Genomic DNA, 56,947 nt, shown 5'->3' with positions numbered 1-56,947 from the left:
GCCGGTGACGGCAGGAGCCCGCATCGATTATCATATCCCGGAGATTTTCGCCAATCGCAAATGGGATCATCAGATCCTTGCCTCGCTGCGCAGCGGCAGCGTAAAGTTGCAGGCCGAGGTGTTTGCCCGCTATGGAAAGCTGATGCATGGCATCGAGCAGCCGCATTTGGACCATTTCATTCATCAGGCCGTATTGTACACGCTAAAAAAATACGAGCCGGATTTCACGCTGATTCATTATGTAGATTTAGACAGCATGCGCCATCATTACGGCCACAGCAGCCCGGAAGCGCTAAAGGCACTGAAACGGCATGATCAGCGCCTCGGGGAGCTCATGCATTTGCTGGAGGGCGAGCCTGTGACATGGGTAGTGCTGGGTGATCATTCCAGCCTTGACGAAGCCAGAGCCATCCGGCTCAACCGTGTGCTGGAGCGCGCCGGGTGGCTGCAGCGTGATAAAAAAGGCAATATTCGGTCCTATCAGGCGCTCATGCAGGGAGCCGACGGGTCAGCCTATATTTACGGAGGGCCTGAGCTTGCGGCGCAGGTGCGCGCGGAGCTTGAGGGCTTCAGCGAGGAGCATGATCACTGTCTGGAGGCCATCTACAGCGCAGAGGAGGCCGGCCGGCAGGGGGCTGATGACAGGTGTCTGCTCATGCTCGAGGCCAAAAAGGGATATTATTTTCAGGATACGCTGGAGGGGCCGGATATTTATGAGATCCAGCCGCAGGAATGCACCAGCACGCCGCATATGCAGATGGCGACACATGGTTATTCGCCGAAAAAAGAGGGCTATACGACGGTATTTGCAATGCGTGGTAGCGGCGCCGCCGCAGGCGGAAAGCAAGGAGAGCTGCCTGCGCTGGCGAAGGGAGAGGTGGCCGCATATATGCATCTGGCGGATGAAGGTCCTACGATCGCCCATTTGTTTGGCGGGGAGCTGCCCGAGGCCGACGGGATGCTGCGAAAGGAGTTTTTTGTATGAATAGGCAGGCGCTGAAGATAAATTGTCTGCAAGGAAAAAATAATATTTTAAACTTGTTAAAATAGGTTGAATTTATCCTATAATCAGTACATAATATAGATGGAGGTGTTTTTTATGAATATTAACACAAATAGTCTTGTTTCGATTACGGAAGCAAATCAAAACTTTTCTAAAGTAGCCCGTTTGGTAGATGAAAACGGCTCAGCAGTAATTTTAAAAAATAATGTTCCTCGTTATCTGATTGTAGAATTCAGTCAGGCGGAAAATGAACAGATTGCATCAGATGAAGATATTATGTCGATTTCCAAACGGTTAATTGCAAAGAACAGGCAAGCCTATGAGATACTTGCAAAATGAAGAAGCTAACTTATCTTTTGATGATATGCTTCAATGGATTATTAAACATCAGGTATAAAAACAGTTGTAAAATTCTTATTACACAGCAAGGTAAAAGAAATGGAACATACGATTTACCATCGGTTTACACAGGCGGATTACGAGGCGCTGTTAGACTAAGCGTCGCGGCATATTGCTGTGAATCAGCAGAGGATTGACAAGCAGCGAGACTTCATCGCCGTCATGCAGGTCCGACCCGGTGAGATCGAGAAGCGTAAAGTCAAGACCGCAGGCAAGCACGGGCAGAGCAGAGAGATTGGAGCGCGTATAGACGCCGTCTCCGTTGCCGACGGGAAGGAGCCCTACCAGAGTCTCGCGGCGGAGCTTTTTGGCCCGGTAGCTAAAGGTGGCGCCGGCGGGGTAGAGCCTGGTCTGCAGAATATAGGTCTGAAAGGATACCGCATCCTGAAAATCCATAGAGGTTTTCAGCGGGCAGCGGCCAAGAAGAAGACTGCCGATGCGTACGGCGTCATAGCCCATATCGCCCTGCAGTAAGAAGGCAGGGGAAGCAGCCATATGCGTCATACCGGGATCAAGGCCGGCCAGCCGCAGATGCATCAGGGCATTATCAAAGCGCCGTTTTTGCAGCGTAAGCTGCCTTTTGAGATGGGCGGTGCCGCTGGCAACATGCGTGTAGCAGCCCTCTAGGCTGAATTCGTTTAAAAGGGAGAGCGGGATCTCGTTTAAATTTTGATAGGAGAAGCCGTAGCGGCCGAGGCCGGTGTCGATTTTGAGATGAATGCGTGCGGTGAGGCCGGTCATATGAGAGGCTCTTTGCAGCAGAGAGGCCTGAGCGGCGCTGCCGAGCATGAAGATGATGTCCAGCTGCAGAAGATCACAGCAATTTTCAAGTGAAAATTCGGGAGTGAGCAGCAGGATCTGTCCGGTAAAGCCAAAGGAGCGGAGCTGGCGGGCCTCCTCTGCGTTGATGACGGCAAAGAAGTCGATGCCGGCCTGACGGAGCGCAGCGTATTCGTTGTAAAGGCCGGTGCCGTAGCCGTTGTCCTTGATCACGGCGATGAGCGTGCGGTCGGTGCGGCTGCGAATCTGCGCCACATTATGCAGGACGGCGCTTTGGCGGAGCAATAAATGCCCTTGCTTTTGGTAAACATGATTGTGAGAAGTCATCAACATAAAACACCTCTTTATTTTAAAGTATCGTTTTTGAAAAAAGATGCTTTTAGTATAAAGAGGTGTTTTTTCAGATGGAGCGCTAAACTGTAAAGTCTTTGTAAAATTTCAAAAGTTAAGAAGAATCAGTTTTCTAAATTCGCCGGCCTGGCTGGTCGTGATTTCGATAAGCAGACGGAGAGAGTCCCCGGATTCATCCACATGCATATACAGGATATAGGGATCAAGTGAATCCGTATGATAGAGCAGAACGGACTGCTGCATATCCTGATTAAGCAGGTAGGCGGTGACGTCAACACCGCTGGAGGAGGTGTCTGAGCTTTGGGCTGCGATGAGCGTATCCTCGCAGATGACAAAGGCCTGAACGGGATCGTTGAAGTGATAGTGCTGCAGCACCGTGCCGGCATCCATATCGAAGGCAAAGATGCCGATGCCGGAGGCATACAGATATAAAATATCTTTATAAAATACAGGGTGCAGATCCAGTGTATTGATTTCGGCTGGCAGGTAGTCATTTAAAGAAAAGGAGTAATTGATTCCATTTTGCAGATCAATGTGATAGGCAAGAGAAGGCTCCTGCGGGGAATTGAAATAAATGAAAAAGCGGGTCCCATCTGCGTTAGACACGGCGGAGGGCTGAGCATTAAAAAGATAGAGAGGGAAATGCTCTCCTATATAATAACTGGTGAGCCCTTCGGAGGCCATCTGATAGAGATAGGCATAGGTATCATCCATTGAAAGGCCGAAATCAAAAAGGAGCTCACTGGATAAGGAGGCACCGTTAATATTGGCGGCAGAGTCTTTCGTTATTTCAACATAGCCGTCATATAGGTCATCTGTGATGGAAAAGATGGGCATAAAGAAGAAGGACGAATCATCCTCCGCCCATTGGCAGAAAATATGAACAGTAAGCCCTGCGTTTAACGTATCGGTGAGGTCAGAGGACTGCCAGATGAGTCTCGTCTCCTCAGTGGCAATATTCAGTAAATATAAAAAGAGGGTGTTGTCTTCGAGTACGTCGTATAGGACAAATTGATCGTTGTGGGAAATATAATGCTGATGGTATCCGTCAGGAGCAGGGAGTGAAAAGCCTTGGAGCGGAGTTTGTACCGAAGAGGAGAGCTGCAGTGTGGTGTACTCAAATAGGGCGTCAGAGGTGGATTCTACATCGGGTGATTTGGCTTCATCATTTTCCCCAATGAGGATTTGGCTGACGCGGAGCGCCCCCTGATCATCAAAATGCGCTATCCCTTCGCTGCTCTCATAATACACAGCGTCCGTGACAGGGAGGCTGATTTCCTCGAGATTTTGGATATCCCATACACGGCTGGAGTAGGGAACGGCTTCGTTTTCTGAGACTCCAGTGAGCTGTGTTTCGCGGTCGGGCAGTACGCAGAGCTTTTCTACGACCTGGGCGCGGCAGCCGCAGAGCAGCAGCGCCGTGCAGATACAGACTAAAAATGCGTTATAAATAGGCTTACGGTGCTGCATAGTGATCCTCCGTTTCAGCATGTTTTATAGTGCTAAACCATACCGTAAAGCGGGTAAGGCCTTCGGGTGAGCTTTCTACCTGAATTTCGGCATGGTGCTCCTCGGCAATTTTCTTGCAGATGGCCAGACCGAGGCCGGAGCTTCCATGCTCGCGCGAATAATTTTTGTCCACGCGGTAGAAGGGCTCAAAAATATGGGCCATCTGCTCCTCGGTCATCCCTTTGCCGCCGTTTTGTACGCACAGATAGGTGGTTAAGGGGGCGCCTTCGTCTTTTTTCCGCCGCCCGGCGGTAATATCTATGGGCTCGTGGGGAGCACCGTATTTGATGGCGTTGTCGATAAGGTTAATCAGGAGCTGACGCAGTCGGTCCTCCTGACCATTTATGATCAGCTGGCTGGGGCAGGTGAGGCGCAGGTGGCTCTGATAGCGGTTGGCTTTGAGCTCCATGGCTTCTACGACGCTGGTGAGCAGCGGCGTGAGGTCAAGCCGGGAGAGCTGATAGCTGAGCTTTTTATTGGACATTTCGAGGAGCTGGAGCACCATGGCGTGCAGGCGGGCGCTCTCGTTTAGAATGTGCGAAAGACCGCTTTCTAAAAGTTCTGGGTCGGAGGTGCCGTTGTCCTGGATGAGCTGGGCGAAGCCTTGGATCGTGGTCAGCGGTGTTTTGAGTTCATGGGTGACGTTATCGAAAAACAGTTGCTTGCTGTTTAAGAGCTGCAGGATGTGATTACGGTCACGGCGGATGTGATGGATCTGCTGATCGATGGTGTCGAGCATTTCGCAGTAGTTGTGAGTCAGATCGCCGATTTCATCATGGCGGTGAGAGAGGCGGCCTGACAGGGCCTCTTTTTGGGCCTTCATCTCCTGTGAGCTCACGCCGTTTTCTTTAAAGCGGCTGGTGAGATGGGTAAGCCGGCGGAGCGGCTTGGTGAAATGAGAGAGCAGCAGCGTGCAGAAAAGCAGCGTGATGGCCATGATCAGACTGGTGATATGCAGCACTGTTTGGATGGTTTGATAGTTTTCGGTCTGCAGATCGGAATAGTCGATATAATATTCAATATAACCTATGGTTAAGTCTGAAAATTGAATGGGAATGATGAAATAGGCGTGGCAATAGGTCTCGGTATCGTAGCGAAGCTGATAGGAGGAAATGCCCTCCCGAGAAGCGCGGTCAAAGGCTGCCTGCGGAAAATGCTCTGAAGTAAAAAAGCTGGGAAGCGTTGAAAGAATGAGAAGACCGTCTATGTCATAGATGGCCAGAGGATAGCCGCCGGTTGTATAGAGCTGGTCGAGCAGCTGCGGGCTGATATCCATAAAGAGCTGCGGGCTGGATTCAGATTCTGCTAAAAGCATGGTCTGGCGGACATACACCTCGGTGTTGTTACGCAACTTGGTCAGATCGGTTTGAATACGGTTTTCCATGGATTCGCTGAGCTGCTTCGTGAGGATAAAATTGAGTAGGAAAGCGCTGATAATGAATACGACTAAAAGCCCCAAAAACATTTTGGGGCGGATGCCAAAGTGAAAGCGTTTGTTGTGAGTCCTACGGCTCCAGCGGAACATATTTATATCCTACACCAAAGACGGTTTGCAGATGGCGGCTCAGGTCGAGCTTTTTGCGCAGACGCTGTACGTGGATGTCAACTGTACGGGTATCGCCGAGATAATCGTAGCCCCAGATCTGTTCGAGCAGAATCAAACGGGTAAATACCTGCCGGGGATGCTTAATAAAGAACAGATAGAGATCAAATTCTTTAGGAGTCAGGTCTACCTCCTGGCCATCCTTGATAATCATGCGCTCATTTTCGCAGATGGTGATGTTTCCGATCACCAGATGGTCTGACTCGGGGTTGGTTTCTGCTTTTTCAAAGCGGCGCAGGACGGTTTTGACGCGAGCAATGACCTCGCGCAGGTCAAAGGGCTTGGTGATATAATCGTCGGCGCCTGCCTCGAGTCCGTATAGCTTGTCGTCTACGGTGCCCTTGGCTGTGAGCATGATGATGGGGATGTTAAGTGTTTCGGTAATCATGCGGCAGATATCGACGCCGCTGATATCGGGCAGCATCCAGTCCAGCAAAACGACCTGGGGCAGAAATTCGCGCGCGATGCTGAGGGCCTCACTACCGGTGAAAGCGCAGCGGACATCGAAGCCCTCTTTGCTAAAGCCGTACTGCAGGATGCTGGAAATGGGTTTTTCATCTTCTACAATTAAAATACGTTTTTCGTCCATGGTGTTTCCTCCTGAAAGAATTATACGCTATTTTGGGGTGGCTGACAAGAATGGGACTGTTTCAAAAATGTAAAATATCACGAAAAAAAGGTGTTGACAAAGGAAAGAAAATAGAGTATACTAATTTTCGCATAAAAAACAACAAGTAGAAGGTCCGCTTCTCACCCTGTTATCGGGATTTCAGTCTCGCACATGATAGTGGTTTATAGAGAGATATCAGCTTCTTGGCGGCTGTGCCGCTCGGCAGAGTTTTGCTCAGGAAGTGTTTATATACAGCGGATCCTTCTGTGGATTCGTTTTTTTATGCAAAAAATTTTCGGAGGTGCCAAGCCATAAGCGAGTTAATGATCAACGAAGAGATTCGTGATAAAGAAGTCAGACTGATTGATGAAAATGGAGAGCAGCTGGGTGTTGTATCGGGTAAGGATGCCATGAAGCTGGCAATGGAAAAGAATCTGGATCTGGTTAAGATTGCGCCCCAGTCGAAGCCGCCGGTCTGCAAAATCATGAACTATGGGAAATACCGTTTTGATCAGGTGAAGAAAGAGAAAGAGGCTAAGAAGAAGCAAAAAACTATGGAAGTCAAAGAGGTCCGTCTTTCTCCGAATATTGATGAACACGATCTGAATACGAAGCTGAAGAATGCTGCCAAGTTTTTGGAAAAGGGCGACAAGGTGAAGGTTTCCGTGCGGTTTCGCGGGCGTGAGATGACGCATACCGAGATCGGCAAGGAAGTGCTGGACCAGTTTGCCAAGGGAATTTCAGAAGTGGGAGCGATTGACAAGGCGCCTAAGATGGAAGGCCGCAGCATGGTGATGTTTTTGATGCCGAAGCGCTGATAAATCAGTGTTAGCATAAAGCGCGGGCCGCTTTTGGAAAACGGTCAGCGTAATTTTAAGGAGGATAAAGTAATGCCTAAGGTAAAGACAAAAAAAGCAGCTGCAAAGCGTTTTAAAGTTACAGGAACTGGAAAGTTAAAAAGATTTAAGGCAAATAAAAGCCATATTTTAACAAAGAAGACCACCAAGAGAAAAAGAAACCTGAGAAAGCCCAGCATGACCGACAGAACCAATGAAAAGGTTATGAAGAAGATCCTGCCTTATAGCTAATAGGGTCTTGGCACATCAGCATATTGGAAGATAACTTAAGGAGGATTTATCATGGCAAGAGTAAAGGGTGCATTAAACGCACGCAAAAAGCATAAAAAGACATTAAAGCTGGCAAAGGGTTTCTATGGTGCTCGTTCTAAGCAGTACCGCAGCGCAAAGAGCGCGGTGATGAGATCTATGCGCAGCGCATACATTGGACGCCGTCTGAAGAAAAGAGATTTTCGTCAACTTTGGATCGCTCGTATCAATGCTGCCTGCCATATGAACGACATGTCCTACAGCCGTTTTATGAATGGTCTTAAAAAAGCAGGCATTACTTTAAATCGTAAGGTGCTGGCAGATATTGCAGTAAACGACCCTGCGGCTTTCACCAAGTTAACAGAGGCAGCAAAGGCTGCGCTGTAAGCCGATAGTTCAAATAAAAAGAAAGAAGCACATTTTCACCTATAGTAGGAGAAAATGTGCTTTTTGCATTCTACCGTTTAAAATTCGGATCTTTGGGCGCCGGATAAAATGCTGGCTGAAAGAATGGCATCCTCAACAGCCGCTTGCAGATGCTCTGGGGCCAGTGCTTCGGCCTCAAACTGACGGATAAGAGCTTCTACAAATGGACGGCTTGCTGAAATGTCATGGATCACTACAGGGCCGGCTGCGATACCGTATGAGGTATAGGCGCCGATATCACAGTGAGTTAAGTGATCTTCTACGAGGTGAAACATCTCTTTATATCCTCCTAGGATTAATGCGGACTAATCTATGATACCATATATTGGCAATTTTGAAAATAAAATGTAAACAAGTTGCAAATATCCGGCGTTTTGACAAAATAGAGCAGAAAAGGATATCAATAAAAATGGTATAAATGCTGCTTAAACGATAGTATGATTATAAAAACAGTAAAAATTAATATAATTATTTTTGTCAATTGCGGGACAGGAGGTGGACTGCTTGTTGATTTGTATAATAGCTGGATGAGAAGAATAAATAAAATATTACTTAGGAAAAAATTGAAGAAAACGAGGGAGCATTATAAATGAAGCTGATTTTTACTGAAAAGATAGGTGAACTGTATGATCTGTTGCAGGCATTGACAATTTATTTCTCACATAAAAACGATGAAGAAGGACAGGATGCAGAAGATGTCAGCAAGTATCTGGGAGCTGTGGATGAGCATATTGCTTTATTCTTTGAAATACAAAGAGAAGGAACGGTATTTGCGCTGCATGAATTGTTTCCGGCACTGCTTAGCCAAACAGGACCTTCTGCAAAAAAACAGGATTTTTACCAATTTTTAGATGCGGACCGCCTTAGACGCTGGATATTCCACTTTTATACCGGAGAACCCTTCACAGAGAGCTTGTCTGCCATTGCCAGCTGTATTACCGCGTGCGAGATGCCGGTCAGACTTAAATATCAGCTACTTTCTTTTTGTACCAATCCGCGGCCGACAATTGAGTGTTTGATCAGCGAAATGGAGCGTATCTTAAACATAACCAGCAGCTATCGATTTTATTGTCAGAACCAGCTGGAGCTGTGCCGCCAGGAAATTCTGGGGCAGAAGTCCAAAGAGTTTATTCGTATGCTGAGCAATATGGAAGGGCGCGTGATACGGTGGAACGGCAGAAAGGAACTGTATATTTCATTCTGTGTGCTAAACCGGCGGATCATTGAGAGGCAAATTGTATGTCCGCTCGTTCTTTTAGGGATAGACTATCAGGAGACTTTAAAGGAGCTGGATATCAGGAGTGATTATGATTTATGCGAGATTATGAAAGCAACGAGCACGCCGCTTAGAATGGAGCTGTTTGAGGAGGTGAAGAGGCATCCGGACGGTGTATTATTGTCGGATCTGAATCATTACGCGGGAGTGACAACAACGACTCTCAGCTATCAGCTGAGGGTTTTGGTAAGGAGCGGCCTGCTTCAAGCAACTCATATCAAAAATCAGGTCTGTTACACAGTAGATCAAGAATGCTGCGATTATGCCCAGCGCAATACGAATCGGCTTTTTAGCAGAGGCACCGCATTTCCCGTTCGGGAAAAGCGCCGCGGCGGAGGCAGACAGTGGTGGGATGAGGCCAAAAGCAATAAAGCGGGTGACTTGAATAAACCGAAAAAAAGGGTATAATACAGACATACAAAGCCTGACAGGAGGAAAGCATGAAATTTTCAGTACAGCACGATCTGCATTGTCATACATATCTGTCCAGCTGCTGCGCAGACAGCCGCATGACGCCGGAGGCGATCTATCAGCGCGCAAAGCGCCAAGGGCTGACGGCGCAGTGTATTACCGATCATCTTTGGGATGCGGCCGTACCGGGAAGCAGCGATTGGTACAAGCCTCAAAATATTGAGCATGCGGAGGTAAACAAGGCGGCGCTGGCGGCCCTGCCGCAGGATGGGCCGCGCATGTATTTTGGTTGTGAAACGGAATACTGCGGAGGAGGCCGGCTGGGGCTGGCGCCGGAGCATTTTGACCGTTTTGACTGGATCGTGATTCCGCCTAATCATTTTCATATGAAGAATTTTACCCGTATGGCGGAGGTGGACACAGAAGAAAAGGCGGCGGAGCTTTTTACACAGCGGCTGGAGGAGATCAGCTGCCTAGAGCTTCCCTGGCATAAGGTTGGAATTGCTCATTTAAACTGCCGTCATACCTTTAAAGAAGGAGATTATGCGAAGGTATTTGCGCTGATGGACGACTCGCGTCTGAAGGCGGTATTCAAGCGTTTTGCTTCCCGCGGTGCGGGTATTGAGCTTAATACAAGCGGCTTTGCAGATGGCTGGGAGGAGCGGCGCGAGGAGCATCTGCGGCTGTTTCGGATTGCGCGGGATGAGGGTTGCCGGTTTTATATCGGCTCGGATGCGCACAGCCCGGAGGCGATGGAGGTCATGCAGGCGAGAGCGGAGCGGGTAACGGCGCTTTTGGAGCTTACGGAGGAGCAGCGGTTTCGGATATAAACTTTTGGAAAGTTTTGTGCGTATGGGTCATAGAATGAGGATATAATTATAAATGCATAAGTTTGGAGGAAGTACATGAGTTATATTCGATTTTTCCATGCCTGTACAGAGTGGGAAGAGGTGGCCGTATATGTGGGCGGGATGCCGGTGACGCGCCAACTCGCATATGGAGAGAGTACACCGCATTTTTTGATGGGCAGCGGACAGACTCTGATCCGCATAGAGGAAAAGGGTCAGGTCAGAATGCAGCACCATGTGATTATTCCGCGGGATCAGGCGTTTACGATTGCTTTGGTATGCCGCGGCGGCATACCGGAGATAGTGCCGATTGCAGAGGATGGCAAGGCGGCAAGTGGCGGGATGAGCGGCGTGCGCGTTGTATGCCTGTCGGAAAATGATCAGACCCTGGAGCTGTGGCGGCGTGCAAGGCAGCAGGAAGAATTGCTGTTTTCTGAGGTGCAGCAGGGGGATGTGAGCGAATATGTGCAGCTGGAGGCAGGAGAACACCGCTGGGAGCTGAGGGAGGCGGGCGCTACGATTTCGATGCTTCCGGGACAGCAGACGGCAGATACGAAGCTGCACAGCCTGTATCTGATTGGCCGGGGAGATCCGGATGAGGAGCAGCGGCCGCTGGTGCTGCGCATGATGCAGGATGTAACAATGGCCTGATAAAAGCCGGTGTGGTAATGGGGCTAGACAATTGGAAAAAGCGAGGAAAATACAAATGAAATATATGGTGATTTCGGATATTCATGGGGATGCTGCTTGTCTAAAACAGGCACTGCAGCGGTTTGAAGAGGAAGAGGCTGAAGTGCTTCTGGTGCTGGGGGATCTGCTGTACCATGGGCCGCGCAATCCGGTTCCGCAGGGGTATGCGCCAAAGGAGTGCGCAGCACTGCTGAATGCATATAAGCGGGTGATCATTGCCGTGCGCGGAAACTGTGATGCGGATGTTGATCAGATGATGCTGGATTTTGCTATTACAGCGCCATATATGCTGCTGCCGCTGGAGGCCGGGGGCCGGCTCTGCATCACGCATGGCCATCTGGCTGCAGAAACGCTGCACTTGCAGGAGGGGGATCTGCTGCTGAGCGGGCATACGCATGTGCCGGGGATTTGGAATCACGAAGCATATACGGCGATGAACCCCGGTTCGGTATCTTTGCCTAAGGAAGGCGCACCAAGCACATATGCGATGCTGGAGGACCGTCAGATTACCATTAAAACAATGGATGGAAACACATGGAAAACAGCGAACTGGTAATTGACTTTGCTTCGGCCTTGTGGTATGATGAAGAGCATGAAAAAATGTATCGAATAAACGAGGGAGGAGAGCAATAGAAATGGCTGGCATTATTATTTCTATTATATTATTTATCGTCTGCATTATGCTCACCGGCATTGTTTTGATGCAGCAGGGGAAGAGCGCGGGGCTTTCCGGAGCCGTAAGCGGCGTGGCCGAGTCGTATTTCGGTAAAAATAAAGCGCGGACGATGGAAGGCAAGTTTGAACGGATTACAAAGATTTTAGCGGCAATTTATATCATTCTTTCTTTGGTTTTATATTTTGTGATCGCGTGATAAAATCTGTGAACGGCCTAGTCGATCTAGGCCGTTTTTTGTTATATGCAGACCCGCATATGGAAGTTTGTGGCTAACGCAGCATGCGGGCCGCGAGGCAAGTAGGGGACTACTTGATCATAGAAGAGAAGGGAGAGGAAGCGAGTGGCAAAGGATACCGTAAAGCTTGTTGCGCAAAATAAAAAGGCGCATTTTGAGTATTTTCTGGAAGAGCTGTTTGAAGCAGGGCTCAGCCTGAGTGGCACAGAGGTTAAGTCGCTGCGGCAGGGGAAATGCAGTTTGAAGGAAAGCTTTGTCAGGATCGAGCAGGGAGAGGCTTTCCTCTATAATATGCATATCAGCCCGTATGAGCAGGGCAATATCTTTAATAAGGATCCGCTCAGGACACGCAAGCTGCTGCTGCACAAAAGTGAAATCCGGCGGCTGATCGGCAAGGTAAAGACGGATGGCTATACGATCGTGCCGGTGAAGCTTTATTTTAAGGGCAATTATGCTAAGGTGCAGATTGCGCTGGCTAAAGGTAAAAAGCTGTATGACAAGCGGCAGGATATCGCCAAAAAGGATCAGCGAAGAGAAGCCGAGAAGAACTTTAAAATTCAAAAAATGTACTAAACAGAGAGTGCGGAGGAAATCGATGAAGCAGGTAACACTAGGCCGGTCGGGTATTGTGACCGGAAATCTTGGGTTTGAATGCGGGCCTCTGCTGCAAAGGAGCTTTGCAGAGTGCCGCATGCTTACAGAAAAAGCAATGGAAGCAGGGATTCGTTTTTTTGATATAGGACTTCCGATAGAAGAGCTGCAAAAGCGAGTCGGACATGCCACTGTCGGGCATCGTCAGGAGCTCATTTTAGCCGGCAGCTTTCAGCCGTGTAGGCCCGAGGAATTTAAAAACCAGCTGAAAACCGTACTCCGGGGGCTCAAAACTGATTATTTGGATCTGTGTCAGATCCATGATCCGGATTATCTGCCCAGAACGGGCGACAGTGAAGGGTTTTATGATGCGCTGACGCAGGCCAAAAAGGCAGGCTACATCCGCAGCATCGGCCTTACCACTGGCAGCACCGATATTGCGCTGCATGCTCTGGAATACGGCTGGTATGATACGCTGCAGTTTCCGTGGCAGGCGGGGAGCAGTGAAGAGGAGCTGGACTATCTTACATTTACACATGAGGCCGATATGGGCAGCATCAGCGTGCCGCCGCAGCCATATCCAAACGATATGAAAACGGAGCTGGAAGCACTGATGGCATGGGACGCACACGTCTCCTTATGGCTGCTGGAGGAAGGCGCCGGCATGGAGGCTGTGCTGGAAGCGGCAGGAAGCGGCTGCTAATACAAGGCGAAGGAGAAAGCGCATGGCAGAAAAAGGAAAGACGACAAAAACCATTCTGAACATATTGATCGTTTTAGTTGCCTGCATATTGGTTTTTTGTCTGTATAAGCTGGGCAGCATCTGGTGGGGCTACCATCAAAATGAGGTCACACAGACAAAGGTGCAGGACTTATTTTACGGCAGACAGGAAATATCCGGGAGCGATAGCGTCGGCGAGGCTCAGGAGTATATGTTTGACCTGACGCCTCTGATCCTGGAAAATCCTGATACAGTAGGCTGGATCAAGGTGCCCGATACGGTTATCGATTATGTAGTGGTACAGGCCAAGGACAACGATGAATACTTACACAAAAACTTTTACGGCGAATACAACTCAGCAGGGACGATCTTTGTGGACGCCGCCAATCAGATGGGTAGTCCGCTGCAGAATCTGATCCTCTATGGGCATCGTATGAAGGATGACTCCATGTTTGGAGAGCTGGGCAAATATCTCGATGCTGAATTTTTCGCAAAGCATCCGGCCTTTACCTTCATCACAAAGGATGGCGTATATGACTGCGAGGTCTTTTCGGTCTATCAATGCACCACGGAGGTGGAATACTGCCAGACCTCATTCAGCAATGAACAGCGGCAGGCAGACTATGTGAGCAGCTGCAAGCAGCGCTCTCTCTATGCGACGGATGTAGAGGTCACGGCGCAGGATACGCTCATCACCCTATCAACCTGTGATTACGTGCTGGATCCTCATAACGGCCGGCTAGTTGTACACGCCAAACTCAAATTAAAGGAAGAAAACAAAAATGGATAATCTTCAGCAAAAAAAGCTCTGGATCCTCGACATGGACGGCACAGTCTATCTGGGCAATCAGCTTTTTCCCGAAACGCTGCCCTTTTTGCAGCGCATACGGCAAAACGGCGCGCAGTATCTGTTTTTTACCAACAATGCTTCCAGAGCCAAGGATACATATGTACAGCGCCTGCAGGGCATGGGCATTCCGGCAGGGCCGGAAAATATCCTCACATCTGCCGAAACGACGATTGCATTCTTGAAGCGGCACAGAGCCGGTCAGAGCGTATATGTCGTCGGGACGCCGGATCTCATCCGCAGCTTTGAGCAGGCCGGTATTCGGGTAGAAGAGGAGGCTCCGATCGTAGTAGCCAGTTTCGATACCACCCTTACCTATGACAAGCTGGAAAAGGCCTGCCGCTACATCCGCGAAGGCGCAGAATTTATCTCTACCCATCCGGATTATAACTGTCCCGTGGAGGGAGGGTTCATCCCTGATTCGGGCGCTATCTGCGCGCTGATCACAGCTTCTACCGGAAAAACGCCGCGCTATTTCGGCAAGCCTTATGAGGATACGCTGGAAATCATTCAGGAATTTACCGGAGTGGCCAGAGAAGACATGGTCGTGGTAGGCGACAGACTGTATACGGATATTGCGCTGGGAGCCCGTCATGAAGTCACCTCGGTGCTGGTGCTTTCCGGGGAAACCACAGAAGAAGATCTGCACCATAGTGATGTAAAGCCAAGCTTGGTTGTGCAAAATGTGGGCAGCTTATTAGCATAAAATAAGGAGGCAGTTCAAATGGAAATCAATATGGAGTATGTGCTGCAAACCCTGAGAGAGATCATGCAGATCGACAGCCCGAGCGGGTACACGGCTGCAGTGATGGAAAAGGTGGAGCAAAAAGCAGAGGCGCTTGGATATTCCTTTGAGATGACACATAAAGGAAACGGCATCATTACCATTCCGGGAAAGGATCTGGAATATGTCGTTGGCTTTTGTGCCCATGTGGATACGCTGGGGCTGATGGTGCGCAGCATCAAAGAAAACGGAGCACTGGCCTTTACCAAGATCGGCGGGCCCAATCTGGCGACCGTGGATTCCGAGCTGTGCCGGGTCCATACGCGGGACGGCCAAGTGTATGACGGAACGGTGTACTGCACGAAGCCGGCGTCCCATGTGTATAAAGAGGCCGGCAAGGAGCGGAGCGAGGAGAATCTGGAGGTCCGTCTGGATGAGGATGTAAATAGCAAGGAAGATGTACAGAAGCTGGGCGTACAGACCGGCGATTATATCTGTATCGATCCCAAATTCACGGTTACCCCCTCCGGTTACATCAAATCTCGGTTTTTAGATGATAAGCTTTCCGTTGCCATACTGCTGGGCGTTCTGGAGCACTTTGCATCCCATCATCTGATTCCCAGCCATACAGTGAAAATTCTGATTTCTACCTATGAAGAGGTGGGGCACGGCATGGCCTGGATTCCACGGGATATCCGTGAGCTGATTGCCGTCGATATGGGCTGCATCGGAGAGGATCTTTCCTGTACGGAAAAGATGGTCTCGATCTGTGCTAAGGACTCCTCCGGCCCGTATGATTATGCCATTACCTCTCGGCTGGCCGAGCTGGCCAAAGAAAACGAGCTGGACTATGCGATTGATATTTATCCGTATTATGGATCGGATGTGAGCGCGGCGCTGTCCGGCGGACAGGATATCCAGGGAGCGCTCATCGGTCCAGGCGTTTTTGCCAGCCATGCGTATGAACGCTCGCATATAAAGGCTGTAGAAAACACAATGAAGCTGCTCATAGCCTATTGGTTAGATTAAGGAGGAAACGATATGCTGACAGAATCGAAAATCAAATTTATCGAATTTATGATGGCCGCAGACGTGCTGCGGTTTGGCGAGTTCAAAACCAAAAGCGGGCGCCTCACGCCGTATTTTGTCAATACCGGCAACTACCGCACCGGCGCGCAGATCGCAGGTCTTGGAAAATTCTATGCCGAGCTGGTTAAGGAGACGCTCGGTCAGGAATTTGACGCTATGTTTGGACCCGCGTACAAAGGCATTCCGCTGGTCACAACAACAGCAGCTGCACTGGCAAACGAATATGGAATTGACAAGCCCTATTTCTTTAACCGTAAAGAAGAAAAAGACCACGGCGAAGGCGGCAGCCTCGTGGGATACAAGCCGCAGGACGGCGATCGCCTGATTATCATTGAAGATGTGATCACAGCCGGCACAGCCGTGCGCGAGACAATGCCGATCCTCAAAGGCTGCGGCGCTGTAACAGCAGAGCATATGTTCATCTCCGTAAACCGCTGCGAGGTGGGACAGATTCCCGGAAAAACAGCCATTATGGAGGTCAAAGAAGAGTTCGGCCTCAATGTACATGCCATCGTGACAGTCAAAGATCTGCACGAATATCTGCAGGGCAGGCAGGAATATCAGGATGTGCTGCAGCGGATGGAAGCATATATGGATCAATACTGCGTGCTGGATTGAGCAGTCAATACGGTTGTTGCTATTTCGGAGCTAGTTGTTCTGATGATCTCGGTTTTTCAGCCGATCCTAATTTTTCAGCCAATTTCAATCCTTCAGCCGCCGCGGGCGGAAACGGACGATATAGCTGAAATTTTTCCACCGTGTATGGCGGAACGGTCGTGTAATAGCTGAAAAATACCCGTTAGCAAGCTTCGCTGGCAGGACCATGGCGGAAAAATTCCGCCATGGTCCTGCCAGACTCGATAGATGGTGGAAATATTTCCGCCATTTTTTAATTTTTGCAAATCCTGACGATAAGCATCTGCTTACTGAATCTCGATCTGATGAGAGGCTGGCAAAGCTTCTTTCTTTTTGGGCAAAGTCAGGCGCAGCACCCCGTCGGCATAAGACGCGGAGATCTGATCCTCCTGAATGGCATCGATGTCAAAGCTCCTGGTGAAAGAGCCATAGGTGCGTTCCCGGCGCAGATAATTTCCTTTTTCATCCTGCTGCTCCTGCTGAGAATGCCGCGTGGCCTTGATCGTCAGGCGGTGGTGGTGGACATCCACCTGAATATCCTTTTTATCAAAGCCAGGCAGATCGGCCTCCAGCAGAAAAGAGTCGCCCTGATCCTGAATATCCGTCTGAAATTCGTAGGCGCCGTTCAGATTGCCAAAGAAATTTTTTTCAAGCTCAGCAAAGGGGCTGCGGCTGAATAGGCTGCGATAGCTTTTTTCAAAGGGTGTCATTTCAAACATAATATCAATCGTTACCTCCATAATCAAGTATAGAGGATAGCATATCCAGAGACTGGCAATTTGATGCACTTAAAATAAAAAGCTTGCATATGCTTTTTATCTGGCGTATAATGAAACAAAAATGGGGAGGCCGAAGGCCTGAGAGTAAACCATAAGGTTTTGACCCTTTGAACCTGATACAGATAATACTGGCGCAGGAAAATATAGTGACAAATAGGATGCTTGCAGGGCGGCGCATAAAAGGCGGCCTTTGCAAGTATTCATGAGCTGTATACATGCCGATGCGTCCAGATAAGACGCATCGGTTTTTTGTGTTAAAAAGGAGAAGATAGAACAATGAAACGATTGACGAAGACAGCGCCTGTGCTAGTGATCATAGGGCTGCTGCTGATATGGGAGGCAGTGGTGCGGATTGCCGGTATTCCGCTGTATGTGCTGCCTTCACCGAGTGCGGCGTTTAATGCATTCATAAACGAATTTCCGGAGCTGATGCGCCATGCCGGCGTGACAGCAGCAGAGGCTCTTGTCGGAATGGGCATTTCCTTTGTGATCGGCATCCTGATCGGCATCTGGATGGATGCCGCGCCCACATTTAAAAAGTGTGTGTATCCCATTCTAGTCGTTACGCAAACGGTGCCGGTCATTGTGCTGGCGCCCATCTTTATCATCTATATGGGCTTTGGCTATGCGCCCAAGATCCTGACGGTAGTGCTCATGTGCTTCTTCCCGATTGTAATCAGCTTTAGCGACGGGCTGGGACAGATGGAAGAAGGCTATCTCAATCTGATCCGTGCCTATGGCGGCTCGCGGTGGCAGCTATACCGCATTGTGAAGATTCCGTCTGCCATGATATCGCTGCTGTCAGGGTTAAAGGTAGCAGCCACCTACAGCATCAGCGGCGCTGTGGTCGGAGAATGGATCGCCTCACAGAGCGGTCTTGGATATTATCTGATCCGGGCGAAAAATGGCTATATGCTGGACCGGGTGTTTGCCTGCGTCATCATGATTATCCTGCTGAGTCTGTTGATGAACGGCCTGATCAAGGTAATAAGCCGCGTCGTGCTTCCCGCCAGGCGGGGAAACTAGGCGCTGGGTTTATATACAAATCTATTGAATGAAAAGAGGAAGAAAGTTGAAGAAGCAATTGAAAAAGGCAGTGGCACTGATTTTGGTGGCGGCTCTCACGACAGCGCTGTGCGCCTGCGGCGATACGCAGACGGGAGAGCAGAGCAAGGAAAATCAGGAGCTGAAAAAGGTGACGGTGGTGCTGGATTATGTGCCCAATACCAATCATACGGGCATGTATGTGGCGCTGAATAAAGGGTATTATGAGGCTGAGGGGCTGGATGTGGAGATCATCGAGCCGACCGAGGGGGCGACGGCTACGCTGATTGCGCAGCAGAAGGGTACGTTTGGCATTGCCTATCAGGAGGATGTGACGATCGCGCTGACCTCGGAGGATCCGCTGCCAGTGAAAGCGGTGGCGACGATTATTCAGCACAATACCTCCGGTTTCGTGACGCTGGCTGACAGCGGCATCACGTCGCCAGCGGATTTTGAAGGCAAGACCTATGCCGGCTGGGCCGGACCGGGCGAGGCCGCTGTGCTGGAGGCCTGCATGACGAAGGAAGGCAAGGATTTTTCGAAGTTGAATATGGTCATTTCAGATGGCAGCGGCTTCGAGGCGCTGGGAAAAAGCTGTGATATCATGTGGTTCTTTGAAGGCTGGGACAGCGTGATGGCCGAGATGAACGGCGTTAAGCTGAATTATATGGAATGCCGGCAGCTGGATGAGAGGCTGGATTATTATACGCCCATCATCATTACCAGCGATGCAGTTATCGAGAGTGATCCTGAGATGATCAAGGCCTTTTTGCGGGCAACCGAAAAGGGCTATCAGGATGTGATGGCCGATCCGGAGGGCAGTGCCGAGATCCTGCATTCCTATGCGCCAACCTACGATCTTGAAATGCTCAAAAAATCCCAGACCTATCTGGCCGGCAAATATATGGAAGACGCTGAGGTGTGGGGCATCATGAAGGACGAGGTATGGGACAACTACAGCGCCTTCTTAAAGGAATACGGCGTGATCAATCAGACGATTCCCGCCAGCGACTGCTACACAAATGAATTTTTGGGGAAATAAATGAAATTAAATATCTGCGCATTAAGCTTTTCCTATGCCGATCAGACGGTGCTGCGTGAGCTCTCTTTCGCCGTGCAGGACGGAGAGTTTGTGAGTATTTTGGGGCCGTCCGGCTGTGGAAAATCGACGCTGCTCAACGTGCTGGCCGGCAATTTAAGGCCGCAGAGCGGCAAAATAGAAATCGATGGAGCAAGGATCGAAGGGGTTAGCCGTCAGTTTGCCTATATGCCGCAGAGCGATTTGCTGCTGCCCTGGAGGACGATATTGGATAATGTATGCCTTTACGGTGAAATTCATCATCAGAAGGATAGGATGAAGAGCCGGGCCAGAGAGCAGATGGCGCGCTTTGGCCTGCAGGGCTGCGAAGAGAAATATCCGCATGAGCTGTCGGGCGGTATGCGGCAGAGGGCAGCTTTTTTGCGGACCACACTGTGCGAGGCAGACATTTATCTGCTGGATGAGCCGTTTGGCGCATTGGATGTGATTACGCGGGGAAATATGCAGGACTGGCTTCAGGAGCTGCGCCGCAATTTAAAAAAGACCATTCTGCTGGTCACCCATGATACAGATGAGGCCATTTATCTCTCGGACCGGATTTTGATTTTAGGCGGTCCGGGAGAGGGAATCCGAAAGGAAATTACCATTGCGCAGAAGGAGCGCGACAGGCAGTGGCTGTATGCGCAGGGAGCGCTGCGGGCCGAGATCTATGAAATCATTCAGGCAAAAGGAGAAAAAACGGATGCAGATCATTGATATGCATGCGCATATAAGCGCGTTTTTAGAGCCTCAGGCAGAGCAGGAGCTGGCGCTGCGCAAACAAAATGATCTGATCACCTGTTTTTCCAGCGGCACACCGGAGGAGTGGCGCTTTCTGCAGACATTTAAGGGGAGGCCGGAGCTTCGGCTTAGCTTTGGCCTCCATCCTTGGTATGCGGACCAGTGGACGATCGAGGAAAGCATGCCGGCTCTGGAGCAGTGTGATTTGATTGGAGAAATCGGCATGGACAGCGTGTGGTGCAGCGTTTCGCTAGAGGTGCAGCAAAGGCAGCTGGAAAAACAGCTTCAGCTGGCGGCAGATCAAAAAAAGCCGGTCATTTTGCACACCAAAGGGCAGGAGGAGCGCATTGCCGATCTGCTGCAGGGCTTCCCGGAAAGGATCTGCGTGCACTGGTATTCCGGGCCGGAAAAAACGCTGGAGCGCTACATGGCGCTGGATTGTTATTTTACGCTGGGACCGGATACGGCGCGGCTTGCTGAGGCCGGAGCCCATCTGCAGCAGCAAATGCTGCGCGAAATCCCGGCAGAGCGCCTGTTTGTAGAGACCGATGGGATTGAGGCGGTAGCCTGGGCCATGCAGAAAGAGACCATGGAGCTTACGCAGATCCCGGCTGTACTGATGGAAAATTTGGCCTATGCGGCCAAGCAAAAAGGCCAGACGCCGGAGGCGCTGGCCAGACAGATGCGGGTCAATTTAGAGAAGTTTTTATCGTAGGCGCGGCTTTATTTTGCGCAGCATATAAAACAGTGCCCATACAAAGCTGATGCCGATGGCGATAGACAGCGTATACTGCAGCGTTAAAAGGGCATAGGCCTTCGCCTGCGGCCAGTCATTTTGCACAGCATGACTCATTGTATAATATAAGGTACTTCCGGGAATCAAGGGGACGATGGTAGGGATGAAAAAGACAGTTGCCGGAGCCTTTAAAAGCCGGGCCAAAATTTCACTGTAGAGCGCCGCGAAGGCAGAAGCGAGCAGGCAGGCGATAAAAATGCTGTTAAATGCCCATTCGCCGGCCAGATAAACGGCCCAGCTGAGCAGTCCGCCCAGCGAAGCGCAGGTCAGTAGACGCCGCCGCAGATGAAACAGCAGGGCGAATCCAAGAGAGCCGGTAAAAGCAGTGATCAGCTGCGTTAGAATTTCATTCATGGGCGCCCTCCTTTAAATCAGCATGATAGCGATCATAAAGCCGCAGGCCAGTGCGCCGGCCCAGAGCAGGGTCTCTACCAGCCGCATGATGCCTGCGATGGTATCGCCGATCAGAATATCGCGTACAGCATTGGTCATAGCGATGCCGGGAATCAGCAACATAATATCGCCGATGATGAGCTTATCGATATGCAGTACTGGAAACAGGGCGGCACAGCCGCAAAGCGCCAAGCCGACCAGCAGGGAGATCAGAAAATTGTAAATTACGCGGCTGGAACAGAGCGCGGGGAGTTTTTCCTGTAAAAAGCAGAGAGGAAATGCAAAAAGGGCGGCAGTAAGGCCGTCTATTATATTGCCGCCAAAGAAAATAGAAAAGCTTCCTGCAGCTAGGACGCTGCCCAGATAAAACCGCAGTCTTGAGGGAGGCGCTGCGTCGAGCGCAGCAAGTGCTTTTGCAAGCTCCTTTGGCGGTTTAGGGGCGCGGCAGCAGTCGCGGCTTAATGCATTGAGAGCCTCTAGTTTAGTGAAATTAGAGCTGCCGGCACTTAAAATGCGGCGGGTTTGCGTGAGCTCTTGTCCATCAGGAAAGATCATGGTGATGATCATACTGGAGGTAATGACAAATACATTCATGCGCTCAGCGCCATAGGCCAGCCCGAGACGGGTGAGGGTATCCTCTACACGGCTGATTTCAGCACCGTTGGCGAGAAGCGCCTCGCCTAAGCTGAGAAATTGATGCAAAAGCGCTTTTAATTCATACTCATTTTGTGGATTCATGAGAGACCTCTGGTTCAAATGATGGTTGCATAGTGTAGATCCTATCTGTATAATAAAGTGAATGCACTTAATGTAGCATACTTGCTTTTTAAAAACAAGGAGTAGACGATGAAAAACATATATTGGCAGCGGCTTTTTGATGAAAATACAAAGCATGTAAAAAATGTAGAAAAGCGGAGCGATATGCCGGGTGACTTACAGCTGGCATTGGATCATAGAGATGAAGATGTGTACGGAGTGTTTGAAGCGGATACGCTGGTGGGGATCGCTTTGATCTGCCCAGGGGAAGAGGCCTTTATCTCGCTCTATATGATGCCGGAGTATAGGGGGAGAGGAATTGCAGGCTTTGTCTTAAAAGAATGGGAGGAAATGCTGCGGCAGGAGGGAACAACGCAGATTGTAACGGCTTATGCGAAAGAGTTTTCCGGGTTTATGCAGAAAAGAGGCTATCAGAGGCAGTTTTCTTCTGCTTATATGAAATATGCGGGCGAGCAGTATGAGGTGGATGCATCACCAGTCAGGCAGTATCAGGATGCGGATTATCATACCGTGCAGGCGTTTCATGCAAAGGCCTTTCATGAAATGCGGCTGCAGGTAGGAGACTTCCCGGATTCTGTACAGGAGCAGCCCAGCGAAGAGGAGCGGCAGGAGTGGGCGGCCACTAAAGAGGATCGACTCGTTTATGTAAAGGATTCCAGAGTTGTTGCCTATGCAAATGTGGATGGCTGTGAGCTGGATGGTATTTCTGTGGCGCCGGAGCAGCAGGGGCAAGGCATTGGCAAACAATTTGCCAAATGTGTGTGCAATTATATATTGGATCAGGGGTATTCAGAAATTTCCCTCTTTTGTGTAGTCGGCAATAAGGCGAGGAGGATGTATGACCAGCTGGGGTTTAAAGAAGTGGTAGTCAATGAATATGGAAGGAAGCTATTAGGCTAAAATAAAAATTGCTTCCAAAAGCGATGATAACCATGCTAACTTTTGGAAGCAATTCTTTATGCCTGTGTGTCATTTTCTTCAGTAGAAGCAGGAGCATCAGGCGTGATAATGGCTTCGCCTCGTAAAATCGTATAAATAAATTTAATCTGCTCCTTGACTGTCTCTTCTGCAAAATCAGGACTGCTGTTAATTTCATACCCCTGCTCTTTAAAGTCGTCGGCTAATTCAACGAGATCGGCAGGCAGTCCCTCCGTATTTTTTAAAGCATATATGAGATTGGAGGCTTCGAAATAGCGCATATCGCTTGAAAGCTTCCAGCCTTCGTATACATTGTAATCGCAAAGCCCGTAAAACGGGCCGATCAGAGACAGAAGAAAGGCGTTAGAAGCGATTTCTTGACGATAGATGCTGAGGCATTTTTGAAAATTTTCGCGAAACTGCTGAACCATGGTCTTTCCTCCTAAACAAAATAAATGATACATTAAACTGCTGTATAATAGCATAAAAATATTATGGATTCCGCGCTGAAATATGAATAAAATATAAAAAAATATTACAGAAGTATTACAAGTGGAGCGTAAATGGAGTAACGCGGACGCCTCAGGCCGAAAAGGGTTTTGCTTGAAAAACACAATCACCTATGATATAATAAAGGCGACAAGGCAATTTAACATTAAAGCAGTTCGTGAGGTAGTGAAACAATGGGTTTACTGATTACGCTGGAGGGGCCGGATGGTTCTGGCAAGACGATGCAGATGGATATGCTGGAGCAGGCTCTTTTGGAACGAGGCTATCCAGTGGTCAGAAGCAGAGAGCCCGGCGGTACTGCTATTGGCGAGGCGATTCGCGGTGTAATTTTGGATCCGCAGTATGCTGAGATGGATCAGATGACTGAAGCGCTGCTATATGCGGCCTCCCGAGCGCAGCATGTGGCAGAGAAGATCAAGCCGGCCATGGAAAAAGGCAGCATCGTACTATTAGATCGTTTTTTGGATTCCAGCTTGGTCTACCAGGGGATCGGACGCGGTATGACCATTGAAACCATTGAGGCGATTAACCGGTTTGCGACCGGCGGCCTGCAGCCGGATGCAACATTTATGATATATATTGATTATGAAGAAGGGCTTCGCAGAAAGAAAAAGCAAAAGGGAAGCCTGGACCGGATGGAGCAGCAGCAGGAGGCGTTTCATCGCAGGGTTAATGAAGGGTATCTGACATTGGCACATCGGTATCCCGAGCGAATCGTATTGATTGATGGGGCAAGGGATCCGCAGGCAGTGCATCAAGATATTTTGAAACGCGTACAGAAACTGGCAGAGGCCAGATCGTGAGCGATTCTAAATATATATCACCTTTATTTTATAAGGAGGAATCAAAATGAAACTTGTATTAGCGATCATTCATGACGAGGATGCTCAGAAACTTACCACAGCGTTAAACCGGAATAATTTCCAGGTAACCAAGTTGGCCAGTACAGGAGGATTCCTTCGTGTCGGCAATACAACGATCTTGGTCGGTGTAGAGGCTGATAAGCTGGATCAGGTTTTGCAGATCATTCACGAGAAGTGCCAGACGGTCAAGCAGATGACCATTGCCAATCAACCCTATACGACAACCGCAGAAGGATATGTTCCGTATCCGATTGAAGTAACGGCCGGCGGCGCAACGGTATTTGTAGTTGATGTTGAACAGTTCCACAAATTCTGATTCTAAAAGGAGGGGCTCCCGATGGCTGATCAATTGAGCAGAGAGGGAGCCTCTTTTTCTGCTATATTGGGACATGAAGGGCCGAAGGCTCATTTAAAGGCGGCGACTGCGAGCGGCCAGCTGGGGCATGCATACCTGCTGGAGGGTATTCGCGGCATAGGAAAAAAGACGCTCACCGATGCATTTGTCAAAGCGCTGCTTTGTCAGCACAGAAGTGAGGATGGCGAAAGCTGCGGAAGCTGTGCGGCCTGTCGCAGCTTTGATCATCATAATCATCCGGATGTAAAGAGGATTGCGCCGGCAGAGGATAAAAACAGCATTTCAGTTAAGCAGATTCGGGAAGAGCTGATCAAAGATATCAATATTTGTCCATATGATAGCCTGCGAAAGGTATACATCATAGAGGCAGCGGATAAGCTGACCATAGAGGCGCAAAATGCAATGCTCAAGACGCTGGAGGAGCCGCCGACGTACGGTATTATCGTATTGCTGGCAGAAAGCAGCACCTCTTTTTTGCCGACAGTTTTATCTCGCTGCGTAAGGATTAGTCTGCAGCCGCTCAATCAGGCGCTGATCGGAGACTGGCTGCAAAAGCGGGGCATACCAAAGGAAAAAGCCAATATGGCGGCCGCGTTTGCGCAGGGGGCGCCGGGGCAGGCTCTGCAGCTGTGTGAAAATGAAGAATTTGAAGAGATCCGGCGCGCGGTATTTGATTTTTTAGCGCGTATTCCAGAGGCTTCTCAGCTGGAAGTGATGCGCGGGCAGCAGCTATGGGAAAAATATAAGTCAGCGCAGGACAAGCTGTTTTCGTTTATGCTTGTCTGGTACCGCGATATCTTGGTCTATCAGGAGACGGGCGAGCCTGGGAGGCTTCTGTGCAGCGACCAGACAAGAACCATTTGCGGCTTAGCCGCTTACTATTCAAGTGAAAAACTCATTCAAATCGTGGAGACGATATTGGATATTGATAAAAAGCTAAAGGCGAATGCCAATCCGGCACTAGCCATCGATTGCTTATTGATGATTTTAAAGTAGGAGGATTATTTTGACTACGGTAATAGGAGTGCGCTTTCGGCACGCAGGCAGGATTTATTATTTTAACCCGGGTGCATACCGCATTCAGAAGGGCGAGTATGTGATCGTGGAGACGATGCGCGGGATTGAGTACGGGTTGGTGGTGACGGAGCCGCGCCTGGCGGCGGAAGAGGATATTGTGGCACCTCTTCGGAATGTGCTGCGAAAGGCGACGGAGAAGGATAAAGAGATCTATGCCAAGAATATGGCGGCCGAGAAGGAGGCCTTTGATATTTGTCTGGAGAAGATCAAGGCACACCATCTGGATATGAATTTGGTAGAGGTGGAGTACACCTTTGACGGCAATAAAATTTTGTTTTATTTTACAGCGGATGGACGCGTTGATTTTCGAGAGCTGGTTAAGGATCTAGCGGCGCTGTTTAGGACGCGGATCGAGCTGCGGCAGATTGGAGTGCGTGATGAGACGAAGATGGGTGGAGGCATTGGAATCTGCGGCCGGCCGTATTGCTGCGCATCCTTCCTTTCGGATTTTGCGCCGGTGTCGATTAAGATGGCGAAGGATCAGAACCTGTCTCTGAATCCGACTAAGATCTCAGGAACCTGCGGCCGTTTGATGTGCTGCTTAAAATATGAGGAGAGCACCTATGAGGAGCTGAATAAAAAGCTGCCGGATGAGGGCGATCTGGTGGAGACGCCGAGCGGCGAGGGCGAGGTACTGCATGTGAATGTGCTGCGTCAGCTGATCAAGGTGGGCGTCACACAGGAGAAGGGCGATGTGCTTATTACGGAGTTTCCTTTGGATGAGATTAAGATTGTCAAAAAGCGCAGAAACCGCCGGCAAAATCAGGAATATATGGATAAAGAGGACCAAAAGCAGCTTAAGGAGCTGGAAAAGGAATTTTAAAAGGGCGCGGATATGGAGCGAATCGATGAATTACAGCGAGGCGGCTACCGGATCATTCAGGATCCGGACCGCTTTTGTTTTGGCACGGATGCGGTGCTGCTGGCTGATTTTGCCAAGGCAAAGCCGGGAGAGACCGTGATGGATATGTGCAGCGGCAGCGGTGTTGTGCCGATTTTGATGCTGGCGCGCTACCCTAAAGCGCAGTATACAGCGCTGGAGCTGCAGCCTGAGATGGCGGCGCTGGCAGAGCGCAGTATGCGGCTCAATCAGATTGAGGACCGGGTGCAGGTGCAGCAGGGCGATGTGCGCTGCGTGAGGCAGCTTTTTCAGCCGCAGAGCTTTCAGGCGGTCACGGTCAATCCGCCGTATATGAAGGCGGAGCACGGGCTGACCAGCCAAGCGGAGGCAGTGCAGATCGCGCGGCATGAGATCTGCTGTACGCTGCGCGATGTCGTCGAGGCCGCCGCCTATTTGCTGCCCAGCAGGGGGCGGCTGTATATGGTGCACCGCCCACAGCGCCTGAGCGAGATTTTCAGCGAGCTGCGGCGCGTATCATTAGAGCCGAAACGCCTGCAAATGGTGCATCCATATATTGATAAGGAGCCGACGCAGGTGCTCATAGAAGCGGTCCTGCAAGGAGGGACGGAGCTGCGCGTGCAGCCGCCGCTGATCACCTATGCAGCGCCGGGGGTTTATACAAAACAAATGCTGGAGGTATATGGTCAGGATGGTCACCATTCATCGATGTGAAAGCTATCAGACAGAGGCGCTGGAGCAGGCGCTCACAGCGGCCATAGAGGATATAGGCGGGCTCGGTCCCTATATTAAGCAGGGGGAGACCGTGCTGCTCAAGGTTAACCTGGTCATGGGCAAGGGGCCCGAGCAGGCGGCCACGACGCACCCCGCCTTTGTAGCGGCGCTTGCCAGGCGGCTCAAGGCCTATGGATGCCGCGTGATCATTGGCGATAGTCCCGGAGGCCCGTTCAACGCAGCCATGCTGCGCCGGATTTATAAAATCACCGGCATGCAGCAGGCGGCCGAAGAGAGCGGCGCAGAGCTGAGCCTCAATACCAATAGCGTTCAGCTTTCCGGCGTGGCCGGAAAAATGCTTAAGAATCTCACCGTAACGGCTATGAGCCAGGAAGCGGATCAGGTGATCTCTGTGTGCAAGCTAAAGACACATGGGATGATGACCTATACCGGTGCGGTGAAAAATATGTTTGGCACGGTCCCCGGCACGATGAAAGCAGAATACCATGTGCGCATGCCGAAAATGGACGACTTTGCCGATGCGCTGATCGATATCTGTGAGGCAAAGCGGCCTGTGTTATCGTTTATGGATGCGGTGATGGGCATGGAGGGCGATGGGCCGACCAGTGGATCGCCGCGTAAGATCGGCGCTGTACTGGCATCGGCGAGTCCTTATGAGCTGGACATCGTGGCGGCAGGGCTGATCGGCCTTGGCGAGCAGCAGGTGCCGACGTTGAAGGCGGCTGCCGCGAGGGGGTTGGCGCCTTGCGCCGTGCAGACGAAGGGGGATGCGCCGGAGGAGTTTGTGGTTCGGGATTTTCGCATGCCGGAGCATATCCATACGGATCTGTCACAGGGGGGGTTTTTGCCGAAGGTTGGCATGAAGCTGCTGCGGCCTAAGGTGCGCTTTGATCTGGCACAGTGCGTGGGCTGCGGGGATTGTGCGGCGAATTGCCCGGCGAAGGTGATTGTGATGAAGCAGCGCCGCGAGGGAGAAAAAAACCACCGGCTGAGAAAACCGGTGGTGGATTATCGGAATTGTATTCGCTGCTTTTGCTGTCAGGAGCTTTGTCCGCAGAGCGCGGTGCATGTGAAGGAGTCGTGGGTGTTTAGGCTTGCGAATCGAATTTAGGTTATGACTGAAAGTGAACCGGTTTCTGGTCCTCATCATGGATCGAGCCGGTTTTTTGATAGGAGATTAGATTCTCGCCCTGATAGGTGACACTGCAAAGATCGCCTTCCTTCATTTGGCTGATGTTTTGCGAAGGGGTTTTGAGGCGGATGGGCTTGTTGTTTCGGTCGAGCAGGTAGAAAGTGAGATAGGTGTCGCCGATGATGGAACGTCCCATAGAGCTGGTGAGACGCGAGGTGGTCTGACCGGGGACCAGCTTGATGTTGCGCGCGGCTTCGCCGTTGTTTTGGTCGATCATGACGAGCTGCATGCGCGCAGTTTTGATGGGACGGAAGAGGCGGCGACCTATTTTTTTAAGCAGAATGAAAAGAAGGACGAGGGCGATGAGGACGAGGGTGCCGTAAAGGGCCCCGGAAATCTCGAGATACCGGCTGACTGCGGCGAAAAAATCTTTGATAGAGTCAAAAATAGCGCTCATGGAAAGGTCCTCCTTGTGCGGTTGTTGTTACTTTTACTATATAAGAGCAGGAGGGATTTGTCAAGGAATGAAGGCGGTCGGGCCGAGCTTCGTCCCTTTGACATATAGAGAAGCTGGGTGAGTGGAGAATTGGTGCGACTCTCTTATCAGATCGGGATTCAGTAAGCGCGTGCTCTGCGTCAGGATTTACAAAAATTAGAAAATGGAGGAAATATTTCCACCATCTATCAAGAGTGGCAGAACAATGGTGGAATTTTTTCCGCCATTGTTCTGCTGGTGAAGCTTGCTAACGGGTATTTTTCAGCTATTTTATAGGAGTTCCGCTATACACGGTGGAAAAAATTCAGCTATATCGTCCAGTTCCGCCAGTGGCGGCTGAAGAGTCGAAATTGGCGGAGGAGTCGAAATTGGCTGAAGTGTTGAAGCCGACTGAAGAGTCAAAACCGGCAGAAGGATCAAAAACAGCGGAGGAACCCAAACTAGGCGGCGCGGATGCCTCGGCGATCCTTAGCTTGTACTTTGTGAGCTTTTTCTTGCAAATTCGAGGAAGATGCGGTATGATCAGTAAAGCCCGACAAAAGAGAAAATCAGGGCGATTTTTATATTGGATATACAAAAGATAAATCGAGGAATAGGTGCTTTATGAATATTATTATTGTTGGCTGTGGAAAGATCGGTTCAACGATTTTGGCGAGTCTCGTTGCGGAGGGACACGATGTAACGGTGCTGGATGTGAATCCCGAGGTGATCGCAGATGTTACAAATGTACATGATGTGATGGCCGTGTGCGGAAGCGGTATTGATTGTGAAACGCTGGAGGAAGCCAATACGGAGATGGCGGAGCTTTTTCTGGCGCTTACCCCTTCGGACGAGCTGAATATGGTAAGCTGCTTTTTAGCTAAGCGCATGGGGGCTAAGCATACGGTGGCCCGCATCAGTGCACCTAGCTATAGAGGGCGCAGTCTGGCCTTTATGAAGCAGCAGCTGGGAATTTCCATGATTATCAATCCGGAGCAGATTGCGGCGGAAGAGCTGCTTAGTCTGCTGAAATTGCCGGCTGGGGTCAAAACAGAGTATTTTTCTAGAAGAAATTTTGAGATGATTGAGCTGCGGCTGCGGGAGGATTCACCATTGGATGGGATCAGCCTCAGTACGCTGCGTGCGCAGTACAAGGCCAAGTTCCTGATCTGCGCGGTGCGCAGAGGAGAAGAGGTGTTTATTCCGGATGGTAATTTTGTGCTGCAAAGCGGAGATGAAATCAACCTGACGGCGACGCCTTCGGAGATTGATAAATTGCTGCGTGCATGGGGATATCTGCAAAAAGGCTCGCGCAGCGTCATGGTTTTGGGCGGCAGCCGGACCGCATATCATCTGGGGCGTATGCTGATCGAGATTGGCGCTTCGGTTAAGATCATTGAAAAGGACCGCCAGCGCTGCCGGGAGCTTTGCGAGGCGCTGCCAAAGGCCGTTATCATCAACGGCGACGGAGCCAAGCAGGAAATTCTGCGGGAGGAGGGGCTCTTATCTACAGATGCGTTCATCTCCCTTACCGGCATGGATGAGGAAAATATTCTGATGTCTATTTTTGCAGCGTCGCAGGGGGTTCCGAAGGCGCTGACCAAGGTGGATCGCAATGAGTTTATGCTGATGGCGCAAAAGCTGGGGCTTGACAGCATTATTTCGCCAAAGGAGCTGATCTCGAATTTGGTAGTACGCTATGCCAGAGCGCTGGAGAACTCCATGGGCAGCAATGTGGAAACACTGTATAAAATGATGGACGGCAAGGCGGAGGCGCTGGAGTTTATTGCCAAGCGCGGCTTTAAAAAGGCGCAGATTCCGTTTAAATATTTAGAATTAAAATCCAATATCCTGATTGTGGGGATCATTCGCGGACGTAAGACCATTATCCCGGATGGTGAGGATATGATCATGGTTGGCGATAAGGTGATCGTGCTGGCGACCAACCAGCGGCTGTATGATTTGACAGATATTTTAAAATAAGCTTGAGGGTTAATCTTCATGAATCGCAGAATGACATTTTATATGATTGGTCAGGTGGTCAAAGTAGAGGCGCTGTTGATGCTGCTTCCTTTTGGCGTAGCGCTTTTGTATGCAGAGGAATGTGCATAGGCGCTCCTGATAACGATTGGGATCGCATTAGCGCTTGGCATGGCTATGACGCTGCTGATTAAACCGAAAAACAGGGTAATCTATGCCAAAGAGGGCTTTGTGATTGTCGCCTTTGCGTGGCTGCTGCTCTCCGGCATCGGCGCGCTGCCCTTTGTCATCAGCGGAGAGATCCCTTCGTATATAGACGCCTTTTTTGAGACCGTCAGCGGCTTTACGACAACGGGAGCCAGCATTTTAACTAATGTAGAAAAAATGAGCCATGGCCTGCTTTTCTGGCGGAGCTTTACGCATTGGATCGGGGGCATGGGGGTGCTGGTGTTTATCATGGCGGTAGTGCCCTCAGCGGCGGACCGCTCGATCCATATTTTGCGCGCCGAGGTGCCGGGGCCCACTGTGGGCAAGCTGGTGCCGCGCATGAAGGATACGGCTAAAATTTTATATTTATTATACATAGTGCTGACCGTATTGGAGATTATTCTGCTGCTCGCCGGCGGCATGCCCCTGTTTGACAGCATTGTGCATGCATTTGGCACAGCCGGCACGGGCGGTTTTGGCATCAAAGCCAATAGCATTGCCGGATATAATCATTATCTGCAATGGGTAATCACAATTTTTATGCTTTTATTCGGCATCAATTTTAATTTGTTTTACCTGATGCTGCTGCGCCGGTTTAAGGCTGCGTTTCACAGCAGCGAGCTATGGTGCTATATGGGCATCTGGGTCGTGGCCACGCTGGTCGTCACCTTTAACGTAATGCAGCTTTACGAAAGCTTTTCAGAGTCGCTGCGTTTAGCTGCCTTCCAAACGGCCTCCATCATGACAACAACCGGCTACGCCACGGCCGATTTCAATCTGTGGCCTAATCTGTCCAAGGGGATCCTGGTAGTGCTCATGTGCATCGGAGCATGTGCCGGCTCCACGGCCGGCGGACTCAAAATATCCCGTGTTATGCTGCTGATGAAAATGATCCGCCGCGAGCTGCGCCATATGCTGCATCCGCGCTCAGTCGGGGTGGTTAAGTTTGAAGGGAAAAAAGTGGATAACCAGACGCTTAGCAGCGTCAATGCCTATTTTGCCATCTACGTTGTCATTTCAGCCATCATCTTTTTGCTGCTCTGCATCGATGGATTTGATCTGGAAACCAACCTGACGGCCATGATCGCCTGCTTCAACAACATAGGCCCCGGCCTCGGCAGAGTAGGTCCTGCCGCCAGCTTCGCCGGATATTCCGTGCTCTCCAAGCTCGTGCTGTCATTTGCCATGCTGCTGGGCAGGCTCGAGATTTTCCCGCTGCTGTTTGCCGTCATCCCATCCACATGGATGAAAAAATAAATGCAAAGGAGCTCTGCGATGCAAGGAATGCTTTATCTGTGCCCAACGCCGATTGGGAATTTGGGCGATATCAGCCAGCGCACGCTGGAAACGCTGCAGGCAGTCGATCTGATCGCGGCTGAAGACACGCGCAGTACCGGGCTGTTGTTAAAGCAATATCACATCCAGACGCCGCTGATCAGCTATCATCAGCATAATGAAAGGGAACGCTCAGAGGAGCTGATTCATAAAATAAAAGAAGGGCGGCAGATTGCGCTGGTTACCGATGCCGGGATGCCGGCGATCTCGGATCCCGGTCAGATTTTAGTGCGCCGCTGCCATGAGGCCGGCGTTCTGGTTACGGCGCTGCCGGGACCATGCGCCTTTGTGACGGCCTTGGCGCTGAGCGGACTGGATTCGCGGCGCTTTACATTTGAAGGGTTTTTACCGGCAGATAAAAAAGAGTGTCAGCAGGTGCTGGCAGATTTGAGAGAGAGTACCAAAACAACCATTTTTTATGAGGCGCCGCATCGGTTAAAGCAGACGCTGAAGCTGCTCAGTGAAGCGGCCGGAGAACGTCCTGCGGCGGCTGTGCGCGAGCTGACAAAGAAGTTCGAGGAGGTGCGCCTGCTTCCGCTGCGGGAGCTGGCGGCCTATTATGAGGAGCATGAGCCGCGGGGAGAATTTGTGATTTTAATTGAAGGAAAAACAAAGGAGCAGCGGCTGGCGGAGCAGCAGAAGCGATATGAAGCACTGAGCATAGAGGAGCATATGGCGCTGTATGCAGAGCTTCCGGAGAAGGAGGCCATGAAGGCAGTGGCAAAAGACAGAGGGATTACCAAGCGCGATGTGTATGCACAGCTGAAGAAGTAACAAATTATTCATGTTTGCGGCGTTGCCGCACGGGTTTTTTTGATATATAATAAGGAGACATAAAGCATTTTGAAAAGGAGGAGTCCTTGATGAGTGACTGCATTTTCTGCAAAATTGCCAGCGGCGAGATTCCGTCGTATACGGTGTATGAGGATGATCAGTTTCGGGTGATCATGGATCTGAGTCCAGTGAGCCCTGGGCATATGCTGATTCTGCCGAAGGGGCATTATCAGGATTTATATGAGCTGCCGGAGGAACTGGCGGCTGCGGCTATGCGGCTGGCAAAACGGCTGGCGGCGGCTGTGCAGGAGGCGCTGCGGCCGGATGGGCTGAATGTGATGCAAAACAACGGCAAGGCGGCAGGGCAGACAGTGATGCATTATCATCTGCACCTCATCCCATGCTATGGGGACGCAGGCAATTTTACGCTGCGGGAGGGACAGAGCGCTACGCAGGAGGAGCTAGAAGAGACGGCCGCTAAGATTCAGTCACAGCTGGCATAGGAGGCGGCGTTCCTATGAATCCGTTTGTGATGATGACAGGAGGAGGCACGGCGGGGCATGTGACACCGAATCTGGCGCTCATAGAGCCGCTGCGTCAAAAAGGCTATCGCATTGGTTACATAGGAAGAAAAAATAGTATAGAAGCACAACTGGCAAAGGAAGCGGGTCTTCCTTTTTATTGCATTTCTGCGGGCCCGCTGCACCGGGATTTTAATATGGAAAACTGGGTCAGCCCATGGAAAAATATGCTGGGCGTGATGCAGGCGGCGCATATCATCCGCAGGGAAAAGCCGGATCTTATTTTCTGTAAGGGCGGCTTTGTGAGTGTGCCCGTTGCTGTGGCAGGGCAGATGCTGCACCGGCCGGTGGTTCTGCATGAGTCGGATTTTACGCCGGGACTGGCTAACCGGATGTGCCTGCCGTTTGCGGATACGGTCTGCGTGAGCTTTGAGGAGACGATGGCCCATATGCCGGCCGGAAAGGCGGTATATACGGGTACGCCCGTACGCAGTGAGCTGCTGCAAGGCAGCGCAGAAGAGGGCTATCGGATTACGGGGCTTAGAAGAGGAAAGCCGGTGGTTCTGGTGATGGGCGGCAGCAGCGGAGCCGGTGCGCTGAACCGTCTGATCGGACCGGCGGCGGAGCGCCTGACCAAGGAATATGAAGTGGTGCATTTATGCGGGAAACAGGAGGCGCAGGACTGCGTGCCGAGGCCGGGGTATTTTCCGATGAAATATGCCAAGGAGGAGCTGTCCCATCTGTATGCGATGGCGGATATGGTGGTCAGCCGCGCGGGCGCCAATGCGCTGGCAGAGCTGCTTTTGCTCGGCAAGCCGCATATTTTGATTCCGCTGCCCAAGGCAGCAAGCCGCGGCGACCAGATCCTGAATGCGAAATCGTTTGCGGCAAAGGGGTTCAGCTATGTGCTGCCGCAGGAGGAGCTGACGGAGGAAAGCTTAAGCAGGGCGCTCAGAGAGGTGTGGTCAAATCGGCGCCGGTATACGGCGGCGATGGAGAAAAGCCGGGTCAGCAACGGAACGCAGGCGGTGCTGGAGGTCATCGAACGTACGATAAACGGATCTTAATTTCCAGCTTGGCTGGAGGAAATAGAGAGGGAATGACGCTGTGAATCTGAAAAAAGAGTTTGAAAGGCTGTATGGCGCGGGGGAGCCGGCGGTTTATTATGCGCCGGGGCGCGTGAATCTGATTGGCGAGCATATTGATTATAACGGCGGACAGGTGTTTCCGTGCGCGCTGAGCTTTGGCACGTACGGCGCGGTGCGTCTGCGGAAGGATCGCCGCGTGCGGTTTGCGAGCCTGAATTTTCCGCAGCGGGCGGAGATTTCGCTGGATAATAATGAGTATGATGCGCGGGACGGATGGGCGAATTATCCGAAGGGCGTGATCAAGGAATTTCAGCTGCGCGGGCACCGGCTGCAGGGCATGGATATTTTGCTGCAGGGCGAAATTCCCAATGGGTCGGGGCTTTCTTCCTCGGCTTCGGTGGAGGTGCTGATCGCTACCATGCTCAATGATCTGTTTGGCACCGGTTATGATAAGGTGACGCTGGTGCAGCTCTGTCAGCATTCGGAAAATACGTTTAATGGTGTGAATTGCGGCATTATGGACCAGTTTGCCGTGGGGCTCGGGCGTGAGAGTCAGGCGATTTTGCTGGACTGCGCCACGCTGGCCTACCGTTATGCGCCGCTGAATATGGAGGGCGTTAGGCTGGTCATTGGCAATACAAAAAAGCGCAGGGGATTGGCGGACAGCAAATACAATGAGCGGCGCGCTGAGTGCGAGATGGCGCTGCGCGACCTGCAGAAGAAGCTGGATATTAAGGCGCTGTGCGATCTTACGCCGGCCGAATTTGAGGCGCATAAGCATTTGATCGTGGGGCAGGTGTCGCAGCGCAGAGCCGAGCATGCGGTATATGAAAATGAGCGCGTGCATGAGGCGGTCCGCGCCCTGGAAAAAGGCGATATGCTGCGCTTTGGGCAGCTGATGAACGAATCGCATGATTCGCTGCGCGATCTGTATGAGGTAACAGGGACGGAGCTTGATACGATGGTGGAGGAGGCGCGCCGCATCCCGGGCACGCTGGGAAGCCGGATGACGGGCGCAGGCTTTGGCGGCTGCACAGTGAGCCTTGTCAAGGAAGAGGATGTCGAGCGCTTCATCCGCGAGGTCGGAGAGGCCTATGAAGCGCGCACCGGACTTACACCGGAGTTCTATGTGGCGCAGGCCGGGCAGGGCGCCGGCCGCATCGATGAGCCAATTGAATTTCTGATCGAGGAGCTGCTGGCCTATGGGCTCGACAAAAAGCTCATCGAGCGGACAGATGCCGTCTATGTGCGCAATCAGCTGCTGGAGCTTCTCCGGCGGGAAGCGCCGTATGAGAAGACGGAGGGCGTACTGCCATGCCGAGAAGCATTTTCCGCCATGCGGAAACAGGTTCATGGGCATAGCCCTTACCCGGTTTTGAAAAAGATTTTGGATTATATGGTAGACCGGGGGCTGATCGCAGGAGAGAGTATTACACTGCGCGATCTGATGGATGCAAAGATCATGGGGCTTTTGACGCCGAGGCCGTCGGAGGTGCAGCATGAATTTGAGAGACTGCGGCAGGAGTCGCCGGAGCAGGCGTCCGAATATTTTTATCAGCTGTCGCGCGATAATCATTATGTGATGGAGGAGCGCGTCGCTAAAAACTTGTACTGGCAGACGCCGACGCCGTATGGCGATCTGGAGATTACGATCAATTTGTCTAAGCCGGAAAAGGATCCCAGAGAGATTGCCAAATTAAAGTTTATGAAGGCCTCTTCTTATCCTAAATGCCTGCTTTGCCCGGAGAATGTGGGCTATGCAGGGCGGCTGAACCATCCGGCTCGCCAGAATCTGCGCCAGCTTGCGCTGAATCTGCAGGCAGAGGAGTGGTACCTGCAGTATTCGCCGTATGTGTATTATCAGGAGCACTGCATTTTGCTGAAGGGCGAGCATGTGCCGATGAAGATTGAGGAAAAGACGTTCCGGAGGCTGATTCAGTTTATCGAGCTGCTGCCGCACTATTTTATGGGCTCCAATGCAGGGCTCCCGGTGGTGGGCGGTTCTATTTTGAATCATGAGCATTATCAGGGCGGGCATCATGTGTTTCCGATGGAAAAAGCCCGGGCGCGGCAGTTTTATCAGCATGCGGATTTCCCGGATGTATCCGTGAGCGTGATTAACTGGCAGATGTCCTGCATCCGCATGTCCGGAGCGGATAAGGAGGCGCTGATTGGCCTGGCGGCAAAGGTGCTGCACTTCTGGGAGCAGTATTCGGATGAACGCGTGGGCATTTTCGCAGAGACGGACGGACAGCCGCATAATGCGATTACGCCGATTGCAAGGTTTAATCAAAAGGGCGAGTATGAGCTGGATCTGGTGCTGCGCAACAACCTGACCACGGAGGAATATCCAGATGGCGTGTTCCATCCGCATCCGGAGCTGCATCATATTAAAAAAGAAAATATCGGCTTGATAGAGGTCATGGGACTGGCGGTGCTGCCGGGACGGCTGCAGAAGGAGCTGGAGCTGATTCAGGGCCTTTTGATGGGCGGCGACCTACAGGACCTGTCGGAGGAGGAAAAAGGCAGTTTGGAGAAGCATGCGGCATGGATTGACCGTATGCAGGAGCGGTACGGCTGCGTGAAAGAAGAAAAGAGAGTGAGAGAGATCCTGCAGCAGGAGGTCGGAGAGCTTTTTTCAAAGGTGCTGGAGGATGCAGGCGTTTATAAAAATACGCCGGAGGGTGTTGCGGCGTTTGACCGCTTTATGCTGACGGCTGGATTTTTAAGAAAATAATTTATAAATAATTTACACGGGAAAGGAAGAGGAGACCAATGAACAAGAAAATGAAAAGGGGCGCAGCACTGCTGCTGGCGCTGATCATGGGGCTGACCTGCCTGAGCGGCTGCGGAAGTAGCAATTATGACTACCAGTTCTCGAAGCCGGAAAAGGGAGACACGATTGCAATTATCAAAACAACAATGGGTGACATCAAAGTGAGATTTTTTGAAAAGGAAGCGCCGAAGGCAGTGGAAAACTTTGTGACTCATGCTCAAAACGGATACTATGACGGGGTTTCTTTTTTCCGCGTCATTGAAGATTTTATGATCCAGGGCGGCGATCCTACGAATACGGGCGCCGGCGGCGAGAGCATCTGGGGCGGCAATTTTGAAGATGAGATTGTGGAGTACCTGAGCCCGTACTACGGAGCGCTTTGCATGGCAAACCGCGGCGCTAATACAGGAACCAACGGCAGTCAGTTTTTCATTGTGACCTCTCAGGATAAGGATACGTCCATGCTGGAGGCCTGCAATGAGCAGGCGGCAAAGGCAGAGCGTGTCGATCAGGCTAAGGTGGATAAGTATAAGGAAGTGGGCGGCGCTATGTGGCTGGATGCACAGATCAGTGTTTTATATGAGAGCGCTTATGTGTATAAAAGCTCTACTCACACCGTATTCGGTCAGGTGCTGGAGGGCATGGAGGTAGCGGAGGCTATTTCCAAGGTTGCTACCTATAGCAAGACGGAGGAGCAGGATGCCTCCATCGATGAGCCGGGGCAGACAAAGGTGCGCGAGAATAAGCCGAGAGAAGATGTAATAATTACAAGTATTGAAATTACAACCTATGAGCCGTAAGGCTTGATAGACCGGGGAGCCCTGTTAAGCAGGGCTCCTTTTGTGTTTGGAAGGGGGCTTTTGCAGTTTTTGATTTTGTTTGCTTTGTTGGCCCTTGTTGCTTTGTTTGTTTTTGGGGCCTTGTTGGATTTGGCCTGCGCCGGGTCTAGCGTAAATCCTCCGAATGGTGTAGGGATTTCTGCTATTCTGCTGTCTTCCGCCACGTGTGGCTGAAAAGACTCAGCCACACGTGGGCAGTAAATGAATCATGACTGAGATTTTTCAGCCATAGATTGCTTCTTCAGCCACGGTTAGCATAAAAAATCGAGCTAAATCGTCTATTTCCGCCAGTGGCGGTGGAAAAGCGGCAAATAGAAAAGCAGCGTAACAGAAAAGCAGCAAACAGCGTAGCATAGGCAAGAAAAAAAGCGCTTAAATCAGGATGAAAAATGGTCCCGACCGTCGGCACTTTTTACCAGCGTAAATATTTTGTTTAGCTCTTTACATATTAGGGGAAAAGTGATAAAATCGAAGCTGGCCTTAGACTAATTTTATGTAATCATGCCAAACACATTTGTTTGTCTGAAATTTCATGCAAATGAATGGCTGATATTCAATGATGCGTTTTTACAAACGTAAAAATGAGGAAAGGGAGAATTACTATGGCAAGAAAAATGAAAACCATGGATGGTAATAATGCCGCGGCTCATGTGTCATACGCATTTACCGAGGTTGCGGGCATTTACCCGATTACCCCATCTAGCCCCATGGCCGACTATGTAGACCAGTGGTCTGCACAGGGCCTTAAAAACATTTTCGGTACTACCGTTAAGGTAGCCGAAATGCAGTCCGAAGCAGGTGCTTCCGGTACGGTGCACGGTTCTCTGGCAGCCGGCGCTTTAACGACTACTTATACCGCATCTCAGGGCTTGCTCCTGATGATCCCGAACATGTACAAAATTGCCGGCGAGCTGTTGCCGACCGTTTTCCATGTATCCGCCAGATGTGTGGCTTCCCACGCATTAAACATTTTCGGCGACCATTCTGACGTATATGCATGTCGTCAGACCGGTTTTGCTATGCTGGCAGAGACCAATCCGCAGGAGGTTATGGACTTAGGTGCCGTTGCGCATCTGGCAGCCATCAAGGGCCGCGTTCCGTTCATCAACTTCTTCGATGGCTTCCGCACCTCTCACGAGATTCAGAAGATCGAAGTTTGGGATTATGACGATCTGAAAGACATGGTGGATATGGATGCTGTTAAAGCATTCCGTAACCGCGCCCTCAATCCTGAACATCCGGTAATGCGCGGTTCTCATGAGAACGGCGATATCTTCTTCCAGCACCGCGAGGCCTGCAACCAGTACTACGAAGCAGTGCCCGGCATTGTAGAAGAATACATGAACAAAGTAAACGCCAAGCTTGGCACCGATTATAAGCTGTTCAACTATTACGGTGTACCGGATGCAGAGCGCGTAATCGTAGCAATGGGCTCCATCTGCGACGTAGCAGAAGAGGTTATTGATTACTTAACCGCCGCAGGCGAAAAAGTCGGACTGGTAAAGGTAAGACTGTATCGTCCGTTCTCTGCAGAAAAGCTGATCGAGGCCATTCCTGCTACCGCTAAGAAGATTGCGGTTCTGGATAGAACTAAAGAGCCCGGCGCATTGGGCGAGCCTCTGTACTTAGACGTTGTAACCGCACTGGCAACTCACGGCGTAACAGCTAAGGTTGTAGGCGGCCGTTATGGTCTGGGATCCAAAGACACGCCTCCGTCAAGCGTATTCGCTGTATATGAGGAGCTGAAGAAGGATCAGCCGAAGAACCAGTTTACAATTGGTATTCAGGATGATGTGACCAACCTGTCTTTGGAAGAGAAGCCCTCTCCCAATACGGCAGCAGAAGGCACGATCGAGTGCAAATTCTGGGGTCTGGGCGGCGACGGTACGGTAGGAGCAAATAAGAACTCCATCAAGATCATCGGCGACCATACCAACAAATACGTACAGGCATATTTCCAGTATGACTCTAAGAAGACCGGCGGTATCACCATTTCCCATCTGCGGTTTGGCGATAAGCCGATCAAGAGCCCTTACTATATTAACAAGGCTGACTTCGTTGCCTGCCATAATCCTTCCTATATTCTGAAGGGTTATAAGATGGTGAACGACGTTAAGCCCGGCGGAGTATTCCTGATTAACTGTCAGTGGACTCCCGAAGAGCTGAACAATCATCTGAATGCAGAGACCAAGCAGTATATTGCTAAGAACAACATTCAGCTGTATACCGTAAATGCGATCGATCTGGCAGAGCAGGTGGGCATGGGCAAGAGAACCAACACCATTCTGCAGGCTTCCTTCTTCGCATTGGCGAAGGTGCTTCCGATTGAAGAAGCCATTCAGTATATGAAGGATGCAGCTACCAAGTCCTACCTGAAGAAGGGCCAGGATGTGGTAGATAAGAACCATAAGGCAATTGACGCCGGTGTATCCGCATTTGTTAAGATCGATGTGCCTGCGGATTGGGCTAATGCAGTGGATACTGTAGAAGCTCCCAAGACACAGGGACCGGCTAAGCTGGTTAAGATGGTCGACAATATCCTGACGCCTGTTGGCAAGATGGATGGCGACTCTCTGCCGGTATCTGCCTTTATGGATCATGCAGACGGTACTTTCGAGCAGGGTGCTTCCGCCTATGAGAAGCGCGGCGTTGCCGTCAACGTTCCGGAGTGGAACAACGAAACATGTATCGGATGTAACAAGTGTGCATTTGTCTGCCCGCATGCTACCATTCGTCCTTATGCTTTGTCTGAGGAAGAGAAGGCAGCAGCTCCGGCTAATATCAAGATTGCGGCAAAAGAGAAGACTGTTGCTAAGAATGGGTATGCATATACCTTGGCAGTGTCTCCTATGGACTGTATGGGATGCGGCGTCTGCGTAGGCGTATGCCCCACCAAGTCTCTGACCATGGTGCCCCGCGAATCTCAGGATGCACAGCAGGCAGTATTTGATTACTGCGTAGCCAATGTTTCCGAGAAGCCGGAAGTTACCAAGACGATCAATGCGATCACCAGCCAGTACAAGCAGCCGCTGCTTGAGTTCTCCGGCTCCTGCGCAGGCTGTGCAGAGACCTCTTATGCACGTCTGATTACCCAGCTGTTCGGCGACAGAATGTATATTTCTAATGCAACCGGTTGCTCCTCTATCTGGGGCGGTCCTGCTGCAACCTCACCCTACACGGTGAATAAAGAAGGTCATGGTCCGGCTTGGGCGAACTCACTGTTTGAGGATAACGCTGAGCATGGCTATGGTATGTATCTGGGACAGAAAGCAATCAGAACCCGTCTAATCGAGGACGTAAAGGCCATTCTGGAAGCGGATCAGGCTACAGAGGAAGTCAAGGCTGCAGCTAAGGAATATTTAGATACCGTTAATGACGGTGAAAAGAATACGCCTGCTGCTAAGGCTTTGGTGGCTGCCATCGAGAAGCAGGGAGCTAATTGCGATCTGTGCAAAGATATCGTAGACAACAAAGAATATTTGGCTAAGAAGTCCGTATGGATCTTTGGTGGTGACGGATGGGCTTATGATATCGGCTTTGGCGGTGTTGACCATGTGCTGGCACAGGGCGAGGATGTAAACATCATGGTATTCGATACCGAGGTTTACTCCAATACCGGCGGTCAGGCCTCTAAGGCATCTCAGATCGGTCAGGTAGCTCAGTTTGCTGCTGCCGGTAAGGCCATTGCTAAGAAGAGCCTGGCTGAGATTGCGATGTCCTATGGCTATATCTATGTTGCTCAGATCGCGATGGGCGCTGATAACAACCAGACGCTGAAGGCAATCCGTGAGGCTGAGGCATATCCGGGTCCCTCTTTGATCATCGGCTATGCTCCTTGTGAGATGCACAGCATCAAGGGCGGTATGGTCAACTGCCAGGCTGAGATGAAGAAGGCTGTAGACTGCGGCTATTGGAACCTGTTCCGCTTCAATCCGGCTCTTAAGGCAGAGGGCAAGAATCCGTTCGTGATGGACAGCAAGGCGCCGACAACCAGCTATCAGGAATTCATCCTGAATGAGGCTCGTTATTCTGCGCTGACCCGTTCCTTCCCAGAGAGAGCACAGGAGCTGTTCGAGAAGGCAGAAGAGAATGCAGCCGCTCGCTATGAGCATCTGCAGCGCCTGAGCGACCTGTATGCTCCGAATGAGAACTAAGCTAAACGGAAATACTAGAATAAAAGAACGCTAAGCTTCGCTTAGATGATAAGGGAGACTCTTTGCGAGAGTCTCCCTTATGTTTCACTAGCGTTAAAGCGCTTCGGAAATGGAGAATTACTATGTGGGGAATGATTGCAACCTGGCGGATGGCCCTGGAGGGGATCACCGCAGGCGCAGAGCTTTTAGAAAACGGAAAAAATGCAGGAGATGCCATTGAAACGGCCATTCGGGCCGTAGAGGACTTTCCTTTTTATAAATCAGTAGGCTACGGCGGTCTGCCTAATGAAGAGATGCAGGTAGAGCTGGACAGCGCTTATATGGACGGCGATACATTGGATATTGGAGCGGTGGCAGCAATCAAGGATTATGCCAATCCGATTTCCATCGCAAGAAGGCTCAGTTATGAAAAAGTCAACAACGTTCTGGTGGCGGCAGGAGCAGAAAAGTTTGCCCATAAGGAAGGGTTTGAACGAAAGAATATGCTGACGGACCGGGCCAGAATTTATTATAATAGACGTGTACAGGAAAACAGAGAGCAGGAAATTAAGCCCTACAGCGGTCATGATACAGTGGGGATGGTCTGCTTGGATCAAAACGGCAAGATGACGGCCGCCACTTCCACCAGTGGACTTTTTATGAAGCGCGCCGGACGAGTAGGCGATTCGCCGATCAGCGGCAGCGGCTTTTATGTGGACAGTCAGGTCGGGGGCGCAAGCGCGACAGGCCTAGGAGAGGATCTGATGAAGGGCTGCATCTCTTATGAGATTGTGCGGCTGATGGAAGAAGGCCTGCATCCGCAGGAGGCCTGCGAGAGAGCCGTTGCCAGACTGGATGAAAAGCTGAAAAAGCGCAGAGGCAAGGCAGGCGATCTTTCGGTAGTGGCTCTGGATGCGCAGGGGCGCTGGGGCGTGGCCACCAATATCAGCGGTTTTTCCTTTGCGGTTGTGACAGAAAAAGAGAAGCCTCAGGTCTATCTAACCAAACAGCAAGGCGGCCGCTGCATACATGAAATTGCCAGTCAGGAGTGGCTGGATGAGTACATGCGCAGCCGCACAGCGCCGCTGGAATAAGGACGGGAGGAACGAGATGATAGGAATTATCACGGCGACCGAGGAAGAATATGAGGCGCTGGGAAAAAGCTTAGCGCATGCAGCGGTTTGTCTGGAAGCATGCGGAATGACATTTTTAAAGGGAAGCCTGGACGGCCGTGAGGTTGTGGGCGTGCAGGCCGGCATTGGCAAGGTGAATGCGGCCGTGTGCACGCAGCTTCTCATCGAGCGCTTCCATCCGCAGGTAATCATCAATGTGGGGGTAGCCGGCGCGCTGAATGAAGCGCTGCATGTCGGCGATATCGTGATCTCACAGGCAGCCGCGCAGCATGATTTTGATACGACCTTCTTTGGGGACGCACCCGGTTTTGTGTCGGGGCCTGATCAAATCTATTTTCAGGCGGATGAGAAGCTCATTCAGGCAGCGCAGCGGGCAGCAGAGGAGCTGGCCATTCCGGCGCACTGCGGCTGCATTGTGACGGGAGATCAGTTTGTAGCAGATCCGGATAAAAAGAAATGGCTTGTGCAGCAATTTGCAGGCGATTGCACCGAGATGGAGGGCGGAGCGGTAGCGCAGACCTGCACATTAAATAAAGTGCCTTTTGTGATCATCAGAGCCATCAGTGACGGAGCGAGCGATGAAGCGCCCATGCAGTATGAGGAGTTCGTCAATTTTGCCGCTGCGCGGGCTATGCATATGATCCAAACAATGATGAAATATTTTTAAAGGAGGAGCAGGCAGATGATTTTAGTGACCGGAGGAGCCGGATATATCGGCAGCCATACCTGTGTAGAGCTTTTGAATGCCGGATACGATGTGGCAGTGGTGGATAACCTGTATAATTCCAGCGAAAAGGCGCTGGAGCGTGTGGAGAAGATCACGGGCCGCAGCGTGAAGTTTTATCAGGCGGATCTTCTGGATGAAGCGGCGCTAAACGCTATTTTTGACGAGGAGAAGATCGAGAGCGTAATTCATTTTGCTGGACTGAAGGCGGTGGGCGAATCGGTGGCAAAGCCGCTGGAGTATTATCAGAATAACATCACAGGCACAATTAACCTGTGCAATGCCATGCGCACGCACGGCGTGAAGAACCTGATTTTTAGCTCCTCTGCCACCGTGTACGGCGAGCAGAAGGTGATGCCGATTACGGAGGAGATGCCCAAGCAGCCGGCGACGAATCCGTACGGCTGGACAAAATGGATGATCGAAGAGATTTTGAAGGGCGTGCATACGGCGGATCCGGAGTGGAATATCATTCTGCTGCGTTATTTTAATCCGATCGGTGCGCACAAGAGCGGCCTGATCGGCGAGGACCCGCAGGGCATTCCGAATAATTTGGTGCCCTATGTGGCACAGGTGGCTGTAGGCATTCGGCCCTATGTGCAGGTGTATGGCGACGATTATGATACGCCGGACGGCACGGGCGTACGCGATTATATTCATGTGCTGGATCTGGCAAGGGGCCATTTGAAAGCGCTGGAGAAGCTGGAGGAAAGGCCGGGAGTTGAAGTGTACAATTTGGGCACCGGCAAGGGCTACAGCGTGTTTGATGTGATTCATGCCTATGAGAAGGCCTGCGGCAAGGAGCTGCCCTATCAGGTGGTGGGGCGCCGGGCTGGTGATATTGCCTTCTGTTACGGTGACGCCTCTAAGGCGGAGCGGGAGCTTGGCTGGAAGGCGCAGTACAGCATTGAGGATATGTGTGCGGATTCGTGGCGCTGGCAGTCACAGAACCCGAATGGTTATGTAGAATGAAGAAAAAGAGAGATCAAAAGCTGATTTTTATGACCGGCGGCGGAACGGCCGGCCATGTCAATCCGAATCTGGCGCTGGCAGAGCCGCTGCAGAAGGCGGGCTATCAGGTGGAGTATCTGGGCCAGAAAAATGAAATTGAGTATCAGCTGGCGGTGGCGGCCGGTCTTCCCTTTCATCAGGTGGCGTCCGGGCGGCTGCACCGCAGCCTGAATCCGGACACGCTGCGTACGCCGTTTCGAGTGATCAAGGGCATTGTGCAGGCCATTCGCATCATCCGCAAACGGCGCCCGGCGCTTATTTTCTGCAAGGGTGGCTTTGCCAGCCTCCCGGCTGCTGTAGCCGGAAGGCTCACGCATACCAAGGTAATTCTGCATGAGTCTGACCTGACGCCCGGACTGGCCAACAAGCTGTGTGCACCGTTTGCCAACCGGATCTGCACCACCTTTGAAGAAACAATGAAGCATCTGCCGGAGGGCAAAACCGTGTTCACCGGCACGCCGATCCGCTCGGCGCTCGCAAACGGAAGCCGCGAGCGGGGCTTTGCGCTTACCGGTCTGAACCCGCAGGGGAATCCTGTGCTGCTGGTCATCGGCGGCAGTCAGGGGGCCGGCGCACTCAACGATGTGGTGCATGATCATCTGCAGGAGCTGCTGCAGAGCTACCAGATTGTGCATCTGTACGGCGGCGAGCAGAGCGGCTTCGAGGTCCAAGAAGCAGACGGCTACTTTGCGCTGGCCTACGCCAAGGACGAGCTGCCGGACCTGTACGCCATGACCGATGTCGTGCTCAGCCGCGCCGGAGCCAACTCCATCAACGAGCTTTTGCTTTTAAAGCTGCCCAACATTCTGGTGCCGCTGCCCCTTACGGTCAGCCGCGGCGATCAGATCTTAAACGCAGAGCATTTCAAAGAAAAGGGCTTTAGCTACGTGCTGCCGCAGGAGGAGCTCACCATAGAAAGTCTGCAGCAGGCGCTCTCTTATGTGCAGGCGCACCGCGCAGAGTATCAGGCCGCCATGGGCGGAAAGGCTGCTAAAAACGGAACGGCCGAGGTGCTGCGTGTGATTTTAGAAACGGTGCAGAGCTGAGGGCAGTATGTACAAGATTGCCATATGTGATGATGTAGCAGCCGCCGGTGCCTATGTGCAGGAGCTGGTGATTCAGTGGACGCGCAGCGTGCTAAAGGAGCCGGTAGAAATCGAGGTATATACCTCGGCAGAAGCATTTTTATTTCATTATGAAGAGGATCGTTCCTGTCAGATCCTGCTGTTGGATATTGAGATGCCAGAAATGGACGGTGTGGCGCTGGCACGCCGTATCCGTAAGGATAACCGGGGCATACAGATTGTTTTTATCACTGGATATACAGATTATATCGCTGATGGCTATGAAGTGGAGGCGCTGCATTATCTGTTAAAGCCGGTGGATCAGAAAAAACTGTTTGAGGTGCTCAGTCGGGCGGTGTGGAAGCTGCAGCAGGAGGAAAAGGGACTCATTTTGAGTACGGCGGAGGGCACAGTGCGTCTGCCCTATTATGAAATCCGGTATTTAGAAGTACAGAAGAATTATGTCACGGTGCATGCGGACCGGGAATGGACCGTTAAAAAAACGCTGTCGGAGCTGGAGGAGCAGCTGAGCAGCAGCTTTTTTAGGACAAGCCGTTCCTTTATTGTGAATTTGAAATATATACGGCAGATCGATAGGCGCGAGGTACTGCTCAGCGACGGGAGCCGGATTCCGCTTTCCAAGGCGTACTATGAGGCCTTGAACCGTGCCATGATCGATTATTTTTGAGGAAAAGCAATGGGATTACTGTCAAAAATTGTGCATAAACGGTTGAGTACCTATCAAAGAAGCCTGATGGAAACACATTATCAGGAAGTGGAAACCATGTATCAGGAGATACGCGGCTGGCGGCATGACTATAAAAATCACATTCAGGTGCTGAAAAGCTATGCAGACTCTGGGAACTTACCGGCTCTGCAGCAGTATCTGGCGGAGCTGGGCGAAAATCTGGACCAGGTCAAGACCGTGATCAAAACGGGAAATGCCATGACCGATGCCATTTTAAACAGCAAAATTTCGCTTGCCAGATCGAAGCAGATCGAGGTCATCGTCGATGCACATATCCCGCTGGCGCTTACCACATCGGAGGTAGACCTGTGCATTATGATTGGCAATCTGTTTGATAATGCAATTGAAGCGAGTCTGCAGCTGCCGGAGGAAAAGAGAATGATCCGCGTATATATGGACATGAAAAATACGCAGCTGTATATGTGCTTTACCAATTTGACGGCCTCTGTTAAAAGAAGAAAAGAAAACGGCCGTTTTCGTACGACTAAAGGAGAAGGACATGGCTTTGGCCTGATTCGGGTGGATGATATTGTACGCAAATATCATGGCTATCTGATGCGGGCCAGTGAGGACGGAGCCTTTACGACTGAAATTTTGTTGCCACAGTAAAGAAAGTTTATCCCCCGAAAGATATATTTCATCCCCAGATACTGTATAAACACGCTCTCTTGTTGTAAAATAGGCCTATCAAAGGAAATTTTACGATGAGGGGGCGTATTTTATGGCAGTTAAAAAGGCAAGGCCAAGCTATACGATGTGGCAAAACAGCCTGTATATGATCCGTTTAGCCTGGCAAAATGAGAAAAGCGTGATAGGAGTTGGCATCATCGAGGCCGTCATTGCAGTGGGACTGGGACTGGTCAATTTACTGGTAACCCCTGCTATTTTACATGCGGTGCAGACAAGGGCATCCTTTGCCGCATTGCTGGGCATCATCGGCCTGTTTGTAGTGCTTCTGATGCTGCTTCATGCTGGGCAGCAGTATATCAATGCGACGATACTCTATCCACGGATTACGCTGCGGACTATTTTGATTGGCAAAGTACTGGCCAAAAGGACAAAAACCTCTTATCCAAACCTGGGAACTCCAGAATTTAAAGTGCTGGAGGAGAGATCCAATAAAGCAATGGAATCCAATCAGGCACCCACAGAAGCAATCTGGACAACCCTTACGAAGCTGCTGCAGAATGTTCTCGGATTTATCATTTATTTGCTATTCCTGTCACAGGTGAATCTATTTTTAGTTGCTGTGATTATTTTGACAGCAGGGATTGGATATTTTGTAAATCACTATGTAAATGAATATCATTATCATCATCGTGAGGAGATAGCAAAGCATTCAAAAAAGCTTTGGTACATCAAGGAAACAGCCGGCGATACGGCAAGCGCTAAAGATATTCGGATTTTTGGACTTAGATCTTGGCTGGAAGAGGTTCGTGATAAGGCAATGAACGCTTATGATGCCTATTATCAAAAGCTAGCTGCTGTGTATCTGATTGGCAATATTACGGATCTTTTGATGGTCCTCTTAAGAAATGGACTTGCGTATTTATATTTAATTGGTCTTGTACTCAATAAAGCAATTTCCCCGGCGGAATTTTTACTGTATTTTACGGCGGTACAAGGCTTTAGTACATGGGTTTCCGGCATTTTAGAGAGTATGAGCACGCTGCATCAGCAGAGCTTAGAAATCTGCAGTGTAAGAGAGCTGCAGGAGTATCCAGAGCCATTTTTACTAGAAGAGGGGGAACATCTGATCATAGAGCCAGAAAAAGCCTATGAAATTTGTTTGGAGGATGTGTCTTTTCGCTATCCGGGAGCTGAAAAGGATACGCTTTCCCATATCAATTTAACACTGAGCCCGGGAGAAAAGCTGGCGATCGTGGGACTTAACGGCGCCGGAAAAACAACGCTGGTTAAGATTTTATGCGGCTTTTTAGATCCGACAGAGGGCCGGGTGCTGCTGAATGGAAAGGATATCCGCTTACTGAACAGGCGGGATTACTATCAAATGTTTTCCGCCGTATTTCAGCAGTTTTCTGTGCTGGCCGCTACCATTGCAGAAAATGTGACGCAAAGCAAATTGGAAATGGATATGGAGCGGGTGCAGCGCAGTATTGCCAGCGCAGGCTTAACAGAAAAGGTGGAGAGCCTTCCGGAAGGATATCAGACATTTTTAGAAAAAAGCGTTTATCAGGATGCAATCATGCTCTCGGGCGGAGAGATGCAGAGACTTATGCTGGCAAGAGCCCTGTATAAGGATGCGCCCATGATCATTTTAGATGAACCCACAGCGGCGCTTGATCCGCTGGCAGAGGAAGATATCTATCAGAGATATCATGAAATGACGCTTGGCAAATCATCGGTCTATATTTCACATCGCCTGGCCTCAACAAGGTTTTGCGATCGTATTATTCTGCTGCAGGATGGAAAGATTAGGGAAGAAGGCACACATGCGCAGCTGCTAGCACAGGACGGTATGTATGCAGCGTTATTTAATGTGCAAAGCGAATATTACAAGTAAGGGGGGAGAAAAGAATGAGTGAGCAGGAGAAAAAATTCTCATGGAGAGAATCCTTTAGGGTAAATTTTCGCGGATTCAAATTTTTATGTAAACGGTTTCCTAAAATGATGCTGCTGAGCATAAGCTCTGTATTTGTTAAAGCGCTGATGCCATATATAGAGATTTACTTGTCGGCACAGATCATCGGAGAATTAGCCGGAGCATGCAGACCAGAGGTTTTAAGGCATATGGTCTGTATCCTATTGGCGGTCACGCTGCTGCTTGGAGCAGTTCGCAGCGTTTTGCTCCGTTACCATGAAGCAGAGAAGCAATCTCGTTTTATGAAATTGGGCAGCATTTTGGATGAAAAGCTGCTGCGGATGGATTATATGGAGCTTGACAAAGCAGAAACGAAGGAACGGATAACGAAAATCGAACAAGCTGCAAGGAGTGCGTCTTGGGGGATCTATCACGCAGCCGGGAATATAGAGAGCGTTTTAGAAGCGTTTTGCACGGTTTTGGGAGCGGTTTTATTAACGGCTAGCTTGTTCACCAGCCCGATCCCGGAGACAGCAGGTGGGCTTGTCATCTTGAACCATCCGCTTTTTTTGCTGGGGCTTTTAACGGTTTTGCTGCTGATTATTTATATTGGTCCGAGGCTGGCTGCGAAGGCAGACTATTTTTGGGTAGAACATGTGAATGATCATGTGCTGGGGAACCTGTTGTTTAGTTTTTATAGCGCTCTTCCTTATGATCGGGAAAAGGCGATGGATATACGGATCTACCGGCAGGATCGGATGTGCGAGGAATATATACAAAAGGGTGTAAAAACAGGAGCTTTTGGTTCGCAAGGCTTGTTTGCGCAGTATGCAAAGAAAACAGGCGGTTTTTATATGGCCGCTTCGGGGATGCTGTCGGTACTGTGCACCGGAATTCTGTATCTGTATGTTTGCGCCAAGGCATGGGCGGGAGCTTTTGGCGCTGGCGCGGTGACGCAGTATATTGCAGCGGCCACAACACTGGCGAAAGGGCTTTCGCAAATGGTTGGCCAGATAGAGGATATGCGCAACAATGCGCCGTTTTTGAAGCAGCTGTTTGAGTTTTTGGATATCCCGAATGGAATGTACAAGGGGTCGCTGAGTGTGGAAAAGCGGATGGATCAAAAATATGAGATTGAGTTTCGCGATGTGGGATTTTGCTATCCGGGCAGCAAGACATGGGCGCTGCGGCATGTTTCCTTTAAGTTCCATGTGGGGGAGAGGCTGGCTGTTGTGGGGGAAAATGGCAGCGGGAAGACGACGTTTATTAAGCTGCTGTGCCGGCTGTATGATCCTACGGAGGGCGAGATTTTGCTCAATGGAATCCGGATTGATAAGTATAATTATGCAGAGTATATGAATCTCTTTTCGGTTGTGTTTCAGGATTTTAAGCTGTTCGCACTGCCGGTGGGTGAAAATGTGGCTTCTGGCTGCGCTGTGGACCGCGTGCGTGCAGAGGACTGTTTGGTGCGTGCAGGATTTGGTGAGCGACTTCAGGAGCTTCCGCAGGGGCTGGATACCTGCCTTTATAAGGAAACGGATGCGGCAGGCGTGGATGTGTCAGGCGGCGAGGCGCAGAAGATTGCGCTGGCACGTGCGCTGTATAAAGAGGCACCGTTTATTATTTTAGATGAGCCCACGGCGGCGCTGGATCCGGTGGCAGAGTCGGAAATTTATACCAGATTCAATGAGATTGTAGGGGATCATACAGCTATTTATATCAGTCATCGTCTGTCCTCCTGCCGCTTTTGCGATCAGATTGCGGTGTTTGACAGGGGGAGCATTGTAGAATCCGGCAGTCATGACCGGCTGGTAGGAAACGAGAAGGGGAAATATCATGCGCTGTGGATGGCACAGGCGCAGTATTACGCAGAGGAAGGTATTGAAATAGAGCTTTAAGGGCAGACTTTACATAGATTTTACAGAAACCTGATAACAGATTTGATGTAGATTTGGTATTTTGAATGGGTAAAAATCAGGTGTGAGGGCAAAGGAGCAAAATCTATGGATATCTTTCAGGTATTGTCGCTGCTGGGCGGGTTAAGTCTGTTTTTATTTGGTATGAATATTATGGGGCAGTCGCTGGAGCGCAGAGCCGGCGGCCGGCTTCGGGCTCTGATTGGGCGGCTTACCACCGGCAGGGTGGCAGGGCTTTTGACAGGGCTGGGTGTGACAGCAGTGATTCAGAGCTCATCGGCCACAACGGTCATGGTGGTGGGATTTGTTAATTCCGGTCTCATGACGCTGAAGCAGGCCATCAATGTCATCATGGGGGCTAATATCGGCACGACGGTAACGGCATGGGTACTCAGCCTAGCTGGCATTGAGAGCAGCAATGTTTTCGTGAAGCTGCTGAAGCCTTCTTCCTTTACGCCGGTGCTGGCCCTCATAGGGATCATATGCTATATGTTTTGCAAAAGCTCCAAGAAGAAGGATACGGGGCTGATCCTGCTTGGCTTTGCGACGCTGATGTTTGGCATGGAGACGATGTCGGGGGCTGTGGCAGGGCTTAGCAGCCTGCCGGCATTTCAAAACCTGTTTATTTTATTTCAAAACCCCATTTTGGGTGTGCTTGCCGGAGCGGTTTTAACGGCCGTGATTCAGTCAAGCTCCGCCTCTGTAGGCATTTTGCAGGCGCTGGCGATCACGGGGCAGGTATCGTATGGAGCGGCCATTCCGATTATTATGGGCCAAAATATCGGCACCTGCGTTACAGCGATGATTTCCTCTGTAGGCGCCAATAAAAATGCAAAACGAGCGGCCATGGTGCATCTATTATTTAACATGATAGGCACGGCGGTATGGCTAACGGTGTTTTGGCTTATAAAAGGAGTCCTTTCACCGGCACTGCTGGAAGCGCCGGCATCGCTGCTGGGGATTGCTGTATCTCATTCGATTTTTAACCTCTTATGTACACTGCTGCTTCTGCCAATGACGGGAGTTTTGGAAAGGCTGGTGAAATTTCTGCTTCCTGACAATCCGCAGCAGGGGGCGGAGGCTAAAGAGGAGCTGGACGAGAGGCTTTTTGCTACGCCGTCTATTGCGTTGGAACGCGGGCAGGAGGTCGCTGCAAAGCTGGCAGAAACGGCGGCAGCCGCACTGAAGGAAGGGCTTGCATCGTTAGAGAATGATGCAGAAGGCTTAGCAGAATCGATCCGCAAAAGGGAAGACCTGACAGATCATTATGAAGATATATTAGGCACGTATTTAGTGCACCTGAGTACGCGGCGCATTAGTGAAAGCGATAGCCGCCAGGCGGCAAAGCTGCTGAAAATTATCGGAGATTTTGAGCGGATTGCAGACCATGGCGTGAATCTTTTAGAGTCGGCAGAGGAGCTTAAAAATAAGGAGATGCGTCTGACGGCGGAGGCAGCAGAGCAGTATCATGTGATGGCTTCAGCGGTGCAGGAAATTTTGGATCTTTCGCTCACGGCCTTTTTAGAAAATGATTTAAAAACAGCGGCCAAGGTAGAGCCGCTGGAGCAGGTGATCGACCGGTTAAAAGAAAAGCTGAGAAGCAGTCATATAAAACGGCTGCAGGAGGGACGGTGCTCGATCGGGGCAGGGTTTGTCTGGTCGGACATCCTTACCAATCTGGAGCGAACGGCAGATCATTGTTCTAATATTGCAGGCTGTATTATGGACATAGCGCAAAATAATATGAATATCCATGAGTCGCTGCGGGATTTTCGGAAAGATCCGGTAGAATTTCAAAGCAAATTTGAGGAATATATGATAAAATACAGGCTGTGAGAAAGGATGTGGCATGTATGATATTTTGTGTAGAGGATGATACCGCGATTCGTGAGCTGATGATTTATGCGCTGAGCTCGGCCGGACTGGAGGCAAAAGGCTTTGCCGACGGCGCCGCATTTTTTGAGGCGATGAAGGAAGAAAAGCCGGAGCTGGTTATGCTGGATATTATGCTGCCGGGCGAGGATGGCATTACCATTTTAAGAAAACTGAGGAGCCATATAGAAACGGCATATATCCCGGTGATCATGGCGACGGCAAAGGGAACGGAATATGATACGGTGTTTGCACTGGATCTTGGCGCAGATGATTATCTGGCAAAGCCCTTTGGCATGCTGGAGATGGTTTCCCGGGTAAAGGCGCTGCTGCGCAGGATGCGGCAGACCGGCAGTAGAGGGCTGCTCTGTGCTGGCCAGATACAGATGAATACAGCAGATCACACGGTATTTATATATGGAAAGCGCATCACCCTTACGCTGAAGGAATACGAACTGCTGCAGCTATTTATGGAAAACCCGGGAAAGGTGTTTACCCGGGATCAGCTTTTGGACCGGATTTGGGCCCCTGACTATACAGGAGAAACCAGAACGGTGGATGTGCATATCGGTACGCTGCGGACAAAGCTGGGAGAATTGGGAGCCTATATAGAAACCGTTCGCGGCGTAGGCTACCGTATGGAGGCGAAGGCATGACGAAGCGAATATTTCGTACGATTTTTGTGGTGGCCATAGGTGTTTTTCTGGCCTCCTTTTTGCTTTTTATGACGATTCTTTATGATTACTATTCTGGTGTGCAGCAGGACCAGCTGCAGATTCAGACGGAGCTGGCCGCGCAGGGAGTAGAGCACGAGGGGGCTGCCTATTTAGAGGGGCTCAGCGTGAAGGACTGCCGGATTACGTGGATCGGCGCAGAAGGCAGCGTTTTGTATGACAGTATTTCTAAGGCTGGGGAGATGGAAAACCATCTTGAGCGGGAGGAAGTAAAGGAAGCCTTGACAGACGGACACGGAAGCAGCTCGCGGTATTCTTCTACATTGACAGAGCGTTATTTTTACTGCGCCAAGCGGCTGACGGACGGCACAGTGATTCGGTTGTCGGCGGTGCAAAATACGCTGCTGGTTCTCACGATTGGCATGCTGCAGCCCATCTGCATCATTTTTGTGGCGGCTGTTGCCGTGTCGATGATTTTGGCTGCCCGGTTAGCTAAAAAGCTGGTAAAGCCTTTTAACGAAATCAATCTGGAAAGGCCTATGGAAAATGAAGGCTATGACGAGCTGTCGCCGCTTCTTGGACGCATTGATCTGCAGCAGAAGGAAATCAGACGGCAAAAGCAGGAGCTGATTCAGAAAAAAAATGAGCTGGATGTGCTGATCTCTTCTATGAAGGAGGGGCTCATTTTGATGAGCCAGAGCGGAACCATACTCAGTATCAATCAGGCAGCAGCAGATTTGTTTGGCATCGATACGCTTAATGTAGGCAGAAATCTTTTGACGGTTAGCCAGAATGAAGAGCTTGAAATGCTGATCGATAAGGCTAAAAAGGGTGAGTATGCAGAAACCGTGATGGATCTTGGAAAAGGCAGGTATCAGGTGGGCGCCAGTCCGGTTATCCTGAGAGATACGCTGTCCGGCATTGTCTTGCTGCTTTTGGATATTACGGAAAAGGAGAAGGCCGAGCAGCTGCGCAGAGAATTTACAGCAAATGTCTCGCATGAGCTTAAAACGCCGCTGCATACGATTTTGGGCAGTGCAGAGCTGATGATGGGCGGCCTGGTAAGGCAGGAGGATACGGCCGCCTTTGCCCGCAGGATCTATACGGAATCGCAGCGCATGATTCAGCTGGTGGAAGATATTATTAAACTATCGCATCTGGATGAAGGCGCGGAGGATATGAAATGGGAGATGGTCGATCTTGCAGCATTAGCAAAGCAGACCATAAGCTCCTTGGAAGAAGAAGCAAAAAAGAGAAAGGTAACGCTGAGCCTTGAAGCAGCGCCGGCAGCGGTATATGGTATACGGCAGCTCTTGCAGGAGATTTTGTATAATCTCTGTGATAATGCGATTAAATATAATCATCCGGGAGGCTTTGCTGTCATTCAGTTAAGGAAAGAAAAGGACTTTACTGTGCTTTCAGTTTCAGACAGTGGGATAGGAATCCCGCCGGAGCACCAGGAACGGGTTTTTGAGCGGTTTTACCGCGTGGACAAGAGCCATTCTAAGGAGATCGGCGGAACGGGACTGGGGCTTTCGATCGTCAAGCATGCGGCGCGGCTGCATGGGGCGGAAATTGACCTTTGCAGCCGCCCGGGGAAGGGCACAACGATTAGGGTGCGGTTTCTCAAAAAGGAAGGAGAGCCCATGAAGCAAAATATAGTAAAAAAAGATTGACGGTCTGGAGAATTTTCGGTATGCTACAGAAAACGCAAAGAAAAGGGGAATCAAGCAGTGCCGAAAATTGTTTTTAAAGGAATTACGAAAGCGGATGATCCCGTACTTTTAGAAGTGAAGGAAAGGCCGCAGGGTGCCAAAGAGCTTAGGGTTTCGGAGCATTATATGTGGACATCCCTGGTTTTCGCACTGCCCTGTATGCTGCTCTGTCTTGCGCTTCTTTTTGTAAAAAAAGAGATGATGCAGGACTTCCCGATGATTCGCCCGATGATTCCGCTGGGAATTCTCCTGGGAATTGCCTGCTGCCTGCTCCATGAGCTGCTGCATGCCGTTTTGCAGCCGAAGGAAGCGACGGCCTATATTGGCTTCATACCGAGTCAGTTCATGTTCTACATGAAGTGCAAGGAGCCTATCTCCAAAAAGCGATTTATTGCCATGGCGCTGCTTCCGATGATTTTGGGAGTGATCCCGCTGATTGCGTTTTTGGTTTCGGAGAATCAGACGCTCAACGCCATTTTTTGGCCCATGGCCATGATTGGGCTCGTATCGCCGGCGCCTGATTATCTGAATGTGTATCATATTATAAGGCAGGTGCCGACAGGGGCTTACATTCAGGATGCGCCGCAGGGCATGTACTGTTTTATCCCCAATTAGGTGTAAAAACTCTGCTCGATGGCGGGCGGCGGCGTACAAAAACTCTATATGGTGTTGTTAAGAGAACCGTCCCGGCGGGACAGGTCAGGCAGTGACCTGTTCCACCTCCGGGATGGGTTTGAGATTAAAATGAATTTCGATAGAAATGTGTCTTGTTTTATTTTCGTCAATGCGCTCATGCACGACGATTTCTTTGATTAAGCGGTTGAGGGTGGCT

58 protein-coding genes, 1 pseudogene and 1 riboswitch (1 of these 60 cut by a window edge) are annotated in these 56,947 nt (G+C 50.6%); of the genes and pseudogenes, 48 read left to right on the top strand and 11 right to left on the bottom strand.

Annotated elements, in window-relative coordinates:
* Both HFE64_07805 and HFE64_07800 read left to right on the top strand, forming a co-directional pair.
* Positions 1 to 985, top strand: the 3' portion of a protein-coding gene (locus HFE64_07805; protein ID MCI8633365.1) for an alkaline phosphatase family protein. Its footprint begins 335 nt before the window's first position; only the last 985 of its 1,320 coding nucleotides appear in the window; the start codon falls outside the window, past its left edge; the stop codon is at positions 983 to 985.
* A gap of 114 nt (positions 986 to 1,099) precedes the next feature.
* Positions 1,100 to 1,342 carry a type II toxin-antitoxin system Phd/YefM family antitoxin gene (locus HFE64_07800; protein ID MCI8633364.1) on the top strand — a complete coding sequence of 81 codons (243 nt, stop codon included), beginning with the start codon at positions 1,100 to 1,102 and terminating at the stop codon, positions 1,340 to 1,342.
* A 150-nt stretch (positions 1,343 to 1,492) separates the two neighbouring features.
* Here HFE64_07800 and HFE64_07795 read toward each other — a convergent pair whose 3' ends face one another.
* The 4 genes from HFE64_07795 to HFE64_07780 all read right to left on the bottom strand — a co-directional run bounded on the left by HFE64_07795 (position 1,493) and on the right by HFE64_07780 (position 6,234).
* On the bottom strand, positions 1,493 to 2,515 hold the full coding sequence (locus HFE64_07795; GenBank protein MCI8633363.1) for a hypothetical protein: 1,023 nt from the start codon (positions 2,513 to 2,515) through the stop codon (positions 1,493 to 1,495).
* Positions 2,516 to 2,620: 105 nt separating this feature from the next.
* Positions 2,621 to 4,003, bottom strand: coding sequence for a hypothetical protein (locus HFE64_07790; GenBank protein ID MCI8633362.1), 1,383 nt, complete (start codon positions 4,001 to 4,003; stop codon positions 2,621 to 2,623).
* Positions 3,990 to 5,567 carry a HAMP domain-containing histidine kinase gene (locus HFE64_07785; protein MCI8633361.1) on the bottom strand — a complete coding sequence of 526 codons (1,578 nt, stop codon included), beginning with the start codon at positions 5,565 to 5,567 and terminating at the stop codon, positions 3,990 to 3,992. Before HFE64_07785 ends, HFE64_07790 begins: the two co-directional genes overlap by 14 nt.
* Positions 5,548 to 6,234, bottom strand: a complete 687-nt coding sequence (locus tag HFE64_07780) for a response regulator transcription factor (protein MCI8633360.1) — start codon at positions 6,232 to 6,234, stop codon at positions 5,548 to 5,550. The genes HFE64_07785 and HFE64_07780 overlap by 20 nt, the downstream gene beginning before the upstream one ends.
* A 344-nt stretch (positions 6,235 to 6,578) precedes the next feature.
* Between HFE64_07780 and HFE64_07775 the strand changes: the two genes are divergently transcribed.
* The 3 genes from HFE64_07775 (at position 6,579) to rplT (ending at position 7,748) form a co-directional block, all read left to right on the top strand.
* A complete protein-coding gene (locus tag HFE64_07775; protein ID MCI8633359.1) occupies positions 6,579 to 7,073 on the top strand; it encodes a translation initiation factor IF-3 in 495 nt (164 codons plus the stop codon).
* A 72-nt stretch (positions 7,074 to 7,145) separates the two neighbouring features.
* The gene (rpmI, locus tag HFE64_07770; protein ID MCI8633358.1) at positions 7,146 to 7,343 is read left to right on the top strand and encodes a 50S ribosomal protein L35; all 198 of its coding nucleotides are present in this window, start codon (positions 7,146 to 7,148) and stop codon (positions 7,341 to 7,343) included.
* Positions 7,344 to 7,394: 51 nt separating this feature from the next.
* A complete protein-coding gene (gene rplT, locus HFE64_07765; GenBank protein ID MCI8633357.1) occupies positions 7,395 to 7,748 on the top strand; it encodes a 50S ribosomal protein L20 in 354 nt (117 codons plus the stop codon).
* 77 nt (positions 7,749 to 7,825) lie between these two features.
* Here the strand turns inward: rplT and HFE64_07760 are convergent, their stop codons facing one another.
* Positions 7,826 to 8,062: a hypothetical protein gene (locus tag HFE64_07760; protein MCI8633356.1), complete on the bottom strand. Its 237-nt coding sequence runs from the start codon at positions 8,060 to 8,062 to the stop codon at positions 7,826 to 7,828.
* 314 nt (positions 8,063 to 8,376) lie between these two features.
* Between HFE64_07760 and HFE64_07755 the strand changes: the two genes are divergently transcribed.
* From HFE64_07755 to pyrE, 11 genes are all read left to right on the top strand, one after another.
* Positions 8,377 to 9,471, top strand: coding sequence for a winged helix-turn-helix transcriptional regulator (locus HFE64_07755; GenBank protein MCI8633355.1), 1,095 nt, complete (start codon positions 8,377 to 8,379; stop codon positions 9,469 to 9,471).
* Positions 9,472 to 9,503: 32 nt separating this feature from the next.
* Positions 9,504 to 10,304, top strand: coding sequence for a PHP domain-containing protein (locus HFE64_07750; GenBank protein ID MCI8633354.1), 801 nt, complete (start codon positions 9,504 to 9,506; stop codon positions 10,302 to 10,304).
* Between the two features lie 75 nt (positions 10,305 to 10,379).
* Positions 10,380 to 10,973, top strand: coding sequence for a DUF4397 domain-containing protein (locus HFE64_07745; protein MCI8633353.1), 594 nt, complete (start codon positions 10,380 to 10,382; stop codon positions 10,971 to 10,973).
* Positions 10,974 to 11,028: 55 nt separating this feature from the next.
* Positions 11,029 to 11,568 carry a phosphodiesterase gene (gene yfcE / locus HFE64_07740; GenBank protein MCI8633352.1) on the top strand — a complete coding sequence of 180 codons (540 nt, stop codon included), beginning with the start codon at positions 11,029 to 11,031 and terminating at the stop codon, positions 11,566 to 11,568.
* 79 nt (positions 11,569 to 11,647) lie between these two features.
* Positions 11,648 to 11,884 (top strand): preprotein translocase subunit SecG, encoded by a 237-nt coding sequence (gene secG, locus HFE64_07735; GenBank protein ID MCI8633351.1) that lies wholly within the window; start codon positions 11,648 to 11,650, stop codon positions 11,882 to 11,884.
* Positions 11,885 to 12,028: 144 nt separating this feature from the next.
* A complete protein-coding gene (gene smpB, locus HFE64_07730) occupies positions 12,029 to 12,496 on the top strand; it encodes an SsrA-binding protein SmpB (GenBank protein MCI8633350.1) in 468 nt (155 codons plus the stop codon).
* A gap of 22 nt (positions 12,497 to 12,518) precedes the next feature.
* Complete coding sequence (locus tag HFE64_07725; GenBank protein ID MCI8633349.1) at positions 12,519 to 13,217, top strand: aldo/keto reductase; 699 nt, start codon at positions 12,519 to 12,521, stop codon at positions 13,215 to 13,217.
* A 22-nt stretch (positions 13,218 to 13,239) separates the two neighbouring features.
* Positions 13,240 to 14,025: a class B sortase gene (srtB, locus tag HFE64_07720; protein ID MCI8633348.1), complete on the top strand. Its 786-nt coding sequence runs from the start codon at positions 13,240 to 13,242 to the stop codon at positions 14,023 to 14,025.
* The gene (locus HFE64_07715) at positions 14,018 to 14,788 is read left to right on the top strand and encodes an HAD-IIA family hydrolase (protein ID MCI8633347.1); all 771 of its coding nucleotides are present in this window, start codon (positions 14,018 to 14,020) and stop codon (positions 14,786 to 14,788) included. The genes srtB and HFE64_07715 overlap by 8 nt, the downstream gene beginning before the upstream one ends.
* Before the next feature lie 18 nt (positions 14,789 to 14,806).
* Positions 14,807 to 15,835, top strand: a complete 1,029-nt coding sequence (locus HFE64_07710; GenBank protein ID MCI8633346.1) for a M42 family metallopeptidase — start codon at positions 14,807 to 14,809, stop codon at positions 15,833 to 15,835.
* A 15-nt stretch (positions 15,836 to 15,850) separates the two neighbouring features.
* On the top strand, positions 15,851 to 16,513 hold the full coding sequence (gene pyrE, locus HFE64_07705) for an orotate phosphoribosyltransferase (protein ID MCI8633345.1): 663 nt from the start codon (positions 15,851 to 15,853) through the stop codon (positions 16,511 to 16,513).
* 305 nt (positions 16,514 to 16,818) lie between these two features.
* Here pyrE and HFE64_07700 read toward each other — a convergent pair whose 3' ends face one another.
* Positions 16,819 to 17,250, bottom strand: coding sequence for an Hsp20/alpha crystallin family protein (locus HFE64_07700; protein ID MCI8633344.1), 432 nt, complete (start codon positions 17,248 to 17,250; stop codon positions 16,819 to 16,821).
* A gap of 112 nt (positions 17,251 to 17,362) precedes the next feature.
* Positions 17,363 to 17,467, top strand: a riboswitch (TPP riboswitch).
* A 119-nt stretch (positions 17,468 to 17,586) separates the two neighbouring features.
* Here HFE64_07700 and HFE64_07695 point away from each other — a divergent pair.
* The 4 genes from HFE64_07695 to HFE64_07680 are packed head-to-tail and all read left to right on the top strand — an operon-like array spanning position 17,587 to position 20,888.
* Complete coding sequence (locus HFE64_07695) at positions 17,587 to 18,336, top strand: ABC transporter permease (protein ID MCI8633343.1); 750 nt, start codon at positions 17,587 to 17,589, stop codon at positions 18,334 to 18,336.
* A gap of 28 nt (positions 18,337 to 18,364) precedes the next feature.
* Positions 18,365 to 19,396, top strand: a complete 1,032-nt coding sequence (locus tag HFE64_07690; GenBank protein ID MCI8633342.1) for an ABC transporter substrate-binding protein — start codon at positions 18,365 to 18,367, stop codon at positions 19,394 to 19,396.
* Positions 19,397 to 20,149: an ABC transporter ATP-binding protein gene (locus tag HFE64_07685; GenBank protein MCI8633341.1), complete on the top strand. Its 753-nt coding sequence runs from the start codon at positions 19,397 to 19,399 to the stop codon at positions 20,147 to 20,149.
* Positions 20,136 to 20,888 (top strand): hydrolase TatD, encoded by a 753-nt coding sequence (locus tag HFE64_07680; protein ID MCI8633340.1) that lies wholly within the window; start codon positions 20,136 to 20,138, stop codon positions 20,886 to 20,888. The genes HFE64_07685 and HFE64_07680 overlap by 14 nt, the downstream gene beginning before the upstream one ends.
* Here HFE64_07680 and HFE64_07675 read toward each other — a convergent pair.
* Positions 20,880 to 21,323 carry a threonine/serine exporter gene (locus HFE64_07675; protein ID MCI8633339.1) on the bottom strand — a complete coding sequence of 148 codons (444 nt, stop codon included), beginning with the start codon at positions 21,321 to 21,323 and terminating at the stop codon, positions 20,880 to 20,882. The genes HFE64_07680 and HFE64_07675 overlap by 9 nt on opposite strands.
* A 12-nt stretch (positions 21,324 to 21,335) precedes the next feature.
* Positions 21,336 to 22,100 carry a threonine/serine exporter family protein gene (locus HFE64_07670; protein MCI8633338.1) on the bottom strand — a complete coding sequence of 255 codons (765 nt, stop codon included), beginning with the start codon at positions 22,098 to 22,100 and terminating at the stop codon, positions 21,336 to 21,338.
* 108 nt (positions 22,101 to 22,208) lie between these two features.
* Here HFE64_07670 and HFE64_07665 point away from each other — a divergent pair, with 108 nt between their 5' ends.
* A complete protein-coding gene (locus HFE64_07665) occupies positions 22,209 to 23,039 on the top strand; it encodes a GNAT family N-acetyltransferase (protein ID MCI8633337.1) in 831 nt (276 codons plus the stop codon).
* Positions 23,040 to 23,095: 56 nt separating this feature from the next.
* Here HFE64_07665 and HFE64_07660 read toward each other — a convergent pair whose 3' ends face one another.
* Complete coding sequence (locus HFE64_07660) at positions 23,096 to 23,488, bottom strand: hypothetical protein (protein MCI8633336.1); 393 nt, start codon at positions 23,486 to 23,488, stop codon at positions 23,096 to 23,098.
* Positions 23,489 to 23,740: 252 nt separating this feature from the next.
* On the opposite strand from HFE64_07660, the gene HFE64_07655 reads away from it, so the two are divergent.
* Genes HFE64_07655 through HFE64_07630 form a run of 6 tightly spaced genes read left to right on the top strand, consistent with a single transcriptional unit; the run spans position 23,741 to position 28,567 of the window.
* The gene (locus tag HFE64_07655; protein MCI8633335.1) at positions 23,741 to 24,370 is read left to right on the top strand and encodes a dTMP kinase; all 630 of its coding nucleotides are present in this window, start codon (positions 23,741 to 23,743) and stop codon (positions 24,368 to 24,370) included.
* Positions 24,371 to 24,416: 46 nt separating this feature from the next.
* Positions 24,417 to 24,746 (top strand): hypothetical protein, encoded by a 330-nt coding sequence (locus HFE64_07650; protein MCI8633334.1) that lies wholly within the window; start codon positions 24,417 to 24,419, stop codon positions 24,744 to 24,746.
* Positions 24,747 to 24,767: 21 nt separating this feature from the next.
* Entirely contained in the window at positions 24,768 to 25,781 is a 1,014-nt protein-coding gene (holB, locus tag HFE64_07645) for a DNA polymerase III subunit delta' (GenBank protein MCI8633333.1), read from the top strand.
* A gap of 10 nt (positions 25,782 to 25,791) precedes the next feature.
* Positions 25,792 to 26,685 (top strand): stage 0 sporulation family protein, encoded by an 894-nt coding sequence (locus HFE64_07640; protein ID MCI8633332.1) that lies wholly within the window; start codon positions 25,792 to 25,794, stop codon positions 26,683 to 26,685.
* 12 nt (positions 26,686 to 26,697) lie between these two features.
* The gene (locus HFE64_07635) at positions 26,698 to 27,435 is read left to right on the top strand and encodes a tRNA1(Val) (adenine(37)-N6)-methyltransferase (GenBank protein ID MCI8633331.1); all 738 of its coding nucleotides are present in this window, start codon (positions 26,698 to 26,700) and stop codon (positions 27,433 to 27,435) included.
* Positions 27,404 to 28,567, top strand: a complete 1,164-nt coding sequence (locus tag HFE64_07630; GenBank protein ID MCI8633330.1) for a DUF362 domain-containing protein — start codon at positions 27,404 to 27,406, stop codon at positions 28,565 to 28,567. The genes HFE64_07635 and HFE64_07630 overlap by 32 nt, the downstream gene beginning before the upstream one ends.
* A 1-nt stretch (position 28,568) precedes the next feature.
* On the opposite strand, the gene HFE64_07625 is transcribed toward HFE64_07630, so the two are convergent.
* Positions 28,569 to 29,045, bottom strand: a complete 477-nt coding sequence (locus HFE64_07625) for a hypothetical protein (protein ID MCI8633329.1) — start codon at positions 29,043 to 29,045, stop codon at positions 28,569 to 28,571.
* Positions 29,046 to 29,377: 332 nt separating this feature from the next.
* Between HFE64_07625 and HFE64_07620 the strand changes: the two genes are divergently transcribed.
* From HFE64_07620 to HFE64_07520, 21 genes and pseudogenes are all read left to right on the top strand, one after another.
* Complete coding sequence (locus HFE64_07620; protein MCI8633328.1) at positions 29,378 to 29,668, top strand: hypothetical protein; 291 nt, start codon at positions 29,378 to 29,380, stop codon at positions 29,666 to 29,668.
* Between the two features lie 19 nt (positions 29,669 to 29,687).
* On the top strand, positions 29,688 to 31,046 hold the full coding sequence (gene trkA / locus HFE64_07615; protein MCI8633327.1) for a Trk system potassium transporter TrkA: 1,359 nt from the start codon (positions 29,688 to 29,690) through the stop codon (positions 31,044 to 31,046).
* An 18-nt stretch (positions 31,047 to 31,064) separates the two neighbouring features.
* Positions 31,065 to 32,507: pseudogene (locus HFE64_07610) on the top strand (TrkH family potassium uptake protein).
* Positions 32,508 to 32,525: 18 nt separating this feature from the next.
* Positions 32,526 to 33,359: a 16S rRNA (cytidine(1402)-2'-O)-methyltransferase gene (gene rsmI, locus HFE64_07605; protein MCI8633326.1), complete on the top strand. Its 834-nt coding sequence runs from the start codon at positions 32,526 to 32,528 to the stop codon at positions 33,357 to 33,359.
* Between the two features lie 89 nt (positions 33,360 to 33,448).
* Positions 33,449 to 33,862, top strand: a complete 414-nt coding sequence (locus HFE64_07600) for an HIT family protein (protein MCI8633325.1) — start codon at positions 33,449 to 33,451, stop codon at positions 33,860 to 33,862.
* 14 nt (positions 33,863 to 33,876) lie between these two features.
* Positions 33,877 to 34,947, top strand: a complete 1,071-nt coding sequence (locus HFE64_07595) for an undecaprenyldiphospho-muramoylpentapeptide beta-N-acetylglucosaminyltransferase (GenBank protein ID MCI8633324.1) — start codon at positions 33,877 to 33,879, stop codon at positions 34,945 to 34,947.
* Positions 34,948 to 34,987: 40 nt separating this feature from the next.
* Complete coding sequence (locus HFE64_07590) at positions 34,988 to 37,705, top strand: galactokinase (GenBank protein ID MCI8633323.1); 2,718 nt, start codon at positions 34,988 to 34,990, stop codon at positions 37,703 to 37,705.
* A gap of 50 nt (positions 37,706 to 37,755) precedes the next feature.
* Positions 37,756 to 38,544 carry a peptidylprolyl isomerase gene (locus HFE64_07585; protein MCI8633322.1) on the top strand — a complete coding sequence of 263 codons (789 nt, stop codon included), beginning with the start codon at positions 37,756 to 37,758 and terminating at the stop codon, positions 38,542 to 38,544.
* A gap of 641 nt (positions 38,545 to 39,185) precedes the next feature.
* Positions 39,186 to 42,737, top strand: coding sequence for a pyruvate:ferredoxin (flavodoxin) oxidoreductase (gene nifJ / locus HFE64_07580; protein ID MCI8633321.1), 3,552 nt, complete (start codon positions 39,186 to 39,188; stop codon positions 42,735 to 42,737).
* A gap of 122 nt (positions 42,738 to 42,859) precedes the next feature.
* A complete protein-coding gene (locus HFE64_07575) occupies positions 42,860 to 43,810 on the top strand; it encodes a N(4)-(beta-N-acetylglucosaminyl)-L-asparaginase (GenBank protein MCI8633320.1) in 951 nt (316 codons plus the stop codon).
* Positions 43,773 to 44,516: a 5'-methylthioadenosine/adenosylhomocysteine nucleosidase gene (locus HFE64_07570; GenBank protein MCI8633319.1), complete on the top strand. Its 744-nt coding sequence runs from the start codon at positions 43,773 to 43,775 to the stop codon at positions 44,514 to 44,516. Before HFE64_07575 ends, HFE64_07570 begins: the two co-directional genes overlap by 38 nt.
* Positions 44,517 to 44,531: 15 nt before the next feature.
* Positions 44,532 to 45,545, top strand: coding sequence for a UDP-glucose 4-epimerase GalE (gene galE / locus HFE64_07565; protein MCI8633318.1), 1,014 nt, complete (start codon positions 44,532 to 44,534; stop codon positions 45,543 to 45,545).
* Positions 45,542 to 46,630: an undecaprenyldiphospho-muramoylpentapeptide beta-N-acetylglucosaminyltransferase gene (locus HFE64_07560; GenBank protein ID MCI8633317.1), complete on the top strand. Its 1,089-nt coding sequence runs from the start codon at positions 45,542 to 45,544 to the stop codon at positions 46,628 to 46,630. Before galE ends, HFE64_07560 begins: the two co-directional genes overlap by 4 nt.
* A gap of 7 nt (positions 46,631 to 46,637) precedes the next feature.
* A complete protein-coding gene (locus tag HFE64_07555; GenBank protein MCI8633316.1) occupies positions 46,638 to 47,336 on the top strand; it encodes a response regulator transcription factor in 699 nt (232 codons plus the stop codon).
* A gap of 9 nt (positions 47,337 to 47,345) precedes the next feature.
* Complete coding sequence (locus tag HFE64_07550) at positions 47,346 to 48,005, top strand: GHKL domain-containing protein (protein MCI8633315.1); 660 nt, start codon at positions 47,346 to 47,348, stop codon at positions 48,003 to 48,005.
* Positions 48,006 to 48,117: 112 nt separating this feature from the next.
* Complete coding sequence (locus HFE64_07545; protein MCI8633314.1) at positions 48,118 to 49,920, top strand: ABC transporter ATP-binding protein; 1,803 nt, start codon at positions 48,118 to 48,120, stop codon at positions 49,918 to 49,920.
* 14 nt (positions 49,921 to 49,934) lie between these two features.
* Positions 49,935 to 51,836: an ABC transporter ATP-binding protein gene (locus HFE64_07540; protein MCI8633313.1), complete on the top strand. Its 1,902-nt coding sequence runs from the start codon at positions 49,935 to 49,937 to the stop codon at positions 51,834 to 51,836.
* A 105-nt stretch (positions 51,837 to 51,941) separates the two neighbouring features.
* Entirely contained in the window at positions 51,942 to 53,690 is a 1,749-nt protein-coding gene (locus tag HFE64_07535; protein ID MCI8633312.1) for a Na/Pi cotransporter family protein, read from the top strand.
* A 17-nt stretch (positions 53,691 to 53,707) separates the two neighbouring features.
* Complete coding sequence (locus HFE64_07530; GenBank protein MCI8633311.1) at positions 53,708 to 54,382, top strand: response regulator transcription factor; 675 nt, start codon at positions 53,708 to 53,710, stop codon at positions 54,380 to 54,382.
* Positions 54,379 to 56,076 (top strand): PAS domain S-box protein, encoded by a 1,698-nt coding sequence (locus HFE64_07525; protein ID MCI8633310.1) that lies wholly within the window; start codon positions 54,379 to 54,381, stop codon positions 56,074 to 56,076. Before HFE64_07530 ends, HFE64_07525 begins: the two co-directional genes overlap by 4 nt.
* A gap of 57 nt (positions 56,077 to 56,133) precedes the next feature.
* Positions 56,134 to 56,730 (top strand): hypothetical protein, encoded by a 597-nt coding sequence (locus tag HFE64_07520; GenBank protein MCI8633309.1) that lies wholly within the window; start codon positions 56,134 to 56,136, stop codon positions 56,728 to 56,730.
* An 84-nt stretch (positions 56,731 to 56,814) separates the two neighbouring features.
* Here HFE64_07520 and HFE64_07515 read toward each other — a convergent pair.
* Positions 56,815 to 56,947 (bottom strand): DUF4368 domain-containing protein (locus HFE64_07515; protein MCI8633308.1); only part of this gene is annotated, 133 nt, incomplete at its 5' end.

It is taken from the genome of Lachnospiraceae bacterium (assembly GCA_022794035.1).
Classification (GTDB): Bacteria; Bacillota; Clostridia; order Lachnospirales; family Bianqueaceae; genus CALWPV01.
This window is presented reverse-complemented; position numbering and strand designations above follow the sequence as displayed.

Bases quoted from the DNA above. Each gene is read 5' to 3' on its own strand.
- HFE64_07695 (MCI8633343.1), top strand. From the start codon at position 17,587: ATGAAACGATTGACGAAGACAGCGCCTGTGCTAGTGATCATAGGGCTG.
- HFE64_07530 (MCI8633311.1), top strand. From the start codon at position 53,708: ATGATATTTTGTGTAGAGGATGATACCGCGATTCGTGAGCTGATGATT.
- HFE64_07650 (MCI8633334.1), top strand. From the start codon at position 24,417: ATGAAACTTGTATTAGCGATCATTCATGACGAGGATGCTCAGAAACTT.
- HFE64_07700 (MCI8633344.1), bottom strand. From the start codon at position 17,250: ATGTTTGAAATGACACCCTTTGAAAAAAGCTATCGCAGCCTATTCAGC.
- yfcE (MCI8633352.1), top strand. From the start codon at position 11,029: ATGAAATATATGGTGATTTCGGATATTCATGGGGATGCTGCTTGTCTA.
- HFE64_07665 (MCI8633337.1), top strand. From the start codon at position 22,209: ATGAAAAACATATATTGGCAGCGGCTTTTTGATGAAAATACAAAGCAT.
- rplT (MCI8633357.1), top strand. From the start codon at position 7,395: ATGGCAAGAGTAAAGGGTGCATTAAACGCACGCAAAAAGCATAAAAAG.
- HFE64_07575 (MCI8633320.1), top strand. From the start codon at position 42,860: ATGTGGGGAATGATTGCAACCTGGCGGATGGCCCTGGAGGGGATCACC.
- HFE64_07625 (MCI8633329.1), bottom strand. From the start codon at position 29,045: ATGAGCGCTATTTTTGACTCTATCAAAGATTTTTTCGCCGCAGTCAGC.
- HFE64_07790 (MCI8633362.1), bottom strand. From the start codon at position 4,003: ATGCAGCACCGTAAGCCTATTTATAACGCATTTTTAGTCTGTATCTGC.
- HFE64_07540 (MCI8633313.1), top strand. From the start codon at position 49,935: ATGAGTGAGCAGGAGAAAAAATTCTCATGGAGAGAATCCTTTAGGGTA.
- HFE64_07745 (MCI8633353.1), top strand. From the start codon at position 10,380: ATGAGTTATATTCGATTTTTCCATGCCTGTACAGAGTGGGAAGAGGTG.
- HFE64_07560 (MCI8633317.1), top strand. From the start codon at position 45,542: ATGAAGAAAAAGAGAGATCAAAAGCTGATTTTTATGACCGGCGGCGGA.
- HFE64_07775 (MCI8633359.1), top strand. From the start codon at position 6,579: ATGATCAACGAAGAGATTCGTGATAAAGAAGTCAGACTGATTGATGAA.
- trkA (MCI8633327.1), top strand. From the start codon at position 29,688: ATGAATATTATTATTGTTGGCTGTGGAAAGATCGGTTCAACGATTTTG.
- HFE64_07585 (MCI8633322.1), top strand. From the start codon at position 37,756: ATGAAAAGGGGCGCAGCACTGCTGCTGGCGCTGATCATGGGGCTGACC.
- HFE64_07800 (MCI8633364.1), top strand. From the start codon at position 1,100: ATGAATATTAACACAAATAGTCTTGTTTCGATTACGGAAGCAAATCAA.
- HFE64_07555 (MCI8633316.1), top strand. From the start codon at position 46,638: ATGTACAAGATTGCCATATGTGATGATGTAGCAGCCGCCGGTGCCTAT.
- HFE64_07760 (MCI8633356.1), bottom strand. From the start codon at position 8,062: ATGTTTCACCTCGTAGAAGATCACTTAACTCACTGTGATATCGGCGCC.
- HFE64_07595 (MCI8633324.1), top strand. From the start codon at position 33,877: ATGAATCCGTTTGTGATGATGACAGGAGGAGGCACGGCGGGGCATGTG.
- HFE64_07690 (MCI8633342.1), top strand. From the start codon at position 18,365: ATGAAAAGAGGAAGAAAGTTGAAGAAGCAATTGAAAAAGGCAGTGGCA.
- HFE64_07785 (MCI8633361.1), bottom strand. From the start codon at position 5,567: ATGTTCCGCTGGAGCCGTAGGACTCACAACAAACGCTTTCACTTTGGC.
- HFE64_07660 (MCI8633336.1), bottom strand. From the start codon at position 23,488: ATGGTTCAGCAGTTTCGCGAAAATTTTCAAAAATGCCTCAGCATCTAT.
- HFE64_07525 (MCI8633310.1), top strand. From the start codon at position 54,379: ATGACGAAGCGAATATTTCGTACGATTTTTGTGGTGGCCATAGGTGTT.
- holB (MCI8633333.1), top strand. From the start codon at position 24,768: ATGGCTGATCAATTGAGCAGAGAGGGAGCCTCTTTTTCTGCTATATTG.
- HFE64_07655 (MCI8633335.1), top strand. From the start codon at position 23,741: ATGGGTTTACTGATTACGCTGGAGGGGCCGGATGGTTCTGGCAAGACG.
- HFE64_07635 (MCI8633331.1), top strand. From the start codon at position 26,698: ATGGAGCGAATCGATGAATTACAGCGAGGCGGCTACCGGATCATTCAG.
- srtB (MCI8633348.1), top strand. From the start codon at position 13,240: ATGGCAGAAAAAGGAAAGACGACAAAAACCATTCTGAACATATTGATC.
- galE (MCI8633318.1), top strand. From the start codon at position 44,532: ATGATTTTAGTGACCGGAGGAGCCGGATATATCGGCAGCCATACCTGT.
- HFE64_07535 (MCI8633312.1), top strand. From the start codon at position 51,942: ATGGATATCTTTCAGGTATTGTCGCTGCTGGGCGGGTTAAGTCTGTTT.
- HFE64_07710 (MCI8633346.1), top strand. From the start codon at position 14,807: ATGGAAATCAATATGGAGTATGTGCTGCAAACCCTGAGAGAGATCATG.
- HFE64_07675 (MCI8633339.1), bottom strand. From the start codon at position 21,323: ATGAATGAAATTCTAACGCAGCTGATCACTGCTTTTACCGGCTCTCTT.
- HFE64_07545 (MCI8633314.1), top strand. From the start codon at position 48,118: ATGGCAGTTAAAAAGGCAAGGCCAAGCTATACGATGTGGCAAAACAGC.
- HFE64_07600 (MCI8633325.1), top strand. From the start codon at position 33,449: ATGAGTGACTGCATTTTCTGCAAAATTGCCAGCGGCGAGATTCCGTCG.
- rpmI (MCI8633358.1), top strand. From the start codon at position 7,146: ATGCCTAAGGTAAAGACAAAAAAAGCAGCTGCAAAGCGTTTTAAAGTT.
- HFE64_07630 (MCI8633330.1), top strand. From the start codon at position 27,404: ATGGTCAGGATGGTCACCATTCATCGATGTGAAAGCTATCAGACAGAG.
- HFE64_07750 (MCI8633354.1), top strand. From the start codon at position 9,504: ATGAAATTTTCAGTACAGCACGATCTGCATTGTCATACATATCTGTCC.
- HFE64_07755 (MCI8633355.1), top strand. From the start codon at position 8,377: ATGAAGCTGATTTTTACTGAAAAGATAGGTGAACTGTATGATCTGTTG.
- HFE64_07550 (MCI8633315.1), top strand. From the start codon at position 47,346: ATGGGATTACTGTCAAAAATTGTGCATAAACGGTTGAGTACCTATCAA.
- HFE64_07795 (MCI8633363.1), bottom strand. From the start codon at position 2,515: ATGTTGATGACTTCTCACAATCATGTTTACCAAAAGCAAGGGCATTTA.
- nifJ (MCI8633321.1), top strand. From the start codon at position 39,186: ATGGCAAGAAAAATGAAAACCATGGATGGTAATAATGCCGCGGCTCAT.
- HFE64_07780 (MCI8633360.1), bottom strand. From the start codon at position 6,234: ATGGACGAAAAACGTATTTTAATTGTAGAAGATGAAAAACCCATTTCC.
- HFE64_07725 (MCI8633349.1), top strand. From the start codon at position 12,519: ATGAAGCAGGTAACACTAGGCCGGTCGGGTATTGTGACCGGAAATCTT.
- rsmI (MCI8633326.1), top strand. From the start codon at position 32,526: ATGCAAGGAATGCTTTATCTGTGCCCAACGCCGATTGGGAATTTGGGC.
- HFE64_07570 (MCI8633319.1), top strand. From the start codon at position 43,773: ATGAGTACATGCGCAGCCGCACAGCGCCGCTGGAATAAGGACGGGAGG.
- HFE64_07670 (MCI8633338.1), bottom strand. From the start codon at position 22,100: ATGAATCCACAAAATGAGTATGAATTAAAAGCGCTTTTGCATCAATTT.
- HFE64_07685 (MCI8633341.1), top strand. From the start codon at position 19,397: ATGAAATTAAATATCTGCGCATTAAGCTTTTCCTATGCCGATCAGACG.
- HFE64_07680 (MCI8633340.1), top strand. From the start codon at position 20,136: ATGCAGATCATTGATATGCATGCGCATATAAGCGCGTTTTTAGAGCCT.
- secG (MCI8633351.1), top strand. From the start codon at position 11,648: ATGGCTGGCATTATTATTTCTATTATATTATTTATCGTCTGCATTATG.
- HFE64_07715 (MCI8633347.1), top strand. From the start codon at position 14,018: ATGGATAATCTTCAGCAAAAAAAGCTCTGGATCCTCGACATGGACGGC.